This is a genomic window from Natronorubrum halalkaliphilum, assembly GCF_009834785.1.
Taxonomy (GTDB): domain Archaea; phylum Halobacteriota; class Halobacteria; order Halobacteriales; family Natrialbaceae; genus Natronorubrum; species Natronorubrum halalkaliphilum.
In genome coordinates this window covers 56,245-113,915 of sequence record NZ_WUYX01000033.1, presented here as the reverse complement: position 1 = coordinate 113,915, position 57,671 = coordinate 56,245, and the positions used below count along the sequence as shown (strand labels likewise).

Here is a 57,671-nt window from a genome sequence, read left to right as displayed (position 1 = left end):
GCTGTCGGAGACGCGTTCCTTGTCGACGATGACGCCTTCGACGAGCTCGGAGTTCTCGATCGAGCCGCCGACGACCTTCTCGACTTTGATGTTGTCCGTGTCGACACCGTCGTCGTCGGCGACCGACTGAACGGCGTCGACGACGAGTCCGGAGAGCAGGTCGCGGGCGCTTTCTGCGCCCTTCCCGGTCATCGCCGTGGCGGCGATCTGTTGGAGGACCTCGTCGTCGTCCTCGTCGACCTCGATGGCGATCTCCTCGAGCGCGTCGATGGCCTCTTCGGCGGCCTGGCGGTACCCCTGGGCGAGGGTGGTGGCGTGGATGTCCTGGTCGAGGAGTTCCTCGGCCTGACTGAGGAGTTCGCCGGAGATGACGACGGCGCTGGTGGTCCCGTCACCGACTTCGTCTTCCTGGGTTTCGGCGACTTCGACGATCATGTCGGCTGCCGGGTGGTCGATCTCCATCTCCGAGAGCAGGGTGACACCGTCGTTCGTGACGATGACGTTACCCGTCGAGTCGACGAGCATCTTATCCATTCCCTTCGGACCGAGCGTGGTCCGTACGGATTCGGCGACGGCCTTCCCGGCTTGGATGTTCATCGACTGCGCGTCTTTGCCGGATGTCCGCTGGCTGTCCTCCGAGAGAACGATAAGGGGCTGATTGCCCATCTGCTGTTGTGCCATAGTCAAGCGAAGGATTGATTGTGATTCTACATAAGTCTTTCGAGAGACGTCGAGCTAAACCTCCTTACGAGGGCGTCGCACGGCGGTTCCCTGTCGAACGCGCTCCCATTATTTATATACTCTCTGCCGTGACAGGCGCTGAGAACCGACAGCGAGTGCGCTGATCGTAGGCACTCGGCCCGGTTCGTCTCGAGGGAATAGGGTGCTACGCCGAGGAAATCGAGGGAAAAGTGCAGTCAGGACTGACCGCCGGGGAACCGGTGGTACTGCATCCCCTGATGTTTCATCTCGTTGTGTTTCTCCTCGAGGAACGAGTAGACGGCTCCGTGTGGCGCGCCGTCGAGGAGCATTTCGGCGGCGCTGCGGACGGCATCGACCTGCTGTGGTGCGCCGATGATCCCGAGCGTCGAGCCGTAGATGACGACGTCGGCACCCGTCAACTCCTCCATGAGTTCGCGGGTTCGGCCGCCTTCGCCGATGAGGCGTCCCTTCTTGCGTTTCATATCGTTCTTGTTGCGTGCGGCGGCGTCGATATCGACGACGTCGAACAACATCATCTCGTCCTCGAGCAGTCTGAGCGCGGCCTCGGGTGCGAAGCCGCGGCCGATCGCACGGACGATATCGGGCGCTTTGAGCCCGAGAACGGGGTCGCCGACGGTCTCGACGGCCACGGAGCCGTTCTCCGAATCGATGTCGAGTCGCACCTCGGCTTCCGCCTCGATTTCGCGCATCGTCTCACCGCCTTCGCCGATGAGAACGCCGATGCGGTCCTGCGGAATCTTCACGTGTTGCATACAAGACCGTACTGGCTGGGTGAGGTTAAGAGCTTGGTCCGCACGGTACGGGTGTGATTGACGGGCGTTCGCGTCGGCCTCTCACTCCGCTACCGACCGGAACCGTACCGTTTCCGAGAGGGTATCCACGATCGCGACCGTCCGATCTTTCTCGGACTTCGCTAGTACGTGCGCGCCGGGGTTGCACACCGTCGTTCGGCCCTCGTTCGATAGCTCGCGCTCGTGGTGGTGACCGTAGCAGACGAAGTCGTACGTCTCGCCGGCCGCGATGGCCTCGACCTCCTCGAGGCTCTCGCCGTGGAGAACGGCGAAGGAGAGGCCGTCGAACTCGAGGCTCGCGAAGCGGCCGTGGAGCTCGCTCTCGCCGCCCAGCGCGTCGAATTGCGATTGAAGGCTCGCGACGTCACCGTCGTTGTTCCCGAGGACACCGTGGAGTTCGAACTCGCCGAAGTAGCCGATCATCAGCGGGGCGACGAAGTCGCCGCAGTGGATCACGACCTCGACGCCCTCCTCCTCGAAAATCTCGGTCGCGCGCTCGATCGCCTCGACGTTGTCGTGGGTGTCCGAAATGATCCCGATGTTCATACGCTATGACGCGACTGCGAGACTCAAATGCGTTCGGGGGTTCGACTCGACTCGGCCTACGATTCGAGTCCCGACGGCACGCCGGCTCGTTCGAGCGCTCGTCGTCGCTCCTGCTCAGTTAGTCGGTAGGGTTCGAGGGCCTCCTCGAGCGAGCCGAGTTTCGAACGTCGCTGCTGGTGGGCCGTCAGAAACCCCGTGATTCGGTCGATCGCGATCTCCTTCAATTCGCCGCTCAGCAGGTCGCCCGATCGGTAGTCGGCTGCGATTCGCTCGAGTCGTTCGTCGTCGTTCTCGAAGAAGAATCGCAGGTACTGGAAGGGAACGTCGACGGCCGGATCGCCGCCGTGCTCGCGGTGTTCCTCGAGCGTCGCTCGCCCGCCAGTGTAGGCGTGGGTTCGGATCGTTTCCGCGACAGTCTCGGGGTCCGCCGTGAGCTCGATCGACGGCGCATCGCCGGAGCTACTCATCTTCCCCGGGCCGTCGAGACTGGGAAGGAATCGTCCGAGTAGGGCGCCCGGTTTTTCGACGGGAAGGGCGTCCTTTGCGGCCACGTCGCGACAGACGCGAACGTGGGGGTCCTGATCGACGGCGACGGGGACGAGCGTCGGCTGGCGGCCCGCGACGAGTTGCGGGAGCAGAAGGTGGGTCGCTTGCACGGCGGGGTAGAATTGCAGTCCGACGGTATCCTGTTGGCCGTAGACGGCGTCGACCGTCGCGGGCGTGAGGTGCTTCGCGAGTCGAACGGCGATCGGATAGATCACATCCGAATCGGCCGTATCGACGACGATTCGCGTCCGTTCGGGATCGAAGCCGACGGCCAGGATGTCCCGCAGGTTTTCGCGCGTGTACGCCCCGATCGACTCGAATGACTGCTCTTTCGCGAGGAACTTCTCGTCGTCCGAGAGCGGCACGTAGACGGTCGCACCCGTCGCCTGCTGGAATCGTTTCGCGAGGTAGAGTGGGAGAACGTGGCCGAGGTGCATCGGTCCCGAGGGACCTCTGCCGGTGACGATCGCGTGCGGCTCGTCCGACTCGACGGCCTCGAGATAACGATCGGCGTCCCGGCCGGCGTAGAACGTTCGACGGCGGAGCATCGGCTGATCGGGGAAGCGATCGATCTGGTCGTCGGTCAGCGGGTCGGCTCCGAACCGCTCGAGCAGTTTCGCGTAGTCGACCGTCCCGTCGACGGCGTAGGGGGTGACGGTGAACTCGTCGTCGGCAGGGTTCGATTCGCTCGATCGGGCTGTGCTGGTGTTGTCGGTGCTGTTTGAGGTTCCGTTTGGTTCTGTCATTCGTCTCGAACCGTAGACTGCGGCGGCTGGAAGTCGATACGAACGAAAACAAGCGAAGGGAGCGTCCGCCGCGACAGCCGACGGGTTAAGCCGCGTCGCCGGCCGCGAAGGAACTGTCCGCTCTCGAGGGGATCTGCCAGCGCCACTGCCACTCGAGAGCGGCCGTCATGACTCCGTTATTTTTGCGAGACGGTAATGAAGATTTCGTCGAGATCCGTACGTCACTCACTCAGTCCCGAGACGGATCCGGCTCCGGACTCGTCACGAACTCGAGCAACTCCTCCTCGCTCGTCTCCAGCCCCTGTCGCGAGAAGAAACTCGCGACGTTTCGGCAGTCGCGCTCGAGGAACGTCCGGCTGTTCGGGTGGTGGACGGTCACGGCCTGCCCGACGTCGATGATCACGAGTTGGCCCTCGTCGAAGACGACGTTGTACTCGCTCAGGTCGCCGTGGATGATGCCCGCGGAGTAGAGTCGGCGCATGTACTCACGCATGACCTCGTAGGCGGTCTGGGGGTTCTCGATGTGGACCTCGCCGAGCCGTTTCGCGCGACCCTCGTCGTCGCCGATGTACTCCATGACCAAGACGTTGCGCTCGGTGGCGATCGGCTCCGGTACGCGAACGCCGGCCGCTCTGGCCCGCTCGAGGTTCGCGAGTTCCTTCTTCGTCCAGGCGAGGACGACATCTTTCTTCTTGCCGCCGAGACCTTCGAATCGGGGGTCGCCCTCGAGGTAGTCGCGCATCTGCCGGAAGTTCGAGGCGTTGATCCGGTAGATCTTGACCGCGACGTCGCGGTCGTCGCCCAGCGCGTGGTAGACATTGGCCTCCTTGCCCGTCGAGAGCGGCCCGCCGAAGGCTTCGACGTAGCCGTCCTGGACGAGTTTGTAGAGCGCCGCCAGCGTCGCGTCGTCGAACACCGACTGCTCGACTTTGAACTGGTCGGCGTCTTTGATCCGCTCTTCGAACTGCTCGAACTCGCGGTCGCGTTTGCGAGCGATCCGGTCGGCCTCGGTCTCCGAGACGTCGATCTCCTCCCACTCGTCGCCCGGCGTTTCCACTTCCTCGAGGTCGACCAGCCCGAATTCCGTTCCCTGTCCCATCTACTCGGTCTACGGATCGGATGCGGGTAAAGACTGGGTATTGTGCGACCGTGAGGTGGGGAGTCTGCGGTCCGGCTCTACCCTTTTTTGCCCTGCCCGTCGTCGTTCCGACTGTAATGGAATCGGTCGAACGACGGTCGACGGCGAGGACCGAGCGATGACCCGCTACGAGGTGACACTCGAGTGGACGAACGGCGGCACCGACACCGTCGCGGTCGATCCGAAAGAGTCGGTGCTCGAGGCGGCCCAGCGAGAGCGGATCCGGCTCCCGGCGGACTGTCGAAAGGGGACCTGTATCACCTGCGTCGGTCGGGTGCTCGCCGTCGACGGGGATGGCACTGACGGCGGACTCGAGAGCCCGGGGTCTGCCGGCGATGATGAGGGCCCGGTCGACGCCGCGAACGCGTTCGACTACCGACGCCAGCCCGCGGCGCTCACGAAGTCGGAGCGAGCGGACGGCTACGTCTTGCTGTGTATCGCCGTTCCTCGAGCGGACTGTCGCGTCGCGGTCGGACCGATGATTCGCGCTGAGGTCGGCGACAGCCCGTGGGGATAAGGGCGATTGCATAGCCGCGAGGTTTTTGCGCTCGATCACCAGGTCTCCGCGGGCGGAGCCGTGGGGTTTTTCTCCGTTATTTCTGTACTCTCGAGCAAGAGCGATGTCCCTCACCGATGAGAACGCGGACGAAGACAACCCCTATCTCCGAGCGCCGCCGACCGACTTCGATCCGGTCGACGAACTCTCAGAATCGGCGGCCGAACGGCAGGCCGAGCAGTTGCGCGAGGCCATCCGCGACCACGACCGACGATACTACGTCGAGAACGATCCGATCATCGCCGATCGAACCTACGACGCACTCTTCGCACGGCTGCGCGACCTCGAGGAAGCCTTCGATCTCTCACACCCCGACAGCCCAACCCGAAGCGTCGGCGGCGAACCGCTCGAGGCCTTCGAAACGGTCGAACACGTCGCGCCGATGCTCTCGATCGATCAGAGCGGCGAGGCCGACGACGTTCGCGAGTTCGCCGATCGCGTGCGCAGGGAGGTCGGGGACGTCGACTACGTCTGCGAACCCAAGTTCGACGGCGTTTCGATGGAGTTCGTCTACGAGGACGGGAGCTTGACGCGCGCGGTCACCCGCGGCGACGGCCGCGAGGGCGACGACGTCACCCGAAACGCGCGGACGATCGGCTCCGTTCCCCAGCGACTCCACGGCGACTATCCCGACTTCCTCGCGGTGCGCGGCGAGGTCTACATGCCCAAAGACGCCTTTCAGACGCACAACCGCGAGCGCATCGAGCGCGGCGAGGAACCCTTTGCGAACCCGCGAAACGCTACCGCCGGAACGATTCGCCAGCTTGACTCTTCCGTCGTCGCCGACCGCCCGCTCGAGGTCTTCTACTTCGATGTGCTCGAGGCCAGCGACCTCGAAAACAGTCACCGCGACGAACTCGAACGCTTCCCCGAGTGGGGGCTGCGCGTCAACGACCGGGTCGAAGTCGTCGACGACATCGAGGATGCAATCGAGTACCGCGACCGTCTGGTCGAGATCCGCGACGACCTGAACTACGAGATCGACGGTACCGTTATCAAGGTTGACGACCGCGAGGCCCGCGAAGAGCTGGGTCGCACGGCGCGCCACGACCGCTACGCGTTCGCCTACAAGTTCCCTGCGCGGGCAGAGATAACGCCGATCGTCGACGTGGCCGTTCAGGTCGGTCGAACCGGTCGGCTCACGCCGGTCGCGCTGCTCGAGCCGGTCGACGTCGGCGGCGTCACCGTCTCGCGAGCGAGTCTGCACAATCCGGAGGAGATCGCCGAGAAGAACGTCAACGTCGGCGACACCGTCCGCGTCCAGCGCGCGGGCGACGTGATCCCCTACGTCGAAGAGGTCGTCGAGAAGGACAGCGAGGGCCACTACGAATTACCCGACACTTGCCCCGTCTGTGGCAGTCCCGTCGAGCGCGACGGGCCGATGGCGTTCTGTACCGGCGGGGTAGCGTGTGACGCCCAGCTTCGGCGATTGATCGAGTACTACGCCGGCGACGACGGGCTGGATCTCGAGGGACTGGGCGAGAAGAGCGTCCGACAGCTCGTCGACGCCGAGTTGTTGGAATCCGTTGCCGACCTCTACGACCTCGAGCGCGAGGAGTTGACGTCGCTCGAGGGCTGGGGCGAGACCAGCGCCGAGAACCTGCTCTCCGAGATCGACTCGAGCCGCGAGCCGCCGCTCGCGGCGTTCCTGTCGGCGCTCGGCATCCCTCACGTCGGCCCGACGACGGCCCGGGAACTCGCCCGCGAGTTCGCCACGTTCGAGGCGTTCCGCGAGGCCGCGAAGAACGAACCGGAGCGACTCGAGGGCGTCGACGATGTCGGCGAGGCGGTCGCTCAACAGCTCCAGGACTTCTTTACCAGCGAGGCCAACGCCGACGCCGTGGACGAGTTGCTCGAGCACGTTTCGCCGCAGGAAGCCGAGTTCGAATCCAGCGGCGACGCACTCGAGGGGCTGACCTTCGTCTTTACTGGGTCGCTCGAAGGGGTGACCAGAAGCGAGGCTCAAGCGACCGTCGAGGCCCACGGGGCCAACGCGACGGGTAGCGTTTCCGGGAACACGGACTACCTCGTCGTCGGCGAGAATCCTGGACAGTCAAAACGTGACGACGCCGCGGCCAACGACGTGCCGATCGTCGGCGAAGCCGAATTTCGGGACCTGTTGAACGAACGCGGGATCGAACTCGACTGACGGCGCGCCGCCGGGGCGTTCGTGGCGATCCGGAGAATCGAACTCGAGCGGGCGGTCTCCGGCGAGTACAAGCCGAAATAGCTATCAGTCCACTGAGATCGCCGGCTCACTCCGTTGTCGGACCTTCTGTCGCGTCTTCGGCCTCCTCGAGCCACGCCGGCACCTCGAGATCGGGATCGTCGAGTGCTTCGAACCCTCCCCTGTAGACGACGGCCGTTCGCTCGCCGTTCCGTTCCTGGATCCCTTCGATGTGGTACTGATCGACGTACCCGGATTCAGCGAGGACGAGTTCGTACGACGCGTTTTCGACGGGCGCAAAGTCGCCGGCTCCCGCGAGACGGTAGCGTTCCGTGTCGTTCGCCCGGTCGACGGTGACCGTTTCGATGTCCCCGTAGAGTTCGAGCAGCGAAACCGGGAGGCTCGGCTCCGTCGAATGGAGCGGTGCGTCCGGATAATAGGTGACGGCTCCCGACGCGTTCACCTGCCTGGTGAACTGCACGTCGCTGTCGGCCCACGTGTGTCGTTCGATGATCGTCTCCGAATCGCCGCCGACGTGTGCCGGATCGTACTCGGTTTCGGTCTCCCTGACATCCGCCGTGATCGTCCGGGTTCCCTCCTCGACAGTTTCGTTCGATTCGCTCTCGCCGACGCTGACCCGGTACTCGCCGTGGAAGCTTCCCTCGAGTGTACGGTAGTGTTCGTTCGCGAGGGCGGCTCCGTCGGAGACGCCGTCTTCCGTTAAGCCCGGTACCAGTCTCGGTTCGAACTCGTCGTCGACCTCGTAGGGCTCGCGGTCCGGGTCCGGATCCGGTTCCGGCGACGAATCGAACGTTCCACACCCCGCGGTGACGACGACCAGCGCGACGAGTACGACGACTGCTGTCCGCCGCATCCGATCACCACCCGTTCACAGCCGGCTTTCGATCGTTCGTCGTTCTCATACGGTGTACTCTCCACGCGAACCGGTAAGTAGTCTTTCACGTTCGCCGGCTACGACGCGCCGGTTCACCCTCCGCGGGAAGCCGCTCCGCGATCGAGGCGACCGCTTCGAGCCCCTGGACTTCGCCCTCCCGCTCGGGTAGCGTAACGACCTCGAGGCCCGAAAACATCTCCCGAACCTCCGAAATCCGCTTTTCGTGACGATCGCGCCGCGAGCGACAGCGCGAACAGTCCTCGTCGGGGTCCGCGAGCACCTGATTCACGACGATCCGATCGACTCGGACGCCGGCTTCCCGGAGCGTCTCGACCAACCGTTCGGATTCGGCGATGGCCATCCCTTCGGGGAGCAAGACGACGCGAAACTCCGTCCGTTCGGGATCGGTGAGCAAGTCGCGGGCGCGCTCGAGGCGAGCCTGAAACGCCTCGAGGCTCTCTTCTTCATCGTCGGCGCTGTCGCTCAGCATCGACATGGGCCCGAGCACCGCAGTTCGGGCCGCGTTCCCGATCCGTTTGGCCTGCCCGCGGAGCGAGCGAGCGGTCTCGAGGGCCAACCCCATCACTTCGGGCATGTCGAACAGCCGGAGGGTGTGACCCGTCGGTGCGGTGTCGAAGACGACGACGTCCCACTCGCCCGAGTCGACGTACTCGACGAGTAAATCGAGCGCCGCGATCTCGTCGCTGCCGGCCGGTGCCCCCGAGGCGAAGATGCGCTCGACTTCCTCGTCGGAGAGTCGGATGCCGGCGCTTCGGAGGTCTTTCGCGAGTGCTCGCGCCAGCTTCTCGTAGCGTGCTTTCTGCGTCTCAGGGTCGATTTCGACGGCCCAGAGGCTGCCTCCGTCGTCGGTCTGCTCATCGCCGCCGACGGGTCTGCGCTCGAGTCGCTGCGGTTCGGGCCCGAGATCGGTCTCGAGCGAGTCGGACAGCGAGTGGGCCGGATCGGTCGAGACGACCAGCGTCTCTCGACCGGCGTCGGCGAGTCGAAGCCCGGTCGCCGCCGCACAGGTCGTCTTACCGACGCCGCCTTTGCCGCCGTAGAAGATGCAGTCGGTCACGACTGCGGGTACGTTCGCTGCACACCTTAATAGATTGCCAGGAACTGCTGAGTGTCTTCATCGCGGACTGGAGCGAAGTCGCGACTCGCGGGTCGAGCGAAGGCACGAAAACCGAGCGCGGCGAGTTACGGAGAAGCAAGGAGAAAGCCCCGTCGTTCACGGCGGGGATGAATCCGACAACTATAAAACAATTCACATTCGATAGCAAGGCCGAGTCTCCCACGCTAATCCATACCTATACAAATAAATATTTCGTAGGCTGGAGTGATGAAGCGAGCCAACCAGTTCGACGTTCGCCCGCGCTCTGAGAAAGAGCGTGAGGTGTTCGTCCACTGGTTGGACGCTTCTGCGAGTCTCTGGAACGAGACGAACTACGCTCGCCGCCAAGCCTTCTTCTCAGACGAGGATGAAAGCGTCTGGGCCGCCGACACGGAGTCTCGAAGGCAAATACAAAGGCGTCCTCAGCAGTAGTGTCGCCCAGCAAATCATCCGCAAGAACTCCGAAGCGTGGCGGTCGTTCTTCTCCAGCAACGAGAAGTACCACGCCGGGGAACTCGATGAGAAACCGTCTCCACCGGGGTACTGGGGAAATGAGGAGGACGGGCGAGCCCTCCGAACCTACGTCCGCAACGATCAATACACCATCGAGTTCGGGGAGCGTTCCCGACTCGAAGTCCCGATTGGTTCTGAACTCAAAGAGGAGCTTGGGTTGAATCGGAACCAACGCTTTCGCGTTGAAGTCGCGGGCGACCCGAAGTGGAGCGGCGAGCAGGGCCGACTCGAACTCGTGTACGACGAACTCGCAGACACGTTCAGGGCTTTCCAACCAGTCACCATCGACGATTCTCGACTGGACTCACCACTGGCTTCCCACGAAGCCGCTCTGGACGTTGGCGCGAACAACCTCGTCGCCTGCACGACGACAACCGGCTCACAACTCCTGTACGATGGACACGAATTGTTCGAGCGGTTCCGCGAAACCACCGAGCAAATCGCGTACTATCAGTCGCTCCTCGAAGACCAGCACAAATCCAGTAAGCGAATCGACCGCTTGTACCGAAAACGCACGAATCGCCGCAACCACGCCCAAGACGCACTCGTCCGCGACCTCGTGGAACGGCTATACGACGAGGGTGTCTCCACGCTGTACGTGGGCGATATCAGGGGCGTGTTATCGACGCACTGGTCGGCGTGTGTGAACGAGAAGACGCACAACTTCTGGGCGTATCGGAGGTTCATCACCCGCCTCGAAAGCGTCTGCGAAGAGCACGGCATCGCGGTCGAGGAGGAGTCCGAAGCGTGGACGAGTCAGGAGTGCCCGGAATGCGGCGAGCGCGAAGAGACGATTCGCTATGAGGATTCGCTGGCGTGCCCGTGCGGGTTCAAAGGACACGCCGACCTCGTCGCGTCGGAATCGTTCCTGAGACGGCAGACAGAAGTCGGGCCGATGGCACGGCCCGTGTACCTCAAGTGGAACAATCATGACTGGCGGGAACACCACAACCCGCCCTCCATCACGGAGACAACGGCCAACGAGGCGTACACAAACCGGAGTACCACGTCGAGTGGGAATATCGCTCTCGGGGACTCAGACGACTGAGACCCCCACGAGAGGAATCCTCGCGCTTCAGCGCGGGGAGGATGTCAAAGGTCGACGCGATCGAACCGGTAGAGCGCGACGGCGATCGGGGCGACGATCCAGAACAGCAGGATGAGAAACGAAAACCAGTCCTGGAGGAAAAACGGCAGTTCCCCGCCGAACATCTGCTCGTTGAGTTCGACCTGCAATTCGATTGCGTCGACGTCGGTAACCAGCGTCAGGACGCTTCCGTAGGCTTCGCCGGGATCTATGTTCAGGATGAAGTAGACCCAGTCTTGCAGACGTTCGCCCTGGAACTCCTGTCCGTCGAACTCGCCTGTATAAGTAACGGTATCGAAGAAGAGTATCTCTCGCTCGGCCAGCAGGCCAAACATGGTCGACAGCGTGTTCCAGACGCCGTAGAACACGAGGAAGACGCCGGCCATCGCGGCACCGGCGATCGTCGTCGACTTGGTTAGCGACGAAAGCGAGACGGCGATACTCGTGTAGGCGACGCCGTAGATGATCGACATCCCGAGGAGACCGATGTAATCGACGATATCGAAGGCGCCGAGTAGCGCGGCAACGACCACTGCGGCAAGCCCGAAGCCGACGATCAGCGAGACCGAGAGAACCGCCGACCGGCCGATGAGTTTCCCGAGCAGGACGTCCTTTCGGGAGTGGGGCAAGGAGAGCAGAATCTTGATGCTCCCGGTTTCACGCTCGCCGGCGATGGCTTTCCAGCCGAGGATTAGCGCGATCAGCGGAATCACGACTCGCGTTATTTCGCTGGTAAAGAAGACGAGCATATCCGTCGTCGCCCCCTCCGCGGCGATATCTTCCCCGAAGTACGCGAGCGTTCCGGTGACCCCGACCAACAGCAGGAAGAAGAAGAAACTCAGTCCCCAGAACAGCCACGAGCGGATCGCGTCCTGAAAGTCTTTTTTCGCGATCGCACGCACGCTTTCGAGATTGACGGAGCTCGAGGGCGAGGGCGATGCCGAGTCCGATTCTGCGTCCCTCTCGAATCCGGTTTCGGAACTCATTGTGCTTCCACCTCCGAGCCGGTAGTGTACGACTGGAAGACGTCCTCGAGCGAGGCCTCACGCGTGGTGAAGTCCCGGACCTCGATTCCGCGGTCCTCGAGTTCGCTCAGTACGGCGGTCTTGGAGCCGTCGACCTGCACGACCAGCGTGGTTTCGTCTTCCGTGGTCGCGTCGGAGACGTCGGGCAACGAACGGACCGCCTGCAGCGTCTCGTCGTCTACGCGGTCGACGGTGACCCGAAGACTCGTTCCGCCGCTAACGGAGTCACGAAGCCCCTCGACGGTGTCGACCGCGACCATCTCGCCGTCCCGGAGGATACCGACGCGGTCACAGACCGCTTCGACCTGTTCCATGATGTGACTCGAGAAGAAGACAGTCGCGCCGCGAGCGTTCTCCTCGCGGACGATTTCGCGCATCTCGCGGGCCCCGTTCGGGTCGAGTCCCGTCGAGGGTTCATCCAGGATGAGGAGATCCGGCTCTCCTACGAGCGCCATCGCGAGCATGAGCCGCTGGGACATCCCTTTCGAGTAGCCGCCGGCTTTCTTGTCGATGGCGTCGACCAGGCCGACCCGCTCGAGCAGGGCTTCGGGCTCGTCGTCGGCGTCTTTCGAGTCGATAGCGAACTCGAGGTGTTGCCGGGCGGTGAGGCGGTCGTAGGTTTCGACGCCTTCGGGGAGGACGCCCGTTCGCGAGCGGATCTCGCGGCTGTGGGCCTGCGCGTCGAGGCCCAGGACGGTAACCTCGCCGGCCGTCGGCCGGATAAAGTCGAGAACGACGTTGATCGTCGTCGACTTGCCGGCCCCGTTGGGTCCGAGAAAGCCGAACACCTCGCCCTCTTCGACCCGAAACGAGAGGTCCTCGAGCGCGAGGGTCTGACCGTAGGACTTGGTCAGGTTGTCGACCGTGATAGCTGGCATAGCTGTGTGGTCACGACGTTCGCCGATAAGAGTTGTTACTTCGACGCAATAATCTTCCGTCTAAACACGAGGAACAAATACGCCGTCAGATTCGCTCGTCCGGGTTGTACTGTTCGGCGGTCCGCTCGACCTCGGTTGCGTAGCGATCTCTGGTGGCCTCGTCGGAGACTGGCTCGAGTTCGTCCTCGGGAACGTCCACGGCGGCGGTGACCGGCGACCCGGTCTGTAGTGACGTCGACGATCGCTCTCGCTGTTGGTATCGCGAGCCGTCGGGCGTCGCGTAGACGATTGTCACGAGGTTGCGGTCGTCGAACGTTCGTTCGACCAGCCAGCACCGGACCGTCGAGTCACTCATACTCCGTTTTTGCGGATCGACGACCGAGAATGTACCGTCTCTCGTTTCCCGTCTCTCACCTCTCGTCTCTCATCTTCCGTCTCCACCCTCCAGCCCCGGTTTCGCAGCCAACGGAACGCGCCGCGAGCTATTTCCCCCTCGACGGCGGACAGGGGAGTACGAACACCGATGCTCGGATCCTGGAGCGAGCACCTCGAGGAGTTGCTGTACGAAGGCGAACGCGAGCGACGACGCGTCGACCTCGACGCCGCGACGGTCGTCGTCACGAATCAGCGGGTGATCGTCTTCAGTACCGACGGCGACGCGGCGGACTATCGTCACGTCGACCGACCGAACGTCACGCGCGTCTCCGTCGAAACCGAGAGCGCGCCGCGACACCTGGTCTGGATGACGGTCCTGCTGTTCCTCGGACTCGGCCTTCTGTTGCTCGGCTCCGCGATTGATCTGGCCGACCGCGTCACCGGCGCCGGTCCGGAGGGCGGCGATCCCACGGGCGTCGTCGACGGGCTTTTCGAGACCATCCAGACGATTCTCATCGCGTTCGAACTCTCCATTTTCGCGGCCGGATTGCTCGTGTTAGCCGCTGCTGCGGTGATCTTCGGACGCTACATCGGGTCGCGTTCGCGACGCCTCGTCCTCCGTGTGAGCGGGGCCGATGACATCTCGGTGCCGGTCAGTGACGCCGACCTCGAGGCCGATCGGCCGATCGATCTCGTGGAAGCGATCGGGCCGACACCGCCGTCCGAGGCTGACGGCGTGACCCTCGCCGGTGACGCGCTGACCGAGTCCAAGGAGTCAGGCTGAAAGCCACTGACCTCCTAGGCCCGCCGATGAACGCCGACGGGGTTCGCGAGCGAGCGGGATCGTTACCGCGTGAGCCCGGCGTCTACCAGTTCCGGGCCGAAGGAACCACGCTCTACGTCGGGAAAGCCGTCGACCTCCGGAGTCGGGTCCGGTCGTACGCCGACCCGCGAAGCGCGCGAATTCGCCGGATGGTCGACCGCGCCGACGAAATCGAGATCGCCGTCACCGACACCGAGACGCAGGCGCTGTTGCTCGAGGCGAACCTGATCAAGCGCCACCAGCCGCGGTACAACGTCCGGCTCAAAGACGACAAGTCGTACCCGATGGTTCAGGTGACGAACCACGAGGCTCCGCGGATCGAAGTGACGCGCGATCCCGACAGCGAGGCGGGAAACGCCTCGAATACGGGCGGTGAAACCGCGAGTGGGGCCGCGACCGTCTTCGGTCCCTATACCAGCAAACGGCAGGTCGAGACCGTCGTGAAAGCACTGCGAGAGACTTACGGCGTCCGGGGCTGTTCGGACCACAAGTACGCGGGCCGAGACCGGCCGTGTCTGGACTACGAGATGGCCCTCTGTACGGCACCCTGTACCCGCGAGATCGACCTCGAGAGCTACGCGGAGGACGTGACGGCAGTCGAACGCTTCCTCGAGGGCGAGACCGGTATTCTCGCGGATCCGCTGCGCCGAGAGATGGAGGCCGCAGCGCAGGACCAGAACTTCGAGCGCGCGGCGAACCTCCGTGACCGCCTCGAGACCGTCGAGGCGTTCCACGGCGAGGGCGGCGAGGCGGTCCAGTCGGTCGGCGACGAACGGGCCGTCGACGTCCTCGGCGTCGCCATCGAGGGCGAAGACGCGACGGTCGCTCGCCTGCGAGCCGAACACGGCAAGCTGGTCGACCGGGATCGGCACACGCTCGAGGCGCCCGGGGCGGACGCGGTCGAGGCGACTCGATCCGGCGACGAGACGGGGGGCGGGCGGGGGACGGGATCCGGGACGGAAACAGGGACAGAGACAGGGACGGGGGGCATTCCCGCCGTTCTCGCGGCCTTCCTCGTCCAGTACTACGCCGAGCGCGATCTGCCCGACGCCCTGCTCCTGCCCGAACGCCACGGCGACGACGAGGTCGCGGCCTGGCTCGAGGCCGAGGGCGTCTCGGTCCGCGTGCCGGGTGCCGGCCGCGAGGCCAAACTGGTCGAACTCGCGCTGAAGAACGCCCGCCGGAACGTCGGCGGTCGCGACGAGTGCGGCATGCTCGCCGACGCCCTCGAGATCGCGTCGGCCCGCCGGATCGAGGGCTTTGACGTGAGCCACGCACAGGGGACGGCGGCGGTCGGGAGCAACGTGACCTTCGTCGACGGCAACGCCGAGAAAGCGGACTACCGCCGGAAGAAACTCACCGATCAGAACGACGACTACGACAACATGCGGGCGTTGCTCGAGTGGCGTGCCAGCCGCGCCGTCGAGGGTCGCGACGACCGCCCCGATCCCGATCTGCTGGTGATCGACGGCGGCGAGGGACAACTCGAGGCGGCCCGCGATGTGATCGCAGCGGTCGGCTGGGACGTGCCGGCGATCGCGCTGGCGAAGGCCGAAGAGCAGGTGATAACGCCGGATCGGCAATTCTCGTGGCCCAGCGACGCACCCCACCTCCATCTGGTCCAGCGGGTCCGCGACGAGTCCCACCGTTTTGCGGTGCAGTACCACCAGACGATCCGTGACGAGGTAAAGACGGTGCTCGACGACGTCCCCGGCGTCGGCCCCGAAACCAGAAAGCGGCTGCTCGGGCGCTTCGGGAGCGTCGAAAACGTTCGGGAAGCGAGCCTCGAGGACCTCGAGTCGATCTCGGGCGTCGGCGAGAAGACGGCGGAGACGATTAAATCCCGGCTCTAGGTCCCGTCGGTAGTGGACCACTTTCTGCCCGCGAAGCCGTTGCGAAGACAGGGATAGGTCTATCCTCGTCGATACCGTATGGTATCTGATGGCAAACGACGACGAACTCGACGACCTGCTCGACGAACTCGACAGTCAGGGGGACCTCGAGACGTCCCAGCAACTCCTGTCGATCCGGATGGAAAGCCGACGGTACGACAAGCCCGTAACGATCGTCGAGGGGTTCGACCTCGAGCAGTCCGAGGTCAAATCGATCGCCTCGGAGCTGAAGAGTTCGCTGGGGACGGGTGGAACGGTCGACGAGGGACGGGTCGAACTCCAGGGCGACCACCGTGACCGCGTTCCGGAGTTACTTCGCGACCGCGGATTCGACGTTCAGGAGTGACGTACCCCACAGCGAGCGATGTTGGGAACCGGTGTCAGGGTCGAAGTCACTTTATGCTACCCGTCGCAACTACGCGTATGAAGATTCGTCCGGCGGAGCCAGACGACTTTCCGGCGATCAAGGCCGTTGCCCGCCAGACCTGGCACGACACCTACGACGAACTCGAGGACGACCTGATCGACCGGACGGTCGACAACTGGTACACCGACGACTCGATGCCGCTTCGGGCACCCGGTACGGTCGTCCTCGTCGTCGAGGCGGACCCGCGCGCCGCGGACGAGAGTGGGATGAGGGACGGTGAGGACAGCGAAGACGGCGAGAACGGCGAAATCGTCGGTTTCACCCACGCGGTCGCCCAGGGAGAAACGGCCGATATTCTCCGGATGTACGTCAAACCAGACGCGCAAGGCGACGGGGTCGGAACCGACCTGCACGAGCGTCTAGTCGAGCAACTCGAGGTCTACGACGTCGACCGAATTCGCTCAATTGACTTTGCGTTCAACGACACCAGTCGCCGATTCTACGAGGGGCTGGGGTTCGAACAGACCAATACGGGCGAGGTCGAAATCGACGGCAACTACTACGACGAGGCGGTCTACACGCTCGAGTTGTAGCCTCTCAGAACTCCTCGGACGGGGGCGCAATTCCCTCGTCGCCGCCCTCGAGTTCGAACTCCTCGCGGACCTCCCGAATTCGATCCCGGATATCCGCAGCCAGTTCGAACTCGAGGTTCCCCGCCGCTTCTTCCATCCGGCTTTCGAGTTCCTCGATGTAGCGGGCGGCCTCGTCGTCGTCGGCGAGTTCCTTCCCGGAGACGCTCGAGGTGTCGGTCTTCGAGCCGGGCAGGTTCGTCTCGCTGACCTCCTTCTCGATCGTGGTCGGCTCGAGGTCGTGTTCCTCGTTGTACTCCTGTTGGATCTCGCGGCGGCGTTGGGTCTCGTCGATCGCGGACTCCATCGCGTTCGAGGGGTCGTCGGCGTAGAGGACGACCTCGCCGTTGACGTTTCGGGCGGCCCGTCCCATCGTCTGGACGAGCGTCGTCTCCGAGCGCAGGAACCCCTCCTGATCGGCGTCGAGAATCGCCACCAGGGAGACTTCGGGGATGTCCAGCCCTTCCCGCAGGAGGTTGATCCCGACGAGCACGTCGATCTCGCCTAATCGCAGCGAACGGATGATCTCGTGGCGCTCCAGGGTGTCCGTCTCGTCGTGCATGTAGGCGACGTCGACGCCGGACTCCTCGAGATATTCGGTCAGATCTTCGGCCATCCGCTTCGTGAGCGTCGTCACGAGGGTTCGTTCGTCGCGCTCGATCCGGTCGTCGATTCGGTTTATCAGGTCGTCGACCTGCCCGCTGGCGTCCGAGACCTCGATCTGCGGGTCCACGAGGTGGGTCGGTCGAACGATCTGTTCGACGATCTGGTCGCTCTCCTCGCGCTCGTAGTCGCTCGGCGTCGCGCTGACGTACAGCGTCTGGTCGGTCTTTTCCTCGAACTCCTCGAACGTGAGCGGCCGGTTGTCGTAGGCGGTTGGGAGTCGGAACCCGTTGTCGACCAGCGAGTCCTTTCGGGACTTGTCGCCGGCATACTGGCCCCGAATCTGGGGCAGCGTCACGTGGGATTCGTCGACCACGGTCAGGAAGTCGTCGGGGAAGTAGTCGAGCAAGGTGTACGGTGCTTCGCCGGATTCGCGATCGGAGAGATACAGCGAGTAGTTCTCGATCCCCGAACAGTAGCCCGTCTCCTGCATCATCTCGAGGTCGAACGTGGTCCGTTCGTCGATTCGCTGGGCGGCGATCATGTCGCCCTTGCGCTCGAAGTACGAGATCCGGGAGTCCAGATCGTCGCGGATCTCGTCCATCGCGTTCTCGAGTTTCGTCTCGGGAATCGAGTAGTGCTCCGCCGGGTGGATCAATACGGCCTGCTGGTCGCCCTGGGTCGTGCCCTCGAGCGGATCGACCTTGACCATACGGTCGATCTCGTCGCCCCAGAGCTCGACGCGCACCGCGTAGCGGCCGTACATCGGATAAATCTCGACGGTATCGCCGCGGACGCGGAAGGTCCCCTGCGTGAAGTCGACGTCGTTGCGCTCGTAGTTCAGGTCGACGAGCTGTTTTAACAACTCGTCGCGGCCGACCTCCTCGCCGACCTCGAGTCGGAGCGACATGTCGATGTAGTTGCGCGGATCACCGAGGCCGTAGATCGCGGAGACCGAGGCGACGACGATGACGTCCTCGCGGGTGAGCAGCGAGCGGGTCGCGGAGTGGCGCAGTCGGTCGATCTCGTCGTTGATCGAGGCGTCCTTGTCGATGTAGGTGTCGCTCTGTTCGACGTAGGCTTCGGGCTGATAGTAGTCGTAGTAGGAGACGAAGTACTCGACGGCGTTTTCGGGGAAGAGGTTCCGAAACTCCTCGTACAACTGGGCCGCCAGCGTCTTGTTGTGGGCGATGACCAGCGTCGGTTTCTGCACCTCCTCGATCGTCCACGAGACGGTGTTGGTCTTCCCCGACCCGGTGACGCCGAGCAGCGTCTGTTTGTCCATTCCCGACTGATAGCCCTCGGCTAACTGTTCGATCGCCTCGGGTTGGTCACCCGCGGGTTCGAACGGGGCGTCGACCGTAAACGGTCGATCGACGTCGGGACGATCCGGCTGGAGGGGACCTTTCGTGTCGTTCACGGTTAGCCGCTATAGGAATTGCACGTACTTCACCCGCACGCTTCGCGAACGCTCGAGCGGGCTGGCTCGAGGGTTATCCTCGAACGCCGTCGGTTCGTGACTCCCTCGAGCGAGGTGCTATCAGACGGTGTCCACGATATCTCAGCAACTGACCCAAAATGCCAGATAGAAAATGGTATACAAGAACTACCAAAATTCCATTATAAGTTTGTCGTGGTGCTGGAACGATCGAAGTAGCCAGATAGAGACGTATTTCGGGGTTATAGATATCTTCACCCACTGATTCCGAATTTGTTCTTTGCGACGATTGATCCCGGAGCTATTTAGTAGCCTGTCTATTTATACGGTTCATAAATGGATATGTAGTGTATAGTATTGAGCTATATACAAACACCAACCGCCCGTTCGAGAAATTCGAAGAACATATGGGATCGAGATATAGTAACTGGATGTATAGAAAACATCGGTTATATTACTATAATGTCTATTAGATATATTGTGGTTAGCCTCCGCTCGAGATTCCCTTTCAGCACGTTCTCCGCCCGGAGAAGCACAGTTGAAAACTCGAACAGGAACGGCTGACATAATTACATAAGTACCTTTGTAAACACCGAGCAATGAACTGTAGTCCGCGTCCCTCGAGTATACACTGAACCGATTGGCACGCTGCTCACGGCGGCATGCCGCCGTTCGCACGGTTCGCGGGACCGGTGATCCCGCGCTATTCGCGTTCCGCGGTTCTCACTCACTCCGTTCGTTCCGAACCGCGCTCCCGTCTTGCGATCTGACGTACAATGATGTCGGCTAGTGACTATTATTGACCAATAGCCGATCGAGAACAGCTGTTCAGTATCGCCGAACGTCTATGTGTGCTGGATGTTGAGTTCGATAACGTTCGCGACGCCGAGGACAGTTTCCGGGAGTTCCGTATTGAATCGCTCCCCTTGCATTCTATGCGTCGGGCCGGCGACACTAATTGAGCCGATTACCGAATCCGTTCCGTCGAGGATCGGCGCTGCAACGCTTCGAAGCCCGTTTAGGCGCTCTTCGTCGTCGTATGCGATCTGCTCTTCTCGGATCGTCTCGAGTTCTTCGGCGAGCACTTCTCGATCCGAAATCGTGTTTCGGGTGACTTCCGGCAAGCCGTGCCGATCGATGATCTCGTTGCGGCGCTCCTCGGGGAGAAACGCCAGGATCGCCTTTCCGAGCGCCGTACAGTGGATCGGAACTCGATCGCCGATACACGTATCGATACGAGCAGCCTCCGGTCCGCGACTCCGGTAAATGAAGACGCTGCGGCCGTGCTCTTCGGTCATCAGCGCCGAGATTTCGCCGGTCTTCTCGACGAGTTGGTCGACCTCGGAGCGTGCGACCTGATACAGTTCGTGCTGGTTGCGGGCGGTTTCGCTGATCTGGAGAAACTTCAGGCTGGTCCGATAGCTGCCGTTTTCGCGAACGACGTACTCGGCGCGCTCTAACGTGCTCAGGTGGTTGTGGACGGTGCTCTTGGGCAGTCCGACGTAGTTCGCGAGCTCGGAGACGCCCGCGCCGTCGAGTTCGTTCAGCGCTTCGACGATGTCGAACGCGCGATCGACCGCCTGTATTCCCCCCGACTCGGGTGCTGTCATACCATACCAATGGACATCGCCCCACATAAGTGTTCAGTATGGTGGAACGCCTTGTGAAACATTACCACACAATGAACGTGGGAATAATTCCGATTATGGACGAAATACGAAAGTAATCGTCCGATGCGATTGCTATTGGCAGAGATTGCTGAAATATAGGGGACGAATGGACGAACGACGGATAGGCGACGACCGGCTATATCCCATATCGTGGAACGGAAAGTGGGGACAACGAATATACCGCTCGCAGCCGACTAGTCTCGTATGACCGATACCGAGCCCGCCGACCCGTGGGGGATAACCACCCTCGAGATCTTCGAACGACTCGACCGGACGCTCGAGGGTACGGCTGATCGAGCGGTCGCCACCGTCGTCGGCGTCGACGGCTCCGCGTACCGACGACCGGGTGCAAAGATGCTGCTGGGAGACGACGGATCGACCTACGGCGGAATCACGGCCGGCTGTCTCGAAGGCCCGCTCCAGAACGTCGGGCGCGACGTCATCGCGGACGGCTCGCCGACCGTCGTCACGTTCGATCTCACGGCCGACGACGACGGCTGGGGACTCGGCCTCGGCTGCGAGGGAATCGTCGACGTCCTCGTCGAACCCGCGGACGGATCGTGGCGCGACCCCGTCGACGCGTTCACGACCGGCGAAGCGCGGTCGCTCGTCACCGTGATCGACGGCTCCGACTCGATCCCCGTCGGTGCGCGCGCGATAGTGCCTCGAGCGGGAGCGGCGATCGATCCCGACGACAGACCGTCCGTTCCGCCGGCCGTTCTCGAGTCGGTGCTGGACGACGCGCGGGACCTGGCTGGCGACGGCCGCTGGGAGCGCCGAACGGTCGATACCGAGGACGGCTCGGTCGAACTCTTTATCGACGGCATCGAACCGGCGACGAAACTGCTCGTTTTCGGCGGCCAACCCGACGTTCGGCCGGTGACGCGCCTGGCTCGAGAGGTCGGTTTCGAGGTGACGGTCGCGACCGCTCGGGGCGGACAGGCGGACGAATCGTCGTTCCCGCGGGCCGATCGCGTCCTCGCCACGCACCCGAGCGAGATCGACGAACTGGTCGACGATCGCACGTCCGTCGTCATCATGTCACATAACTTCCTCGACGACCGACTGGCACTCGAGTCGTTGCTGGAGACGTCGGCGCCGTTTATCGGACTCATGGGGCCGCGCGAACGGTTCCAGCGATTGCGGGGAGAACTCGAAGAGGACGGGGTAACGCTGTTTGAGGCTGACCGCGAGCGGATCGCCTCGCCGGTCGGTCTCGACCTCGGCGGCGGCGAGCCGATCGAGATCGCGATGAGTGTCGTTTCGGAAGTGCTCGCGGTGAGTAACGGCCGAGGCGGGGGCCGATTACGCGACCGCGAGGGCCGGATTCACGATCGATCGCCGTCGGAGTCGGAGTCCGAGCCGGAATCCGAAGCGAAATCTGAATCGGAACCCGAGTCCGGGGCACGGTCCGACTGACCGCGCCGGAGTCGGTCCCGGTCCGCCACCGTGTCGACGTCGATGTGAATCCCGCCATCCCGTACGGCGACGCGACGAACGTCGGCCGTATCGAACAGCGCTCGGCCGCCGGTATCGCCCGAGACGTCCAGCAGGTCGTCGAACAGAGCGGCATCGAACAGGACCGGATTTCCGCGTCGCCCGTCTCGAGTCGGCACGATGACGTCGCCGCCGCCGTCCCGATACGTTGCGACGATTTTCTCTACGGTCGTCGGATCGACGCAGGGCATATCGCCCGGCAAAAAGAGCGCGGCGTCGGCACCGCGGTCGCGGGCGGCACGAGCACCCGCTCGGACGGACGTGCTCTGGCCGCGATCGTACGACGGATTGCGTCTCGTCTCGTCGACGTGAGCCGCGACGGCCTCGCGGACGGCGTCGGCCTCGTGACCGAGGATCGCGATCGTGTGATCGACGGCGTCGACGGCGAACGTGCGAGCGGCGCGGCGGACGATCGGGTCGTCGCTCCGCCGAAGGGGGTCGCGTTCGTCGGTCTCGCTGCTCGCAGCGTCCGCGGCGTCTGCGTCACCGCCGATCGTCGCGAGCAGTTTGTTCCCGTCCTCGAACCGGGTCCCGAGACCCGCCGCGAGCACGATGCCGACGAGTTCGCCCATCGTTACTCGAGTGCGACGCCTTCGGGTCCGCGGGGCAGGTAGTCCTGTCCGCCCGGTTCGGCGAGCAGTTCGCCGTCCTCGACGGCGACCTCGCCGCCGACGATGGTGTGGGTCGGCAGGCCGGTCAGTTCCTCGCCGTGGAACGTCGAGTAGCGCGGTTCCATCGTGTGATAGAAGTCGTCGTCGACGACCGCACTCTTCTCGAGGTCGACGATGACCATGTCGGCGTCGGAGCCCTCGGCGATCGCCCCTTTACGCGGGTACAGACCCCAGCGCTTGGCGTTGTTGGTCGAACAGACCTCGACGAGTCGCTCCATGCTGATCCGGTTCTTGTTGACGCCCTCGCTCATCATGACGGGCAGGAAGTACTCGATACCGTTGTTGTCCCCGGGGATGGCGTCCCAGATGTCGCCGTGTTTGCCGGTGTCCTTCTCCTTGAACTCGAGTTTGTGCGGGCAGTGGTCGGTGCCGACGTAGTCGACGACGCCGTTGCGAAGCCCCTCCCAGAGGCGCGTTTTGCTGTCTTCGCCACGGAGCGGCGGGGAGATCTTGCCCCAGACGCCGAGATCGTCCTGCTCGTAGGTGTGGGAGAGAAACGCCGGCAGGGTCTCCGCGTGGAGGTTAACGCCCTGCTCCTGGAAGCGCTTGCAGATGTCGACGCCTTCGCCCGTGCTCATGTGGACGATGTACGCTCGGGAGTCGGTGTACTCCGTGAGGCGGCCGATCTGTTCGATCTGCATCGCCTCGCAGATGTTCGGTGCCGACTCGCTCCAGGCTTCCAGGTCGTTGCGGCCCTCCTCCTGGAGTTCCTTCCGGCGCTCGATCGCGAGGTCCTCGTTTTCGGCGTGGAACATCACGACGCCGTTGGGGATGTCGGATACTTTGTCGAGGACCTTGTAGACGCCGCCCGCGTCGGAGTGATCGATCCCGAGTTCGGGCGAGGCGTTCTTGTACCAGTTGAAGAAGACCTTGTACGAGCGGATTCCCGCCTCGGCGAGGTCCTCGATTTCCGCGACGTGGTGGTCCTGATGGACGATCGCGTGGTAGGCGAAGTCGATGTAGGAGTTCTCTTCGCCGGCGCGCTTGAAGAAGTCCATATCCGGCACGTAGGGCTCCTTCTGGAGGAGGAAGTTGACGACCGACGTCACGCCGCCGTGGATGGCACCGCGCGTTTCGGTCTCGAAGTCGTGCTCGAGTCCTTCGTGGTAGTCGAACTCGTACCGGGAGAGACCCCAGTGAACGTGGGGATCGATGAACCCGGGGATCAGGTAGTTGCCCTCGGCGTCGATTTCACGGTCCGCTTCGGGGAGATTTGACTCGGTTCCGACGCCGACGATAATGCCGTCGTTCGCTGCTACACCGCCGCTGATAGTACCGTTCGGCGTGACGACTCGCGCATTGGTCACTCGAAGGTCTGCGGTCGATTCGACCATACGTATGCTCTCTCACCCGACCTACTTGAGTGTAACCCGTTTGTGGTGCGATATCACCGGTCACAGCGCAACGTTTATGTTTCGGTCAGGATACGTACGATGTATCCATGAGTACAGATAGCACAGGCGAGTACGACGGTCCCGTCACCGAAGAAATCACCGTGACCGTCAACGGCGAACCTATCACCGCAGAGGTCGAACCGCGGCTCAAACTCTCTGACTTCCTTCGCAACGAGTGCGGTCTCCGCGGGGTTCGAGTCGGCTGCGAGCACGGTGTTTGCGGGGCCTGTACCGTCCAGCAGGAGGGACGAACGGTAAAGAGCTGTCTCTCGTATGCGGTCCAGGCGGACGGCAAGGAAATCTCGACCGTCGAAGGGCTGGCCGAAGACGGGTCCCTCCACCCGATTCAGGAAGCGTTCCACGAGACCCACGCGCTCCAGTGTGGGTTCTGTACGAGCGGGTTCGTCATGGCCGCCAAGGAACTGATCGAGGAGAATCCCGACCCCTCTCGAGAAGAGATCGAAGAGGGGCTGGCGGATAACATCTGTCGGTGTACCGGCTACCAGAACATCTACGAGGCCGTCGAACGCGCCGCAGACGAGATGGACGCGACAGCGGAAACGGAAACGGGAACGGGAACGGAGGAGTAACCATGTCCAAGTCACAGCCAGGCGAGACGGAGACCGAAACGGAGCGAGAATCGTCGTCCCAGTCGTTCACGGGAACGGGTCTCCCCCGAGTTGAGGATCACCGGATTCTGACCGGTAAGGCCGAGTACATCCACGACATCACGCCGGAGAACTGCCTCCATATGACGCTCGTGCGCAGCATGCACGCCCACGCCGATATCGCCTCCATCGACGCGAGCGAAGCGGAGGCTCACCCCGAGTGCGAACTCGTCCTCACCGCCGAGGACCTCAAAGAATCGTATCATCCGATGCCGACAGGCGTCGGTCGGGTCAAAATCGGCGCCACCGGCGAGGCCGTCGAACTCCCCGAGTGGGCGCTGGCCGACCAGACGGCTCGGTTCGTCGGCGAACCGGTCGCGCTGGTCGTCGCCTCCAACCGCTACGCGGCCGAGGACGTCGCCGACCTCGTCGAGGTCGAGTACGACACGCTCGAGGCCGTCGCCGACGGGATGGACGCTCGCGAAGACGAGGTCGTCCTCCACGAGTCGATCGGCACGAACGTCGTCGACAACGAACACATCGAGTTCGGCGATCCCGACGCGGCCTTCGAGGAAGCCGACCACGTCGTCGAGGGCGAGTACTCCTGGGGCCGCATCTCCGGCGTTCCGCTCGAGACCGCAGGCGTCGTTGCCCAGTACGACGAGGAAAGCGACTCCTTCGACATCGACTGTAACATCCAGTTGCACACGCTCGTCGACGACATGATCCACGAACCGCTCGGCTACGACGCCGACGATGTGCGAATCAGCGTTCCCCCGGACGTCGGCGGCAGCTACGGGACGAAGATCGGGATCCACCGCTACTGCTGTCTGGCTGCGATGGCGAGCAAGGAACTCGAGCGTCCGGTGAAATACGAAGAGGATCGAATCGAGAACCTTCAGGGCGGCGACATGCACTCCTCCGACCGCGAGTACGAGGTTCGAATGGCCGTCGACGACGACGGCACGATGCGCGGGCTCGACGTCTGGTTCGTCGACGACTTCGGCGCGTTCCCCCGGTATCCGATCAATCAGGTGCTGAAGCCGCTGTCGGTGGTAACCAACTCCTACGAGATCGATGACGTCAGCTACGAGTACGATCTCGTGTTGACGAACAAAACCTCGCAAACCGCCTACCGCGGATTCGGCGTCGATCCGCACATCTACGCCCTCGAGATGCTCGTCGATCAAGCGGCCCGCGAGATCGGAATGGATCCGACGGAGTTCCGCCGACGGAACCTGATCACGCCCGATCAGATGCCGTACACGCTGCCCTCGAAGAACATCTACGACTCGGGGGACTACCCCGCGACGCTCGACCGCATCGAAGAGATCATCGAGGACGAACGGGACGGCGGCCTCCTCGACCCTGAGGTCGTCGAATCGAAACGCGAGGAGGGGAAGTACCGCGGTGTCCAGCCGAGCGTCATCATCGAACCCGGCGTCAGCGGCTCCGACTGGACGGACCGACAGCGCTCCAACCGGGAGGCGCTCGACGAACGGTCCCGGGACGAGGTCGAGGAACTGCCCGAACACCTCCGCGCCGAACTCCGGGAGGACGGAACCGTCCACGCGTTCCTCGCGACCGACTCGTCGGGACAGGGCCACCAGACGCTGGTCTCGCAGTTGCTCGCCGACGAACTCGAGATTCTTCCCAGCGACATCGAGGTCGGCTACCTCGACAGCGTCGACGCGCCGACCGAGTACGGGAGTGCGGCCTCGCGGATGGCCGTCATGCTTTCGGGAGCGACCGTCGGCGTCGCGGAACGACTCGTGGAAAGCGCGGTGGAACTCGCGGCCGACCACTGGGGCGTCTCGACGGATGACGTTACCTACCAGGACGGGACCGTCGAACGGCTCGACGCCGACGGCTCGTTCTCGCTCGCGGACCTCGCCGAACTCGACGCCGAGCGCGACGAGCGACTCACCAGCGTCAGCTACAACTACGATCACCCGGCGACCGAGTACGAGGAGTTCGACGAGGCGCTCGCACAGAAGTTCCCGGTCTATCCGACCGCCGCCTTCGGCGCGAACGCGCCCATCGTCGAGGTCGACGTCGAAACCGGCGAGGTCGATATCCTCAAGTTCTACACCGTCCGCGACTGCGGCACCATGCTCAACCCGATGATCGTCGAGGGACAGGCCCACGGCGGCATCGCTCAGGGCGTCGGCGCGGCGCTGCTCGAGGAGTTCGGCTACGAGGACGACGGCCAGCCCCAGGCGATTACGCTGTTCGACTACCTGCTGCCCTCTATCGAGACCGTCCCCGAGATCGAGATGGAGCACACGGAGACGCCGTCGCCGTTCACCGAAACCGGCGCGAAAGGCGTCGGCGAGGGCGGGATGATCGACGCGCCCGCGAGCATCGCGACGTCGATCAACGCGGCGCTCGATCCCCTCGAGATCGACGAACCCGCGAATCGGATCCCCGTCTCACCGGATCACCTCCGGACGAAGCTCCGAGACGACGAATAACCGACGTCCTCTCTTCTGACGGTTTCGCGGCGTTCGACGTTCGAAACGTAGCTCCCTCTATCAGATCGTCGCGATCAATCGGCCACGCCGAACGGGAACGGGAACGGATCCGCAAAAAGAGGGTCGTCCGCTTACGCTGCTTCTTCTTCCAGATCGATATCGAAGTCCTCGAGCGCTTCGGGCGGTGCGGCCTCGAGTTTCGATTCTGCTCCTTCGCCCGCTTCGACGGCGGCTTGCATGTCGGCGAAGTACTTCTTGACCAGGCGGTTCGTGACGCTCTTTAACGCTCGGCCGCCGAGGCTGACGATCGTTCCGGACACGTCGGCTTTCGCCTCCCAGGCGACGGTCGTCCCGCCGTCTTCCTGCTCGATCATCTCCATCGTCGCAGTCATCTCGAACTCGTTTCGTGGTGCGTTTCCTTCGGCTTTGAGCACCAGTTTCTCGGGGTATTCGAGCTCCGTGACGATGGCGTCGACGTTGAACTCCGGCTTGACGCTGCCGACGCCGACTGCTAACACGGCCGTGATCTCGTGGGGTGATTCGAGGACCATCTCCTTGCAACCCGGCGCACACTCCGCGAGCACGTCGGGGTCGGTGAAGTACGGCCAGAGTTCTTCTCTCGACTGTTCCATCTCGTTTTCGCCGCTAAATTCTAACATAGTGATTTAGGCTCCGTTCGCTTGTTCTGCTGTTACTGCGCGTTCGTACGACGTTTCGAGCGAGCGTTTCGCGTACTCGCCGGCCACTTCCTCCTTGTACTCTCGGTCGGCGTGCATCTCTCCTTCAGGCGTGACCGCCGCCGTCACGAGCTCGCTCGCCTCCGCGAGCGCCTCCTCGGAGAGCGGCTCCCCTTCGAGGACGGCCTCCGCGTCTTCGACGCGAAGCGGAATGTCGGCGGCGTTAGCCAGCGCAATGCGTGCGTCTTCGACGACTGGGTCGTCCGCGTTCGGATCGTCGACCCGGATCGCAGTCGCGGCGCTGACGGTCGGCCAGGTCTGGGCGGCTCGCTTGAGTTCCAGAAACGCCATTCCCGTTCGGTCGGTCGGGAACGGCTCGGTCGGGATCGAGACGGACTCGATGATCTCTTCCTCGCGTAGATCCGTGAACATGTAGGCGATGAAGTACTCGTCGGCGGGAACCTCGCGCGTTCCGTCGGCCGAACGCAGGTGAAGCACGCCCTCGAGCGCGACCAGCGCCGCGGGGTAGTTCCCGGCGGGATCGGCCTCGCCGATACTGCCGCCGATCGTCCCCTGGTTTCGAACCGACGGACCGGCGATCTGTTCTGCGGCCTCGGGAAGCATCGGCACGGCCTCCTCGAGGCGGTCCGACCGCTCGATCGTCCGGTGTCGGGTCATCGCCCCGACCCGGACTGCGTCGTCGTCTTCGTCGATAAACGCGAGTTCGTCGACGCCGTTGAGATCGATGAGGTGCTCGGGCGTTGCGAGTCGGTTCGCCATCACGATGCCCAGCGACTGGTTCCCCGCGAGGAGTTCGGCCTCCTCGAGGTCGTCGAGCAGGGTAAGGACCTCCTCGACTGAATCCGGCCGGTGGTGCGTGAACGGTGCCGGCTTCATGGCCACTCGGCGCGGTGTGACCTGAAGGTACTCGTCGCCAGCCGATGGCCGAACCGAGTTCGGTGCTGGGGGGTGTTACAGATAATCATGTGTCGTTCACACAGACATCGTATCCTTTACTCAACAGTACTAATAAGTGTTGTTCCGTGTTCCCACGGTGAACGATCGCTGGAGTAACCATTGGTGGTGACTGCATACCTGATCGCGCGGTTGGAGTGTGGTGGCGCCTCGTCTTTTCGGCGCCGACTTATCCCACCGATGACACTGATCGCTCCCGTGACGTCCTGGATTTCGGGGTTTCGCCCGTTCACGTAGGTTTAAGTGACGAGACGGTAATGACGTAGGTATGCTCGATGGCTACGAGATGCACGACCTGACACAGCCGTGGTCACAGGATACGCCGGCATGGCCGACGTACGACAACCCCAAGGTATGGTACGAAAAGAGCCTGGATACCGAGAAGGTAAACGGGCAGAAGATCGAATTTATGAACCACACCGGGACCCACCTCGACGGCGAGAAACACTTCGTCGCACACGGGCGAGACATCGAACAGGTGGGACTCGACGAACTCGTCGGCGACGCGGTCGTCGCGGACATCTCCGACAAGGTCGGGGACTACGACGTCTACACGAGCGAGATGATCGAGGACGTCTGTGACGTTCGCGAGGGCGACATTCTGTTCATCCACACGGGCTATCAGGAGTACGCCTGGCACAAGGAGAACGCGGACCCGCACCGCTTCTTCTGTAAACACCCCGGTCCGAACGCGGAGTTCGCCGAATGGTGTAAGGAGATGGACATCAACTACCTGATCCTCGACTGTGGGAGCGCGGACCACCCGATGAACACGGTCGTCCGCGACATTCGACCGGAACTCGCCAAGGAAGCCGCAGACCACCTCGGCGTCGACGATCTCGACGAGATCTTCCCGCCGGAAGGCTACCAGCTGATGCACACCGAACTGTTCCCGGAGGGCATCATCCACGTCGAGAACGCACAGGTACCCGAAGAACTGCTCAACGAGCGCGTCCAGATCGGGACCTTCCCGTGGCGGTTCCGCGGCGGCGAATCCAGCGTCTGCCGCTGCGTCGCGTTCGAATAACGACCCCCCACGCTTTTCGTTTCGACCGCTGAATACGAGTCATGAGCTACTGCCTCCTCGTTCAGAACGCGTCGGTACCGGACCAGCAGGGGCTGGCTACCATCGCCGTCTCGGACGGACGGATCGATTCGATCGCCCTCGATTCGGATCCGGTTCCCGAACTCGATCCCAATTCGATGTCGTCCGACGCTGACGAGTCAACAGCTACGGCCACGGTGATCGACGCCGACGGCGGCCTCGTCGCCGCCGGCTTCATCGATCCGCACGTCCACCTCGACAAAGCCTACATCGCGCCGGATCTCCCGCCGAACGAATCCGGCACGCTCGCCGAGGCGATCTCGAGCATCCATAACCGCAAGGCCGACTACACCCTCGAGGACGTCCGCGACCGTGCGATCCGTGGGATCGAGGCCCACGTCAGGAACGGCTGTACGCGCATCCGAACTCACGTCGACGTGGACACGATCGGCGGCCTGACGCCGCTCGAGGGCGTGTTGGCCGCCCGGGAGGCCTGTTCCGGGATTGCCGACGTCGAAATCGTCGCGTTCCCCCAGGAGGGGATCCTGCAGGACGACGGCACCGCAGACCTGCTCGAGCGTGCCCTCGAGTCGGGCGCCGACCTCGTCGGCGGAATGCCGGACAACGAGCGGACGGACGCCGACCGGCGCGAACACGTCGATATCTGTCTCGATCTGGCCGACCGCTACGGCGTCGGCGTCGACATGCACGTCGACGAGACCGACGATCCCGCGGCGCGGTCGCTCGAGTATCTCGCCGCCGAGGTTATCGATCGCGGATTCGACCGCCCGGTGACGGCGGGCCACACCTGTGCACTGGCGGCGTACGACGATCCGCACGCGGCGCGGGTGATCGATCTCGTCGCCGAGGCGGGCCTGACGGTGATCACCAACCCGCCGACGAACCTCCTGTTACAGGGACGTCACGACGGCCATCCGAAGCGCCGCGGGATCACCCGAGTCGACGAACTAGTCGACTCGGGAGTCACCGTGGCGGCCGGTCAGGACTGCCTTCTCGACGGGTTCTACCCGTACGGACGGGCCAGCATGCTCGAGACGGCGCTGCTCACTGCACACGCGGCCCAGCTTACCACACCCGCGGAGCGACGGCTCGCGTGGAACTTTGTCACCGCAAACGCAGCGACCGTTCTCGGGTGCGATCACGGGCTCGAGCCCGGGGCTCCGGCTACGTTCAACGTCTTCCCGAGCGAGGTCGAGAGCCGCCACGAGGCGATTCGCCGCGGTCGATCGCCTCGCTGGGTGGTTCACGAGGGGAGCGTCGTGGCCGAAACCGAACTGGAGTCGACCGTTCACCGGTAACAGAGCGGGGTACCTGCCGTGGGTGGCGGTGAGAGCTGGCGGCGATCGTTGTCGGTTGAGGTCCGACCCGTCCTTACCGGTGGAAGTCGACCGACCGATCGGATTCTTCGTCGCCGTTTTCGCGGATGACGCGCGTGCTCGCGGGTTCCGTTCGGGCGATTTCGCGACCGTCCTTGAGCACCAGCGTTCGCGGCGCTTGCGTTCGAAGCGCGTTAAACGGATCGGGGGCGTCGTAGACGACGAGCGACCCTTCGGCGCCCGCCGCGAGGCCGTAGTCGTCGACGCCGAAGACCTCCGCGTTCGCTTCGGTGAGCATCTCCCAGATCGGTTCGACGTCGCCGCGGCCGCTCATGTGGGCGTAGTGGAGTAGGACGAACGCGGCGTCGAGCGGATCGCCCCGTCCGTAGTGGTACCACGGATCCATCACGGAGTCGTGCCCGAGTCCGACGGTGACGCCGGCGTCTCGAAGTTCGTCGATCCGGGTGTGACCGCGTCGCCGCGGATAGTCGTCGTAGCGACCCTGCAACACCGCGTTGTCCGGCGGGTTGGTAACCACGTCGACATCGCTCTCGGCGAGCAGGGAGATCACCTTCGCCGCGTAGCTGTTCGGATACGAGTGCATCGCCGTCGTGTGACTTGCCGTCACGCGGTCGCCGATCCCGCGTTTGATCGACTCGCTGGCGAGCACTTCCGTAAAGCGAGAGCCGGGATCGTCCGTCTCGTCGATGTGGGCGTCGACCGGCCGGTCGTACCGCTCCGCGAGGTCCATCGCGAGTTCGACCGAGGCGACGCCGTCCTCGCGGGTGTGTTCGTTGTGCGGAATCGCACCGACGACGTCCGCGCCCATCTCGAGTGCCTCCCGAAGCAAATCCTCGTGTGACTCGTCCGTAAAGACGCCGTCCTGGGGAAACGCGACGACCTGGAGATCGACCAGATCGGCGACGTCCTCGCGAAGTTCGATCAGCGCCCGGACGCCGGTCAGTGACGTTTCGGTCGTGTCGGCGTGCGTTCGAACGCGGGTCACGCCGTTGGCCGCGAGCCACTCGATCGCCTGCTCGGCTCGGGCTTTGACGTCGTCGGCCTCGAGTGACCGCTTTCGCTCGCCCCAGATACCGATCCCCTCCGCGAGGGTCCCCGACTCGTTCCAGCGGGGCTCGCCCGCGGTCAGGGTCGCGTCGAGGTGAAGGTGTGGTTCGGTCAGCGTCGGCGTTACGAGCCGGCCGTCCGCGTCGTACCGCCGGTCGTCCGGGACGGTCGAGGGATCGATCGAGCCGGCGTCCTCGAGCCGGCTGATCGCGCCGTCTTCGATCGCGATGTCGACCGACGATCCGTCGCGTGTCGTTGCATCGGTGACGAGCCACGTGGTCATACGGATCCCATTCGCGCCAGTAGCCTAATAGACCTACTGCTCGTCGTTCGACCATGACCGGGCCAGAATGCCGATGTTGGCCGTTCTCCGAGAGCTATTGGTCAGTTGTCGAAAAATTTCATTATAGGTGAGTTATATACCGTGTGTAATGGCAGCACGTGACGATGGATTCGACTGGCGACGTATCGTATTCGGCCACGAGGATCTTCCCGATCCTGACTACCCCCTAGATCACGTCCCGAAGGACGAACGGAAAGGACTGATTAGCCTCTCGGCAGTGCTGCTCGGGCTCGTCTTCTTTGCGGGGACGATGTGGGCGGGTGCGGAGGTCAGTGCGGCGATGGGCTTTCAGGAGATGTTGAGCGCGATGGTCGTCGGGCACATCATCCTCGGCGGCTACGTCGCGCTCCTCTGTGCGATCTCCGCGAAGGCGGGGCTTACGACCGTCCTGTTGGCCCGGTACTCGTTCGGTCGGGTCGGTGCGAAATGGGCGGATCTGCTGCTGGGCGGGACGCAAGTCGGCTGGTTCGGCGTCACCATTCCGATGGTGGCGATCCCGACGGCGACGTACTTCGGCCTCGAGAGTGCGGCGATGGTCAGTGCACTGATCCTCATCTGGGGACTGTTGCACATGATGACGGCGTACTTCGGCTACGAGGGGATGGAGAAGCTCTCGTACGTCGCCGTTCCGTTTCTCGTCCTCGTCGGCGTTCTCTCGATCTACCTCGCGATCGGTGATGCCGGCGGCATCGACGGTCTGTTGGCCCAGACCGGCGGCGGCGAGATGACGTTCGGTCTGGCGGTGACGATCGTCGTCGGGACGTTCATCAGCGCCGGAACGCAGGCGCCCAACTGGGCACGGTTCGCCATCAACTCTCGAATTGCGTTCTGGGCGGGACTGATCGCCTTCCTCGTCGGCAACAGTTTCCTCTTTCTCAGCGGTGCGGTCGGCGGCGCCGTCTACGAGGTGACGCCGCAGGGAGACCTCTACGAAGTGCTGGTCGCACAGGGACTCGCGACCGTCGGCCTGATCGCACTCATCCTGAACATCTGGACGACGAACGACAACGCGGCGTACGCGTTCAGCGTGGCCGGTGCGGAGGCCTTCGAGTTCGATCGCAAGCGCCCGTTCGTCATCGCGGGCTGTCTGATCGGGATCGCGCTCGCACTGGCCGGCGCTGACGCCCTCTTGCTCCCGTGGCTCGAGTTGCTGGGACAGTACATCCCGCCGCTCGGCGCGATCATTATCGCCGACTTCCTGCTGTGTTGGCGCGATGGTATTCCCCGGATGGACGACATTCAGTTCACGAGCGTCCGCTGGACCGGCGTGATTGCGTACGTGGTCGGCTGTCTCGTCGCCGTCCTGACCGCCGGCTCGATCGTTCCGGGCGTCACGGTGTCGGCACCGATTCCGGGGATGGCGGCGCTCAACGGCATGCTCGCGGCAACGGCTGCCCACATCGTCGGCTACTACGCCCTCGAGAAAACCGGTATTCTGTCGGCACACCGGATTCCCGAGGACGCGGATCGAGTCGATAGCACCCGCTGATCGGAACTCCAACTGAACGCGACAAAAGATGTCGATGGCGTTCGGCAGGATCGTTACCGGACGACGAGCACGGGAATCGACGACCGACGCGTGACCTTTTCCGCGACGCTTCCCAGAAGGACTCTGGCGACGCCGTCCCGGCCGTGGCTACCGATGACGATCATATCGTACTCTCCGTCCTCGGCGCGTTTGACGATCAGTCGGTCCGGTCGGCCTCGGCCGCGTTCGGTCTCGATTTCGACGCCGTGCTCGGCGGCCAGCGTTCGAGCCCCCTCCAGATACTCCTTGGACTGCTTTTGCTCCGGCTCGTCGTCCGGGATATCGCCTGTCATTCCGGACAACGTCCCCAGATCACCCTGCCCCGTTTCCATGGCGTGTAACACCGTAATCGAGGCCTCGGGGAACGTTTCGACCGCGTACTCGAGTGCCGCTTCTGCTTGCTTCGATCCGTCGACTGGTACCAGGATGCGTTCCGGCATACATGTCGTATAGTTACGGAGAAACATATACCTCCCCCAACATCTAAGAAATTGGGAACACCGGGCCGCGAGCGGGGGAGAGAAGCCGTGAAATCACCGACCACCCGATCGGCGACTCGTCTGGCGATTGGGAGAAACCGTTTCATACGGTCCGTCGTTCCTGCGTTCCGGAGCGACCGCAGTGCTCGCGATCGCTCCGGCACCGACGTACACCTGTCCGCATCAGTTATGCCGATAGTCGCGGAACACGGCGTCTGTCCGACAGTATCTTGGTACTTCCCTGTGACTGTATCCGTATGGACGCCTGTGTTCTCGAGGAGTGGGGCGGATCGCTCTCGGTCGAATCGGTGCCGGACCCCGAGCCGGGTCCGAACGAAGTTCGCGTCGACGTTCGTGCGTGTGGCGTGACGCGGACGATCGAAAACGCGATTCAAGGAGGCCTCGACGACGACCCGTCACTGACGCCGCGGATTCCGGGCCACGAGTTCGCCGGGATCGTCGACGCCGTCGGCGAGGCGGTCGAGGGAGTCACGCCCGGCGACCGCGTGCTCTCGTACTTCTATCTCACCTGCGGCGACTGCGATCGCTGCCGCCGGGGCGAGACGAATCAGTGTACGAACGTCGGCGGCTGGTACGGCGTCAACTGGGACGGCGCGTACGCCGAGCAGACCGTGCTTCCGGCCTCGAACGTCCTTCCGCTCCCCGAGGGCGCGACGTTCGCCGAGGGCGCGATCGCCACCGACGGACTCGCGACGCCGTTGCACGTCTGCCGACGAACGGACGTCACCGACCGCGACACCGTTCTGGTCATCGGCGCGGCCGGACGGATCGGGATCCACCTCTCGCAACTGGCCGCGCTCAGAGGGGCTCGAGTGTTGGCCGCGGAGATCACGGACGAGCGCCTCGAGTACGTCGATTCCGTCACCGGCCCGGCGGTTCAGCCGATCGATGCACGGGGCACCGACTTCGCGAAGCGACTCGAGACGGCGACACCGAACGGCGACGGGCCGACCGTCGTGGTCGACACGGTCGGCGATACGGACACGCTCTCCGACGCCTGGGAGGCGCTTTCGATGGGCGGCCAGATCGTTTCGCTGACCACGCACCACGATCGGTCGTTTGCGCCGCCGCTGAAGGAGTTCGTCGCGTCGGAGGCGTCGATTCTGGGCTCTCGGTACGCCACGAAAGACGAGGTCGTCCGAGCCGCACGGTTGCTCGCCGACGGCCGCATCGACCCCGTCGTTACCGAGCGCGTCGGCCTCGAGGAGGTGCCGGACGTCCACGAGCGCATTCGGTCCGGCCAGAGCCACGGGATGGTCGTTCTCGAGCCGTAAATAGCGGTTCGAGCGACAGTAGCGTCTCAGCGCGCAGGTAGCGGTGGCGGTTTGCGGTAATCAATTGTAACCGACCGCCCGAAACAGGACCGCTTTCATACTGTTGGACAGAACGACGTGAATCCAATCGTTTTGCCGGGGTCGTCACCGTGGGCGAGGACCTCGAATTCACGATCGGCTTCGTATTGACTGCTGTCCGACAGTATCAGTCCGCCCGTTCCGTCTCCTCGACCTGCGTCGGCCCCTGTCTCGTGTCGCCGTCGGCGGGCAGGATCGCGTTCAACACGAGGGCGGTGACGCCGCCGACCAGCAGGCCGGAGCCGACCAGCACCTGCACATCATCGGGGAGCTGTCCGATCGCGTCGGGTCTGACCTCGACGCCGACGCCGAGGACGATCGAGACGGCGATGATCGTCAGGTTCCGACGGGTCAGGTCGACCCGGTTCGCGACGATTCGCATCCCGATCGAGAAGATCATCCCGAACAGCACGATCGCGGCCCCGCCGAGTACCGGATTGGGCATCGCCGCGACGACCGCCGCGACTTTCGGGATCAGCCCGAGGATGACGAGAAAGACGCCACAGATGCCCACGACGAACTTGCTCGCGACGCCGGTGAAGCCGATGAGGCCGACGTTCTGGGAGAAGGACGTGTTCGGAAAGGCGTTGAACAGGCCGGCGAACATGCTCATGAATCCGTCCGCGAACAGTCCGCCGCGCATCTCCCGCGAGGTCGCCGTCCGTCCGACCGTCCCCGTCGTCCCTTCGATGTCCCCGATCGTCTCGATCGAGGTGACGACGTAGGCAAACGCCGCGATCAGGATCGCGCTCGGGTGGAACGCGACGCCGAACTCGAGGGGCATCGGAACCGCCACCCAGCTGGACTCGCCGACTCCAGAGAGGTCGAGGAGTCCGAGCGGGATCGCCGCGAGGTAGCCGAGGACGACCGCGATCAGCACGCTCGAGATCGAGAGCAGGCCGTCGAAGAACTGATTGAAACCGATCGCGGCGGCGAAGACGAGCCCCGCGAGCGCCAGGTTCTCGAGGTTGCCGTAGGTTTCGGCACCCGGACCGCCGGCGGAGTAGTCGATCGCGGTCGGGATCAGGGTCAGTCCGACGAGCATGACGACGGTGCCCGTCACCAGCGGCGGGAAGAACCGCCGGAGATCGTCGTAGAAGTAGCCGATGACGATTTCGACCGGGGCGGCGACGATCACCGCGCCGAAGATCGCGGCCAGCCCGAACGCGTTCCCGATGTCGATCAGCGGCGCGACGAAGATCGCGCTCGTCCCCATCACGATCGGGAGGCGTGCGCCGACCGGCCCGACGGAGTACACCTGGACGATCGTCGAAATTCCCGCGACGAGCAGCGCCATCTGGACAATGAACGTCGTCTCGGCCGGCTCGAGACCGATCGCTCCCGCGATGACGAGCGGCAGTGCGACCGTCGAGAGGAACATCGCCAGCAGGTGCTGGATGCCGAGCGGAATCGCTTCGGACAGCGGTGGTTCGTCGTCGATATCGTACTCGATCAGATCAGCTCCCGAGCCAGTATCGTGCGAATGGCTGTCACTTCCCATGATATGTCTACCAATTAAAATGGGAGTTGATATGTGTTACGGTCAGGTCAGCGATTACCGTACGGAACCGCGAGATTGTACGGATTCGCAATTCATATACCCGTCTAGTTGGACGTTCGTTCCAATGACGGTCCGTGCAGCCGATCCGAGCGAAGCGCGATCGATCCCCTGGGGCCCCATCGGTGCGATCGGAACGGGACTGTTCGGGCTCGGACTCGCCGTCGGCGGCTACGGGGCCTACGTCTCCCTGCTCATCGAGCGCGGGGTCGCGCCGGACGCCGCGGGGTTCGGAATGTCGCTGTTCCTGCTCGGCCAGCTCGTCGCCGTCGTCCCGGCGGATCGACTGACCCGGACGAAACCCGTCGAGTGGGTCGCTGCGAGCGGGCTCGCACTCGCCGGCGTCGGCATCGCGCTCGGCGGCGTCCTCGCGCTCGAAGTCACGTACCTCTCGCGGCTGCTGTTGGGACTCGGGCAGGGGACGGCGTTCGTCGCCGGGATGAAGTACGTCGGATTGCGGACCAGCGGCGCTGACACCGCCACCGCACAGGGGCTGCTCGGCGCGCTGTTCACGCTCGGACTGGCCGTCGGACTGGCGGCCGGTCCCGTCGCGGTTCCCGCGTTCGGTCCAGTCGGTCCGGCCACGGCCGCCGCGGGCGTCGCGCTCGTCGGGGGCGCGGTAACGAGCGGACTGCCCCCCGTCGGCGCGACCGCGCGAACGACGCTCCGATCGTACCTCGAACCGTTCGCATCGGCCGGCGGCCTCGCCCTCGGCCTCGGTAACATGGCGACGTTCGGATTTCTGATCGTCGCGTCGACCTGGTACGCAGAGGTGCTCGCCGGATCCCCGCTTCCGGGGACCGCAGTCCTCGTCGGGTTCGCCCTGGCGACGGTTCTGGGGCGAGGGATCGGCGGCTGGCTGTCCCGGGAGTACGGCGAGCGAGCCACCGTTGCGGGGACGCTGTTCGGTCTCGCCGTCGTGCTCGGCGGGCTGGCGGCGGCGATCGCGGCCGAGTCCGAACCGGGGATCGCCGTCGGACTCGTCCTGACCGGCTTCGGGTTCGGTATCCCCTTCGGACCGCTGTTCAGTCTCGCGTTCTCCGAACTCGCGGACGATCCGGGCGTGACGCTGTCCGGGATGTTGCTCGTCGGCAACGGCGGCGCGTTGGCGTACCCGTGGCTGGTCGGATTGCTGTTGGCGGCCACGGAGAGCTACGCCGCCGGCTTCGCGGCGATGGGGCTGACCGTCGGGATCATCTGGCTGTGCTGGATGCGCTCGATCGGCCGCTGAACTCGCCGGCACGCACACTGCTCGGCTGCCGGCGGCGCTTCCCGTCGTGATCGCTCGTCAGGATAATCAACCATGTGCCCCGGAGAGATCTATAGGTCTGACCGGGACGGTTCAGCATCTTCAGCACACTCGAAACTTTCAGCTCCTTCGAAACCTTCAGCCGCCGGTGATCGGCGGCGTGAGACTCAACTCGTCCCCCGCCTCGAGCGGAACCGTCTCCGGCGCGTCGCGGTCGACGAGGCGGCCGTTTCGAAGGACGGTAACCGTCGTGACGATCCGTCCGTCCTCGAGGAGTTCGCCCGCCAGTTCGGGGTGTTCGCGCTCGAGGCGGGCGAGCGCGTCGGCAACGGTCGGGTCCGAGTCGGCGAGTGTTAACTGGATCGATCGCCGTTCGACCCGGGAGCGAAGCATTCCGAACAGCTTCACTCGGAGCTCCACGGTCGTCACCCCGCGCGCTCGTCGAGACCGAGGGACTCGAGCGTCTCCGGCGTCGGTTTCCCGTCTTCGTCCCAGCCTCTGTAGGCGTAGTACTCGGCGAGCATCGCCGCCAGTTCGTCGGGCGGACAGTGCATGCCGGCGGCAGGCCCGTCCGGAATGGGTTCGTGCAGTACGCGATGAGGAAGCGTGTCCGACTCGCGGTCGGCGACGCCTCGCTCGACGTTGATCAGCCGCTCGAGGTTGTAGATCCGCTCGCCGATGGTTTCGACGTCTTCCGTGGTCAACTCCCAGCCGGTGGCGGCCTGCAGGGCGTCCCGATACCGGTCCCCGATTCGCTTGCCCCAGCCGCCTTCGCTGACGAACCGACACTGGGTGAGCGAGTCGCCGAGCGCGGTGAAGTGCTGGGATCTGGCGGCGAACTCGGCCGTTCCGTCCGTCGTCTCGGCGTGCTCGCCGCCGTACTGGAGCGTCGGACGGGTGTCGTGGTGGGAGCCGCCGCGAGTCGACGTGGCGTAGCCGATGCTCATCCCCTTGAGCCCGCGCGGGGAGTGGGCGGCGAACTCGAGGCCCTTCGCGCCGTGAAGGTAGCGTTCGGCCTTCTCTGGGAGCGACGCTGCGAGCCTGAACGACCCCGCGGCGAGTTCGTCGCCGATCCCCTCTCGAGCGGCGGTCTGACGCGCGAGTTCGACCAGTCCGTCGGCGTCGCCGAACTCGAGATGGGCCGAGTCATCGGCGTCTATGAGCCCGTTCTCGGCGCACTCGCGGGCGAACGCGACGGTGACGCCCCAGCTGATCGTGTCCATGCCGAGTCGGTCGCAGAGATCGTTCGCCTTCATGACTCGCTTGATGTCGTCGACCGCCTGCATCGTAGCGGTGCCAAAGAGGCTCTCGAACTCGGGGATCTTCGCCTGGGTCATTCCTTCGGACTGGACGCTGACGTGTTTCCCACAGCGGACCGCACAGTTGGCACACGTCGTATCCTCGGTGACGTACTCCTCTTTCAACGTCTCGCCGCTGATCGCTTCCGCGAACTCGGGATCGGCCTGCTCGGACTGGTTGTTTCTGACCCCGAGTTTCCCCATCTCGTTGACGGGATTGACGAGGCCGCTGGTGCCGTACTCCTGGAGCATCTCGGTTTCCTCCATCAACGGCTGCATTCGGCTCATCGTCAGTTCGCGGAAGGTCTCTTCCTCGGCGACCTCGGGCTCGAACGATCCCTCTCGGACCGCGACGGCCTTGACGTTCTTCGCGCCGAGGACGGCACCGCTGCCGCCGCGGCCCGCGACGCCCTCCCGGTCGCGGCCGCGGTGGACCAGACACGCGTACCGAACCCGATTCTCGCCGGCGGGGCCGGCCGCGACGACGTGGACGTCGCTCTCGTCCTCGCTTTCTTCGCGCTCGCGGACCGCCTCGCAGGTCTCGTAGGTATCCAGTCCTGCCAACTCCTCGGCCTCCGAGACCGTCGCCCCCTCCTCGTCGACGCAGACGGTGGAGAGTTCCGGGGCCTCCCCGTGGAGGACGATGGCTTCGAACCCCGTCGTCTTCTGGGCGCGGGGGAACGTCCCGCCGAACGTGCTGTCGAAGAAGCCGTTCGTCATCGGGCTGACGAAGCCGACGACGCCGCGACTCGTGCTCTGAAACGGCGTCGCGTTCATCGGTCCGACCGCGAAGACGACCACGTTCGCCGGATCGAAGGGGTCCGCATCGGGCGGGACGTGTTCGTGGACCTGCGCCGCCGCGAACCCGTTGCCGCCGAGCAGCGCTCTCGCGTCTTCGGGCTCGATCCGCTCGCGGTCCGTCTCCCCGGACTCGAGGTCCACGTGGAGAATCTCACCTCCGTAAACGGACGGCAACTCGCTCACGGGGTCCCCTCCATCGATTCGTCGGCGTGGTCGAGCGCGTGGTCGAGCGCGTCGACCGCTTCGTCGATTTCCTCGCGAGTGATCGACAGCGGCGGCGCGATGATCAGCGTGTTGATCATGTTCGCGACGTAGACGCCGCGGTCGCCCGCGCGGGCGGCGACCTCGTCGACGACCGTCGTCCCGGTCGAGATCTTGTCTTTCCGTTCGCCGAACGGGACGCGTTCGTCCGCCCGTTTCGTCAGTTCGATGCCGCGGAACAGCCCGACGCCGCGGGTCTCGCCCACGCTCGGATGGGTCTCCTGTAGCTCCTCGAGGCGGTCTCCGAGGTAGCGGCCGACCTCGTCGGCGCGGTCGATCAGCCCTTCCGATTCGTAGGTCTCGATCGCCGCCAGCCCGGCCGCACACGCGACCGGGTGTCCCGCGTAGGTGTGGCCGTGACAGAACATCTCGTCCTCGAAGTGGGCGGCGACTTCGTCGGTGACGATCGTCCCGCCGAGGGGCGCGTACGCACCCGAGAGCCCCTTGGCCATCGTCATGATATCGGGGGTCACGTCGAACAGATCGGACGCGAACCACTCGCCGGTCCGGCCGAAGCCGCTCATCACCTCGTCACAGATGAGCAACGCGCCGTGATCGTGGGCGATCTCTTTGAGCCGCGGGAGATACTCCGGCGGGGGCACGAGGATCCCGTTCGAGCCGACGACCGGTTCGACGAGCACGGCGGCGACGGTGTCGCCCTCGAGCATGAGCATCTCGTCGATGTACTCGAGGCTCTCCATCGGGTCCATCGTCGAGCCGTAGGCGTACGGATCCGGGGCCTTGATCGCGCCCGGAATACCGGGTTCGGCCATGAGCCGCCGCGGATCGCCGGTGACGCTGATCGAACCGTAGGTCGCGCCGTGGTAGGACCGATAGCGGGAGACGATCTTGTGGTTGCCCGTGTACATTCGGGCGATCTTGATCGCGGCCTCGACGGCCTCGGTGCCGCTGGTCGAGAAGAAGGTCTTGGAGAGCGATCCGGGCGTCACCTCGGCGAGTTTCTCCCCCAGGCGGGCACGATTCTCCGTCGTGTACCCCGGCGCGAAGTACGCCCCTTCGCGGGCCTGTTCCGCCATCGCGTCGGCGACCCGATCCGCGGAGTGGCCCAGGTTCGAACACATCAACTGGCCCGAAAAGTCGAGGTACTCCTCCCCGTCCGCCGTCTCGAACCGGTTTCCCTCGGCACCGACGACCTGCCGCGGCCGAACCTCGTTCTGAAAGGACCACGTCCCGAACACGTGCGCTTTGTCCAACCGTTCGATCTCGTTCAGATCCGTCTCCGATTCGGTGTCGTCTCCCATTGTCGTCTCACAGTAGGCGCTCGAGCTAATCAAAGTTTGGTACGGTGTGACGAGGGGATGCTGTACACACCCCTTACTCCGCCCGGAGACGGTCCGTGGCGGAGTCTGCGTCGGGACCAACATTTATCGGGTCCTACTCCGTTGACTGACTATGGTTGACACTATCATACGTGGTGGAACGGTAGTCACGCCAACTGACACGTTCGATGCGGATGTCGCGATCGACGGCGAACGAATCGCCGCCGTCGGCGATGGAGAATCGATGCCCGAGGCGGATCACACGATCGACGCGACGGGATCGATGGTGATGCCGGGCGTCATCGACCCCCACGTTCACATCGATGATATGTTCTCGTTCGATACGTACGAAACGGCCACGAAAGCGGCCGCGCTCGGCGGCACGACGACGTACATCGACTTCGCCTGGCAGGCCTGGGTCGGCGAGATGAGCCCCTGGGACGAACCCGGAACGCTCCGCGAGGGGATCGAGCGAAAGCGGGCGAAGGCCGAGGAGGCCGTCGTCGATTACGGCCTCCACGGCGCGATCACCCGCGAGGACCGGGCCGTCCTCGAGGAACTCGAGGCCGTCGTCGACGCCGGGGTGCCGTCGATCAAACTGTTCACCGCCTACGAGTTCGGGCTCGAGAACGGGTTCATGAACCGCGTGTTCGAGGCGCTCGCGGATCTGGACGCGTTCGCCGTGTTGCACTCCGAAGACGCCACCATCTGTGACGATCGCACGGCGCAGTTCCAGCGGGAAGGGAAGGGGGATCCGGAGTGGTATCCGCGCTCGCGACCCGACTACGCCGAGGCGATCGCGGCCGACGCCGCCGCGCGGATGGCGATGGAAGCCGGCTGTCGGTACTACGGCATTCACACGTCCTGTCGGAAGTCCGCGGACGTACTGGCCCGCTACCGCGAGCGCTACGGCGAGGAGATGCTGCGCGCCGAAACCTGTACCCACTACACGACGCTCGACGACTCGATCTTCGAGGAACTCGGCAACCTACCGATGATCGCGCCGCCGATCCGGAAACCCGACGACATCGAGGCGATGTTCGAACACCTCGAGGCCGGAACCCTGGACGTGGTTTCGACGGACCACTGCGGGTACACGAAAGAGAGCAAGCAGGTGGACGACTGGTGGGACAGCAAGTTCGGCGCGAACGCGCTCCAGACGAACCTACCGGTGTTTCACGACGAGGCGGTTATCGAACGCGGATTCTCGTACCCGTTCCTGGTCCGGGTCCTCTCGCGTAATCCCGCGCGGATCTTCGGCCTGCCGGGGAAGGGAACCCTCGACCCGGGAACGGACGCGGATATCGTGGTCTTCGATCCGAACGAGACGTACGCGATCACCGCCGAGGAGAACGCCTCGGTCGCGGACTTCTCGATCTACGAGGGCCGCGAGGTAACCGGCCGCGTCAAACAAACCTTCGTTCGCGGCGAACTCGTCGCCGACGACGGCAAGATCGTCGCGGAGAACGGGCACGGACGGTTCGTCGAGCGCGAGTCCACCGATTGGGCGTTCTGAACGGCCGGTTTCCCAGCTTCCCGGTTTCCCAACTTCCCAGTTTCCCGGTCTCCCGGTCTTCCTCACTCCTCGAGGCCCGCGACCCGAACTACCGCGTTCGCGAGCGTATTCGCCGCCGCGTAACAGTCGTCCCAGCTGGTGAACTCCTCCTCGGAGTGGCTCTTGCCGTTCTCGCTGACAGCGAACACCATGCTCGTATCCGTAACCTTGCTCAGGTGGGCGGCGTCGTGGCCCGCGCCGCTGTAGAGTTGCATGCTGTCGTAGCCGAGGTCGTCCGCGCTCGTCTGGACCGCGTCGATACACCGATCGGCGAAATCGACGCTCGCCGATCGCATTCGCTTTTCTACCTCCCACTCGACGCCCTCCCGTTCGGCGGCGGCCTCGATCTCGGCCAGCGCCCGCGCTTTCGCCTCGTCGACGATCTCGTCGGACGGATCTCTGAATCCCCAGGTGAAGGTTACCTCGCCGGGAATGATGTTGATCGAGTTCGGGTCGACGTCGAGATAGCCGACCGTCCCGACGGTTCGATCACCGAGCGAGCCCGGAATCCGGCGGATGCCGGTGATCACGTCGGCCGCCGCGACCAGCGCGTCCGACCGGTCGTGCATCGGCGTCGGCCCGGAGTGGTCCGCTTCGCCGGTAAACGTCGTCGCCCCCCAGTAGAAGCCGACGACGCCGGTCACGACGCCGACGTCCACGCCCTCGAGTTCGAGGTACGGCCCCTGCTCGATGTGGAGTTCGAAGTAGGCCTCGTAGTCGCGGGGTTCCGCCGGGACATCGCCCAGGTACCCGATCCGTTCGAGTTCCTCGCGGACGCTGTTCCCGTCCTCGTCGGTCCGCTCGTACTGTGTCTCGAGGTCCAGTTCGTTCGTCCAGACGCCGCTGCCCTGCATCGCCGGCTGGAACCGGGATCCCTCCTCGTTCGTCCAGTTGACGATCTCGATCGGACGTCGCGTCTCGATCCCCTCATCCTCGAGCGTTCGGAGCAACTCGAGCGGGGCGACGACGCCGAGCGCCCCGTCGTAGATCCCGCCGTACGGCTGGGAGTCGAGGTGGGAGCCGACGAGCACCGGATCGGCGTCCGGATCGGTCCCGTCGCGGCGTCCGAACATGTTCCCGAACTCGTCGATCCGGATCGAGAGGTCCAGAGCCGCTAACTGCTCCGCGAACCAGTCGCGGATCGCCTTGTCCTCGTCCGAGAGCGCGAGTCGGTGGAGCCCGCCGCCTTCGGTCGCACCGATTTCGGCCTGTTCGCGCATCGTCTCGACGAATCGTTCGCGTTCGATAGAAATTGCCATGCACTATTATCAGACAGACTCTCCTTAAGTGTTATCTCGCCGCGGCTCTTCCCGGTTGTCGGCGTAATTGGTGGCCGGACGAAACTATTTGCCCTTTCGGGAGAGTGTAGTCCTATGAACGTCATACACACCGCACTGTGGGTGTCCGATCTCGAGCAAACGACCGAGTTCTACGAGGGCGTGCTGGGACTCGAGTACCAGTCTCAGTTCACCGGCGACGACGGCGTCGTCAACTACTACGTCGGGACGGAGGACGGCGCCGAACTACAGTTCAAACACGACCCGGACGACGACGGCGCCGTCTCGCCGGAGGGAATCGACCACGTTGCCTTTTCGGTCGACGATACCGACGCCGAGTTCGAACGCATCGTCGACGCCGCCGATCCGGCCATCGTCGCCGAACCGATGACGGTCGAGGCGGCCGACGCCCGCGTGGCGTTTCTCGAGGATCCGGACGGCTACGTCGTCGAACTCGTGCAGTCGATCTGAGTTTCCACCGATGCAAATCGCGGCCGGTGGGAGTCCGTGTACATCGCTTAGCGGATACTATACTTTGCTGGCTGATAGCTGTAATATGGGTGATGTTACCACGAACCTCGGCGAGTAGATTTAAGTGGTCAAACTTCGCTGAGGTACGTATGACTAACTCCTTGATATCTCTGCTCGGAAGTACGAGTTCGACGGAAACGAGCGAGTCCGAGACGGACGAGAACCAGGAGCCGACCGGGGCCGGGTCCGCGGGGCTCGATACGACTGATTGGCAGGACGAGGGGGACGGGTTGCTCGGTCCCAACGGTGACGTCGAACGTGTAAACGGCGACAGTCCGTTCGGTGGTGCGACGGCCGAATCGATCATCATTAGCTTCCTGCAAGGGTCCAACGACCCGATATTCGTCGTCGACGCGGAGGGAACCTTTACGCACTCGAACAAGGAGTGCCGGGAACTGTTCGGTCGCGTTCCCGGCGAACTTCCCGGCGATAACCTGTTCGACTACGACGAGGCCGACAACAGCGTCATGCGGGAGGTCCTCGACACCGGCGAGGCCATCCAGAACCTCGAGGGCGTCGTCGAGGCCGACGGCGAAACGATTCACGTCAGCCGGACGTTCTTCCCGCTGTTCGACGCGACGGGCGAACTCGCGGGGGCGATCGAGATCAATCGCGACGTCTCCGAACGGGTCAACGCCGTCAACCGCCAGGAGACCTTAGAGCAGTATCAGACCTACCAGAACGAGGTCGTCGACGCCTTCCAGGACTGGACGAACCGTCTCAGTCAGGGCGACTTCACAGTCGAGCCGGCGGTTCCCGAACCGGAGGCCGACTTCGAGGAGGTTCGGGACGCTCACGAACGCTTTTCGACGATGGCTGCGGACCTGGGGACAGCCATCGAGAACATCCACGACGCGCTGGTCGACGCCCGACACACCGCCGAAGAGCTGGCCGATATCAGCGACGATCTGATCGCTGCGGGCGAAGAGACCACGTCCGCGACCGACGAGATCGACGAGGCCAGCGACGCTGTCGACGAGATGGCGGTCGAGCAGGCCGAGCAGGCGACGATCGCCGAGGAGAACGTCACGAACCTCTCGTCCGCGGTCGACCGCATCTCGGAGAACGCCGAGGCGATCGAGCGGCGCGCCGCGACGGCCAGCGACCGAACCGAAGAAGGCGTCGAAGACGCCGAGACCGCCCTCGAGAAGATTCACGAGGCGATGGAGGCGTCCGAGACGAACGTCGAACACGTCCGGTCCTTACAGGGGCGAATGCAGACCATCAGCGAGATGGCCGAACTGATCGCGGATATCGCCGATCAGACCAACCTGCTCGCGTTGAACGCCAACATTCAGGCGGCCCACTCCGACGACTCCGGCAACGGGTTCGCCGTCGTCGCGAACGAGATCAAGGGGCTGGCGGACGAGTCCAAGGAGACCGTCGCCGAGATCGCCGACGACATCGAGAACCTCCAGTCGGGCGTCGAAGAGACGATGAACGCGATCGAGCGAAGCAACCGGACGGTACAGACGGGTGCCGAGGCCGTCGAGGGAGTGGTCGACCACATCGAGGATATCGAGGTCGCCGTTCGGGAAACCGACCGCGAAATTCAGGCGATCGCCCGCACCGCGGAAGAACAGGCGGCGAACACCGAAACCGTCGAGGATATCGTTCGAGACCTCTCCGAACGGAGCGACGAGATCGAAGCGCGGATGGCTGCGGTCTCCGCGAGCATCGAACAACAGACCGCCACCGTCGGGCAGGTGGTCGACATCTCGGAGGCGATCGACGACATGGCGGCCGAGATGGAGGGGAGCCTGGCCGGTTTCGAACTCGAGACCGACGGGACTGCAGCCGGTTCCGGTGCCGGATCTGGGGCCGGGACTGGCGTTTCGGCCGTTCGCTGATACGGTCTGCTGTACCGATGTCTCGTTCCAACCACGGCGGCTGTAGGCGGGCCGGTACCGACGTACAGTCGCCGTCTGAGAAGCGGCGTCTACGGGGCGTTGGCGGTTCGAATCCGAATATGAAGCCGATCCGACCTAATCCGACCTCGAATCCGCATCCGAATCCGAACCCGAATCTGAATCAGAACCAGTACGTGCAAAACAAAACGTCGACGCCAGTCCGAAACCGCGCCCACTCGAGCGTTCAGCGCGACTGAATCGGCAGTTCGATCTGCGTCGCGTACTCCGCGTTATGGTGGACGGTGTTCGTCGCGGTCCGGTACTCGCGGTCACCGTAGAGCGGTCCGCCGGTGTTGTTGTTCACGTCGTAGCGCGGGTAGTTCGACGAGGAGATATCCAGCCGGATGCGGTGGCCCTCCTTGAACACGTTCGCCGTCGGGTACGGCTCCATCTCGAACTCGTAGACCTCGCCGTCCTCGAGCAGGTCCGGCTCGTCGCGGTAGCCGCGGTAGCGGCCGCGACAGATGGAGTCACAGAGGTTGATCGCGGCCCCGTTCGGGAACTCCTCGCTCGGCGGGTGCTCGTCGATCAGCTTCGCCGTGAAGTCGGTGTCGGGGGCGTCGGTCGAGCCGTAGACGCGGACCCGGATCGGTCCGGCGATTTCGACATCCTCCTCGAGCGGCGGCGTCCGGTAGACGAGCACGTCGTTTCGCTCCTCGAGCGGGCCGTACGGCGGTTCGGCCCCGAATGTGTCCTCCCGGGTTCGCTGGTCGAAGCCGCCGCGGCCGGTGAGGTCCTGCAGTTTGCGCTCGCTCAGCGGATACTCTAGGATGTTCTCCTCCCGAGGCTCGTAGGTGATGTACGACGAGCAGTTGCCGCCGATGGTCGGGACGGGGTCGCGGGGGTCGAACTCGTAGCTCGTCGCGGCGTCCTCGGCGGTCGGCTCGTCGGTCGTGAGTCGGCCGTCCTCGTGGATGTAGTAGGTCGTGAACTCGGTGTCCGGCAGGGGCCACTCCTCGCCCGAGCGCCACTCGCCGCCGTGGAAGAGCCGCCCCTCGCGCGTCTGTTCGCCGTCGCCGGTCCCCATCTGGAAGTACTGGACCGTCGGCTGGTCGTCCCAGGTGTCTTTCCCCTTGAGGTAGTGATCGAAAAAGCGCAGTCGGGTCTCCTGATAGTCGCGCAGGGCCTGCTCGCCGAACTCGAGTTCCCCGGAGTAGGACTTGTTCCAGGAGGGCAGCGGGTAGCTGTTCCAGCCGTGGGTCCACGGCCCCATCAACAGAAAGTGGTCGCTGTCTTTGCGCTCGGCCAGCGCCTCAAAGTTGTCGCAGGTCGCCTTCGTGTAGGAGTCGTACCAGGCGCCCGAGTACACCGTCGGGACGTCGGCGGACTCGTCGTAGTAGGCCTCGAAGTTCATGCCGGGCTCCTGCCAGAGCTCGTCGCTCGCGGCTCCCTGAGTCATGATGTCGAACGCCCACTCCTCGTAGTCTGGAATGTGTCGAAGCGGGGATTGGCCCGGCTGTGCGGGGCCGTTTGCAAGCACGTCCCGAACGTCGACGTTTGCCAGTCGCTGCTGAATGTCCGAGTCCTCGAGGGCCCGCTGTGCGAAGCCGCCGCCGAGCGTGAACGCCCAGCAGAGCCAGCGCAGTTCGAAGGTGCCGTTGTGTCGGAACGTCGCCTTTCGACCGTTCGCCGCGCCCTGGTTGACGAACATGGCCTCGAGGTGGGGTGGATCCTGCGTCGCGAGCGCGTTCTGGACCCAGGCGCCGTAGGAGGTGCCGAAGGTGCCGACCTGTCCGTCGCAGTAGGGTTGGTCGGCGAGCCACTCGACCGTGTCGTAGCCGTCTTCGGGCTCGTTGATGAAGATGTAGTAGTCGCCGCCGCTGTTGAATCGCCCCCGACAGTCCTGGATGGCGACGACGTAGCCGCGCTTTGCGTACCATTCCCCGTGTCGTTCCATCCGGCCGCGCTTGCCGTAGGGCGTCCGATCGAGCAACACAGGTTTGGGTTCGTCGATCGGCTCGCCGGTGTCCGGATCGGCCGGCCGATAAATATCGGTTGCTAGCTCGACGCCATCACGGGTTTCAACCATTACGTCTAACTCAGCAGTAACTGCGTACTCCGGGTGAGATACCATCGAATCTACAGATGGAGGCGAACTGTAATAGTTCATTCCCCGCCGTCGGATTTCACCGGTCGCAAAACGAGTACCGGATCACGTACCGGTAGTACCGAAATCGTTCAACGGTGAACCGACACCGGCTGATCGCCCGCCTACGGCGGTACCTTTATATGTGTTCGCTTTGGTTTTGTTCCTATACCTGTACGGGTGTGGACACTCGACACGGTAGACAATCATCAACAGGAGATGGACATATGACTGATCACAACGAACGTACGGACGAAATCAGAACGGACGGCGGGGACATCTCCCGCGAGGAGGCGTCGTTCGTCGAGTACGGGATCGATGATAAACCACCGCTGGGCGAATCGATCCTGCTGGGGGTACAGCACTATCTGACAATGATCGGCGCGACCGTCGCGATCCCGCTGATCCTTGCGGGGGCGATGGAGATGCCCGCAGCGGAAACGGCGCGGCTCGTGGGGACGTTCTTCGTCGTTTCGGGTATCGCGACGCTGTTACAGACGACGTTCGGGAATCGGTATCCGATCGTTCAGGGAGGTACCTTCGCGCTACTCGCGCCGGCGCTGGCGATCATCGCCGCGATGGGTACCGGCTGGGAGGCGACGATAGTCGAGCTACAGGGCGCGATCATCGTCGCTGCGTTAGTCCAGGTCTTGCTGGGTTACATCGGCGCGCTGGGGAAGCTGAAGTACTACCTTTCGCCGGTCGTTATCGCCCCGGTGATCGTTCTGATCGGTCTCTCGCTCGTCGGCGTCCAAGACGTGACGACGCCCGACCAGAACTGGTGGCTGCTGGGACTGACGCTGTTCCTGATCGTCCTGTTCTCCCAGTACCTCGATCAGTACAGCCGGTACGCGAAACTGTTCCCGGTCCTGCTGGGAATCGTCGTCGCGTGGGTCCTCGCCGCGGTATTGTCCGCGACCGGCGTATACGGACCTGAAACGGTCGGCTACGTCGACAGCGCAGCCGTCGCCGAGGCGTCTGCGATCCAGGTAATCACGCCGCTGCAGTGGGGGATGCCACAGGTTACCCTCGCGTTCACGGTCGGGATCTTCGCCGGTATTCTCGCCTCGATGGTCGAGAGTCTCGGCGACTACTACGCCGTCGCCCGCATCGCCGGCGTCGGTGCGCCGAGCGAGAAACGGATCAACCACGGGATCGGAATGGAAGGAGTCGGCAACGTGATCGCCGGTATCATGGGGACGGGCAACGGCTCGACCTCCTACGGTGAGAACATCGGTGCGATCGGTATCACCGGCGTCGCATCGCGCTACGTCGTCCAGATCGGTGCGATCGTGATGTTACTCGTCGGATTCGTCGGCTACTTCGGCGCGTTGATCACGACGATTCCGACGCCGATCGTCGGCGCACTGTACATCGCGATGTTCGGACAGATCGCCGCCGTTGGTCTGTCGAACCTCAAGTACGTCGACCTCGACGCCTCGCGTAACGTCTTCATCATCGGTATCGCGCTCTTCCTCGGCCTCGCGATTCCGGAGTACATGGCGAACGTCGGCGGCGCCGCCGAGTTCCAGGAGATCGCCTCCGGCGCGACGGTGATCGGACCGATCCTCGGCGAACAGATCGTCTCCGATACGATCTTCGTGATCGGCTCGACGACGATGGCGGTCGGTGGGATCGTCGCCTTCGTGCTCGACAACACGATTCGCGGAACGAAAGAGGAACGCGGACTCTCGCAGTGGGAACAACTCGCCGAAGACGACGAGGAGTTCGTTACCATGTTCGAGAAGATGCGCTCGTCTGACGATCCGAAACCGGTCGACAGAGCCGACTAACCGCGACGAACCGACGGCCAACCGGCCGATTCGACGCGTATTTTTGCCGAATCGGGGAAAGTTTGATTACGAACGCTCGTCGAGAGACGGTAATGCCGAGTCGAAACGGTCTCGACCTCGATACCGGCGAACGGCTCCACTATCGAGGCGACCTTCGTTCGGGCGAGGAGATCGCGGTGACCGACAGCCGTCTCCTCGTGCGAAAGCGCGACGAGACCACGAGCGTTCCGTACACGAACGTCAGCGAGGTCAGCAACGAATCGTTCAACTGGTTTCTCGCGATACTGAGCCTGTCCCTCGTCGCGTTCGGCGTCTACTCGATTCCGGAAAACGCCTTCGCCGGCGTCGGACTGGCCGCGTTCGGTTGCTGGAGCATCTATCGCACCTATCGCCATCGCGACCGAGTCCGGATCCACACCCACAGTCAGCCGAAACCCGTCGAGGTCTTTCCGGCGGACGCCGAGGCGCTCTACGACGAACTCGAGCCGGCGATCGAGACGGTGAGAGCGGAGCAAGAGGCAAAACGTGAGCGAGAACTGAAAGGGGGAGAAGAAGGAGTAGCTGAAGGCGAACGAGAACCACAATAGGGGAACAGCGCTCACGAGACGAGCAGAACGCATCTACGGACCCCGTCTCCTTCGCGCTCGAGACCACGGGACGACGTCACAAACGCTTTTTCGGTTGCGCCGAATGCCACCACCATGTCCGATCACGACGACCTGCTCTGGCTCGAAGACGCGATCGATCACGCACTCGCCTGTCGGGACTCCTTTCTCGAGGACAGGGCGCAGACGCAGACGGAAACGGTAGCCGTCGATCGAGTAGCCGGTCGGGTGATCGCCGAGGACGTAGTCGCCGAGGCCGATCAGCCGGCGGCCGACCACGCCACGATGGACGGCTACGCGTTCGCCGCCGAGGATGAGGGGCCGCTCGAGGTCGTCGACGCGGATATCTACCCGGAGACGGAGCCGCCGACGCTCGAGGCCGGACGGGCGATCGAGATCGCGACGGGTGCGCCGCTGCCGAAACGAGCCGACACGGTCGTCAAGCGCGAGGACACGTCCGTCGTCGACGACCGACTCGAGAAACCCGATCTCGACGCGGGAACCTACGTCTACGAGCGTGGCTCGAACGTCGCCGCCGGCGACCGACTCTACGCGGCCGGCGATCGGCTCTCGGCGCTCGATGCGATCTTGCTTCGGGACGTCGGCCGGGAGGAAGTCGCCGTCGCGGAGCCGTTCTCCGTCGCGGTGCTCGCGACCGGCACCGAAATCCACGAGGGGCGACACACGGATCTCGACTCGCCGATGCTCTGTAACCTGGTTCGAGGCTGGGGCCACGAACCGACCTACGAAGGATCGGTTCCCGACGAGGACGACCGGGTCGAGGACCGGATCGCCGACCTCGCGGAAGCGAACGACGTCGTCGTGACGACCGGGGGCACCAGCGTCGGAAAGAAAGACTACGTCCTCGACGCGCTCGCGTCGCTCGGCGAGGTCACGTTCCACCGGGTCCGGATTCGGCCCGGGAAGCCGATCGCGATCGCCCGGCTTCCGGCGTACGACGCGCTCGCCGTCGCCGTTCCGGGCAAACCCATCGGCGCCTACGTGAGTACGACCCTCGTCGCCCGGCCGCTCTTTACCGGGGAGGCGAGTCCGCCGTCGCTCGAGCGAACGTTCACCCAGGACGTCGGCCTCGGTCCGTCGGGGTTCACCTACGCGATTCCGGTGACCCTCGACGGCGACGACGCGACGCCGCTCGGCCACGCGTCCTCGCCGCTGTCGGTCTACGAGGAGACGTTCGACCCGAGCGTCCTCTCCTCGAGTACGCGGGCGGCCGCCGCGGACGGGTTCGTCCTCACGACGGAGGGGCTCGCCGCCGGCGAGCGGGTCGACGTCGTACCGACGACGGCGCTCGAGTGACCGTCACCGTCGCGGCTGTGGGATAGGAAGGTTTTTGCCCCGGCGAACGGATTACCATGGTATTACATGACGACTGACGATCGCATTCTCGAGGGCGTGAGAGTCATCGATCTGACGACGTTCGTCACTGGCGGCTTCTGTTCGCTGATGCTCGCGAATCAGGGAGCAGAGGTCATCAAGGTCGAACGACCCGGCGCGGGTGACGATAACCGACACTCCGGGCCGCCGTTTATCGACGGCGAGTCGCCGTACTTCTGGACGGTCAATTACGGCAAGAAGAGCGTCGAACTCGATCTGAAGAGCGAGGCCGGCCGCGAGGCGCTGTACGACCTCGCGAGCGAAGCCGACGTCTTCCTCCAGAACTATCGGCCCGGAACCGCGGACCGCCTCGACGTCGACGAGGAGACGATCCGCTCGCACAACGACGACATCATCTACTGCGCCATTTCGGCGTTCGGACAGACCGGGCCGTGGCGACAGCGACCGGGATACGACCTGATGATTCAGGGAATGAGCGGCATCATGAGCGTCACGGGCGAGGACGGCGGTCGGCCCGTAAAAGTGGGCCTCCCGATGACCGACCTCATCACGGCGATGTGGGCGTCGTTCGGGATCTCGAATGCCCTCTATCGCCGCGAGCAGACAGGTGAGGGGGAGTACATCGATCTTGGGATGCTCGACGCCGCGCTCCCGTGGCTGACCAAACAGGCCGGCAAGGTGTTCGCCGACGAATCACCCTCTCGGATGGGGACGAAAGACCCCGTTCTCGCACCCTACCAGACCTTCGAAACCGCCGACGGCTACATCAACGTCGCCTGTCTCAACCAGAAGCTCTGGCGAGGGCTCTGCGAGGCGATCGATCGTCCCGAACTGGCCGAGGACGACCGCTTCGAAACCAACGGCGATCGCGTCGAACACATGGACGAACTCGAGGCGGAACTCGAGAAAACGCTGTCGGAACTGACGACCGAGGAGTGGATGACGCTGCTCGTCGAGGAGGCCGGCATCCCGGCCGGCCCCGTCTACGAGGTCGAGGACGCGCTGTACAACGAACAGACAGAGGCCCGCGATGCCGTAACGACGATCGAGGACCCCGAGCGAGGCGAAATTCCCGTCATCGAACACCCACTCAATTACGGTCACGCGGACAGCGGCTTCGAGTCGCCGCCGCCGCGGCTGGGCGAGCACAACCGGAGCGTCTTCGAAGAACTGGGGTACGACGAGGCGACGCTTGACGACCTCGAGGAGCGCGGTGCGTTCGGCGACGACTCCTGATACGGATTGCTGTAACTATGTACGCCGATAGCCAGAACGGGGTCGGCGATCGGCGGTCATTGACTACAGTAACCCGTATGAGGGCCTAAGAGGGGCTATCGCCCGTCGGAACCGAATCAGCGGGACGAGGAGTTCGGCTCGATCGGTTTGTTCAGTGACAGTGGTTTCGAGGAGCGGTGCGCTCGAGGGCGCTCGACCTCAACCGCAGTCCGTCTCGAATCGCACCGAACTATCGGAATGATTAGTTACTATACTATCGGATAGATAGAGCGAGCACGAAGGGATCGTAATTTCGGACAGAGAGTACACGTTCACGGGTATCCCTTCTATCCTGCATTGATAGCCGCTCTCCCTGCCAATATCCGCGCCGTTGTGGTAGTCTGCTCTACTGTCCTGTTGTGGTATTTGTCGAGCAAAATTGAGAGAAATCGAGAGTGAGAACCTCTAAACGGCATATGAACTGTTGTAGCGGATCAAGCGCGTCGGTAACCTCCATTTGAAACAATAACTAGGGATACATGATGGAATAGATATGACAAGCGTTAGATGACACAAAGTAACTATATACTGGGCGCACCCGGATCCCGGAGAAGAGTCGGCACGAGCTAGCGGGAAACGCCCCGATCACGTACTATCCCAGCCGCCGCTTCGATGATTCCTCGACGAGTTGAGCCGACGACGGGTCCGACCGACGGACCTCCCTTCGCTCGAGGCGGCGACTGATCCGACTCGAGACCCACTGCTGCCCACCGGAGCGGGACGGGGTTCAGTTTCGTTCTCGTCGCGACACGTTCGAAAAGACCACAAAGCATATTCCCCAGAACTCCAATCGACTTGGTAGGACGGTGGACAGCGGGTAGGGGTACTCGCAAATTCTGTCCACCGATTTATTGGATCGATAGCGACATCCCTCGGCGCCATCCGACGGATGCCCGGAGTCGAACGCCTCGAAACCCCTTCCGCCAACTGCCGTCGGTACGGTTCGACTCTCGACGCGTCGATCCGCGACCGTTCCTTCTCAGCGGTTGTCTCTGATACTGCCGGACAGAACGATTCGAAGATCGGTCGCGCTACTGCGGCCGTCATCCCCGAGAACGGCCGCGAATTCGCGACCGACTTCTCGTTGACTTCTGTCCGACAGTATGCCCCGATCGAACGAGTCTCACACTCGAACGACGCCGGTTTCGGAGTCGTGTGTGAGCAGTCCCCGATCGGGAGATGGCGTCGGGACGTGGCTAATGTCCGGCCAATCGTTATCAGTGCGGTCGTGGTGGTTTCGGTATGGTCCAGGAACTGAAAGACGCGCGCGACGACCTCGAACAAGCGACGAAGACGGCCGAAGACGACGTTCGAGAGGACATTCGCGAGACTGCCGACTCGTTCCGCGACTATACGGTCGGCGATCACGAACCCGACCACGCGATTCTCGACCAACACCTCAACACGCTCCGGCAGGTCCGCGAGCGGGCCAGCGGCGATACGAAAGACAAAGTCGAGAGCGCGCTCGAGACGACCGAGTCGTATCGCGAAGAAGTCGATCAGGCCTGACCTGCCGTTGCGCCCTGCCCTGTTCCGCAGACGGCTACCTGCCGGCTACCGCCTACCGCTCGCGCGGCGACCGTTCACTCACGTCGATATCGACGTTCGTCTCCCCGAGCAGGGTTTCGAACCCGTACTGTTCGAACTGGTCGACGACCGCCGCCCGCTCGTCTTCGCCGAGGCCCTCGAGGATCGTCGCCAGCACGGCAGTCGCCGCGCGTTCGCCGGTAACGTCGAACGTGTCCAGACGCTGGTCGACTCGTGAGATGTACTCCTCCTCGGAGAACTGTTCACCGGATTCGCCCGCCGTGAGCCGATCGCTCAGCTCCTCGGGGAGTTCGGACGCCAGATCTTCGGCCCGATCGGCGCTCAGCCGTTCACCGAGCGTCGTCAGGACGGCTTGCGTCGCGTCGGTCGCGCCCTCCTCGTCGGCTTCGGTTCGGTCGCGTACCGTTTCAGTGATCGCAGCCCGTTCCATAGTGATCCAACAGCCACGCGTCGCCTCACGCTTCGGGCGGCAACTGCTGGGTGGTCGGCTGCTTGCCGGGTGAACCGTTTTGAGCGGCTCCGTGATAGGCCCCAGTATGAGTCAGTCTGGTCACCCTTCCTGGCAGTACACCGTTATCGAACCACCGCGCGGGCCGACGATGGAGGAAGCGACCGATCCGTCGGCCACCCTGAACGAACTCGGCGCCGAGGGCTGGGAACTCGTGACGACTATCGAGTACGACGGTGGCGGCACGAAGTATCTCGTCTTCAAGCGACCGGCGAGCGCTACCGATGAGTGACGAGGTAAGCACCCAGGACACCATGCGCGAGCGGGCCGACGAGAGCCGGCTCAAGCTCTGGTTGCTTCTCGGTGCGAATCGCACGTTCGTTACTGTCGTCCTCTCGGTCGCGTTCTTCGCGCTCTTCGTCGGCGTCGGCTCACAACTCGAGCCGCCGCTGTCGGAGCTGCTCGAGGAGCGCGGCGTCATCGAGACGCTGTTCTCGGCCATGATCGGTGCGCTCATCACCGGTGTCACGCTGGTCGTCACGATCAGCCAGCTCATAATCTCCGAAGAAAACGGCCCGCTCGGCGAACAACACCGTCGGATGAGCGAGATGATGGATTTCCGGGATCACGTCACGGATCTCGTCGGCAAACCGTCGCCGGCGGATCCCTCGGCCCTGTTGCGAAGTCTCATCGACGCGACCGACTCGCGAGCGGAGGGGTTCCAGGAATCGACCGACAGTGCCGACGATGGGGAACTCGCAGCCGAAGTCGACGAGTACGTCGAGAGTCTGACCGGCAACGCCGACACCGTCCGCGAGCAACTCGACGGGGCGCAGTTCGGCACCT

49 protein-coding genes and 1 pseudogene (2 of these 50 only partly in view) are annotated in these 57,671 nt (G+C 63.8%); 25 read left to right on the top strand and 25 right to left on the bottom strand.

Annotated features, from left to right (window positions below):
• The 5 genes from thsA to rio1 form a co-directional block, all read right to left on the bottom strand.
• Window positions 1-666, bottom strand: partial view of a thermosome subunit alpha gene (thsA, locus tag GS429_RS11365; protein WP_160065511.1) — the 5' end (the start) only. Its footprint begins 996 nt before the window's first position; only the first 666 of its 1,662 coding nucleotides appear in the window; its start codon is at window positions 664-666; its stop codon lies off the left edge, out of view.
• 251 nt (window positions 667-917) lie between these two features.
• Window positions 918-1,475 (bottom strand): KH domain-containing protein, encoded by a 558-nt coding sequence (locus GS429_RS11360; RefSeq protein WP_160065474.1) that lies wholly within the window; start codon window positions 1,473-1,475, stop codon window positions 918-920.
• An 81-nt stretch (window positions 1,476-1,556) separates the two neighbouring features.
• Window positions 1,557-2,060 (bottom strand): metallophosphoesterase, encoded by a 504-nt coding sequence (locus GS429_RS11355; protein ID WP_160065473.1) that lies wholly within the window; start codon window positions 2,058-2,060, stop codon window positions 1,557-1,559.
• Between the two features lie 56 nt (window positions 2,061-2,116).
• Window positions 2,117-3,352, bottom strand: coding sequence for a tryptophan--tRNA ligase (locus GS429_RS11350; RefSeq protein WP_160065472.1), 1,236 nt, complete (start codon window positions 3,350-3,352; stop codon window positions 2,117-2,119).
• 229 nt (window positions 3,353-3,581) lie between these two features.
• On the bottom strand, window positions 3,582-4,451 hold the full coding sequence (gene rio1, locus GS429_RS11345; RefSeq protein WP_160065471.1) for a serine/threonine-protein kinase Rio1: 870 nt from the start codon (window positions 4,449-4,451) through the stop codon (window positions 3,582-3,584).
• 157 nt (window positions 4,452-4,608) lie between these two features.
• On the opposite strand from rio1, the gene GS429_RS11340 reads away from it, so the two are divergent.
• Window positions 4,609-5,007, top strand: a complete 399-nt coding sequence (locus GS429_RS11340) for a 2Fe-2S iron-sulfur cluster-binding protein (protein WP_160065470.1) — start codon at window positions 4,609-4,611, stop codon at window positions 5,005-5,007.
• 103 nt (window positions 5,008-5,110) lie between these two features.
• Window positions 5,111-7,195, top strand: a complete 2,085-nt coding sequence (gene ligA, locus GS429_RS11335) for an NAD-dependent DNA ligase LigA (protein WP_160065469.1) — start codon at window positions 5,111-5,113, stop codon at window positions 7,193-7,195.
• 106 nt (window positions 7,196-7,301) lie between these two features.
• On the opposite strand, the gene GS429_RS11330 is transcribed toward ligA, so the two are convergent.
• On the bottom strand, window positions 7,302-8,087 hold the full coding sequence (locus GS429_RS11330) for a hypothetical protein (protein ID WP_160065468.1): 786 nt from the start codon (window positions 8,085-8,087) through the stop codon (window positions 7,302-7,304).
• An 85-nt stretch (window positions 8,088-8,172) separates the two neighbouring features.
• Window positions 8,173-9,186, bottom strand: coding sequence for an ArsA family ATPase (locus tag GS429_RS11325; protein ID WP_328821358.1), 1,014 nt, complete (start codon window positions 9,184-9,186; stop codon window positions 8,173-8,175).
• Between the two features lie 267 nt (window positions 9,187-9,453).
• On the opposite strand from GS429_RS11325, the pseudogene GS429_RS11320 reads away from it, so the two are divergent.
• A pseudogene (locus GS429_RS11320) lies at window positions 9,454-10,786 on the top strand (RNA-guided endonuclease InsQ/TnpB family protein).
• 44 nt (window positions 10,787-10,830) lie between these two features.
• On the opposite strand, the gene GS429_RS11315 reads toward GS429_RS11320, so the two are convergent.
• The 3 genes from GS429_RS11315 to GS429_RS11305 all read right to left on the bottom strand — a co-directional run bounded on the left by GS429_RS11315 (window position 10,831) and on the right by GS429_RS11305 (window position 13,083).
• Window positions 10,831-11,811 (bottom strand): ABC transporter permease, encoded by a 981-nt coding sequence (locus GS429_RS11315; RefSeq protein ID WP_160065467.1) that lies wholly within the window; start codon window positions 11,809-11,811, stop codon window positions 10,831-10,833.
• Window positions 11,808-12,728 carry an ABC transporter ATP-binding protein gene (locus GS429_RS11310; RefSeq protein WP_160065466.1) on the bottom strand — a complete coding sequence of 307 codons (921 nt, stop codon included), beginning with the start codon at window positions 12,726-12,728 and terminating at the stop codon, window positions 11,808-11,810. The genes GS429_RS11315 and GS429_RS11310 overlap by 4 nt, the downstream gene beginning before the upstream one ends.
• Window positions 12,729-12,813: 85 nt before the next feature.
• Window positions 12,814-13,083: a DUF7967 family protein gene (locus GS429_RS11305; RefSeq protein ID WP_160065465.1), complete on the bottom strand. Its 270-nt coding sequence runs from the start codon at window positions 13,081-13,083 to the stop codon at window positions 12,814-12,816.
• Window positions 13,084-13,251: 168 nt separating this feature from the next.
• On the opposite strand from GS429_RS11305, the gene GS429_RS11300 reads away from it, so the two are divergent.
• The 4 genes from GS429_RS11300 (at window position 13,252) to GS429_RS11285 (ending at window position 16,778) form a co-directional block, all read left to right on the top strand.
• Window positions 13,252-13,887: a hypothetical protein gene (locus tag GS429_RS11300; RefSeq protein ID WP_160065464.1), complete on the top strand. Its 636-nt coding sequence runs from the start codon at window positions 13,252-13,254 to the stop codon at window positions 13,885-13,887.
• Window positions 13,888-13,913: 26 nt separating this feature from the next.
• A complete protein-coding gene (locus tag GS429_RS11295) occupies window positions 13,914-15,779 on the top strand; it encodes an excinuclease ABC subunit C (RefSeq protein WP_160065463.1) in 1,866 nt (621 codons plus the stop codon).
• A gap of 88 nt (window positions 15,780-15,867) precedes the next feature.
• The gene (locus GS429_RS11290; RefSeq protein WP_160065462.1) at window positions 15,868-16,164 is read left to right on the top strand and encodes an SUI1 family translation initiation factor; all 297 of its coding nucleotides are present in this window, start codon (window positions 15,868-15,870) and stop codon (window positions 16,162-16,164) included.
• 77 nt (window positions 16,165-16,241) lie between these two features.
• A complete protein-coding gene (locus GS429_RS11285) occupies window positions 16,242-16,778 on the top strand; it encodes a GNAT family N-acetyltransferase (protein ID WP_160065461.1) in 537 nt (178 codons plus the stop codon).
• Between the two features lie 4 nt (window positions 16,779-16,782).
• Here GS429_RS11285 and uvrB read toward each other — a convergent pair whose 3' ends face one another.
• Window positions 16,783-18,837, bottom strand: a complete 2,055-nt coding sequence (gene uvrB / locus GS429_RS11280; RefSeq protein WP_328821357.1) for an excinuclease ABC subunit UvrB — start codon at window positions 18,835-18,837, stop codon at window positions 16,783-16,785.
• Window positions 18,838-19,700: 863 nt separating this feature from the next.
• The gene (locus GS429_RS11275) at window positions 19,701-20,465 is read right to left on the bottom strand and encodes an IclR family transcriptional regulator (protein WP_160065460.1); all 765 of its coding nucleotides are present in this window, start codon (window positions 20,463-20,465) and stop codon (window positions 19,701-19,703) included.
• Window positions 20,466-20,729: 264 nt separating this feature from the next.
• On the opposite strand from GS429_RS11275, the gene GS429_RS11270 reads away from it, so the two are divergent.
• Window positions 20,730-21,944: an XdhC family protein gene (locus tag GS429_RS11270; RefSeq protein WP_160065459.1), complete on the top strand. Its 1,215-nt coding sequence runs from the start codon at window positions 20,730-20,732 to the stop codon at window positions 21,942-21,944.
• Here the strand turns inward: GS429_RS11270 and GS429_RS11265 are convergent.
• Together GS429_RS11265 and GS429_RS11260 are read right to left on the bottom strand one after the other, a co-directional pair.
• Window positions 21,854-22,594: a nucleotidyltransferase family protein gene (locus GS429_RS11265; RefSeq protein WP_160065458.1), complete on the bottom strand. Its 741-nt coding sequence runs from the start codon at window positions 22,592-22,594 to the stop codon at window positions 21,854-21,856. The genes GS429_RS11270 and GS429_RS11265 overlap by 91 nt on opposite strands.
• A 2-nt stretch (window positions 22,595-22,596) precedes the next feature.
• Entirely contained in the window at window positions 22,597-24,027 is a 1,431-nt protein-coding gene (locus GS429_RS11260; protein ID WP_160065457.1) for a dihydroorotase, read from the bottom strand.
• Between the two features lie 107 nt (window positions 24,028-24,134).
• Here GS429_RS11260 and GS429_RS11255 point away from each other — a divergent pair, with 107 nt between their 5' ends.
• Together GS429_RS11255 and GS429_RS11250 are read left to right on the top strand one after the other, a co-directional pair.
• The gene (locus GS429_RS11255) at window positions 24,135-24,677 is read left to right on the top strand and encodes a (2Fe-2S)-binding protein (protein ID WP_160065456.1); all 543 of its coding nucleotides are present in this window, start codon (window positions 24,135-24,137) and stop codon (window positions 24,675-24,677) included.
• A 2-nt stretch (window positions 24,678-24,679) separates the two neighbouring features.
• Window positions 24,680-27,169, top strand: coding sequence for a xanthine dehydrogenase family protein molybdopterin-binding subunit (locus tag GS429_RS11250; RefSeq protein ID WP_160065455.1), 2,490 nt, complete (start codon window positions 24,680-24,682; stop codon window positions 27,167-27,169).
• A 131-nt stretch (window positions 27,170-27,300) separates the two neighbouring features.
• Here GS429_RS11250 and GS429_RS11245 read toward each other — a convergent pair whose 3' ends face one another.
• Together GS429_RS11245 and GS429_RS11240 are read right to left on the bottom strand one after the other, a co-directional pair.
• A complete protein-coding gene (locus GS429_RS11245) occupies window positions 27,301-27,801 on the bottom strand; it encodes an SRPBCC family protein (protein ID WP_160065454.1) in 501 nt (166 codons plus the stop codon).
• Between the two features lie 33 nt (window positions 27,802-27,834).
• Entirely contained in the window at window positions 27,835-28,743 is a 909-nt protein-coding gene (locus tag GS429_RS11240; protein WP_160065453.1) for an FAD binding domain-containing protein, read from the bottom strand.
• Window positions 28,744-29,089: 346 nt separating this feature from the next.
• Between GS429_RS11240 and GS429_RS11235 the strand changes: the two genes are divergently transcribed.
• On the top strand, window positions 29,090-29,848 hold the full coding sequence (locus GS429_RS11235) for a cyclase family protein (RefSeq protein WP_160065452.1): 759 nt from the start codon (window positions 29,090-29,092) through the stop codon (window positions 29,846-29,848).
• A 41-nt stretch (window positions 29,849-29,889) separates the two neighbouring features.
• Window positions 29,890-31,185: an amidohydrolase family protein gene (locus GS429_RS11230; RefSeq protein WP_160065451.1), complete on the top strand. Its 1,296-nt coding sequence runs from the start codon at window positions 29,890-29,892 to the stop codon at window positions 31,183-31,185.
• Between the two features lie 73 nt (window positions 31,186-31,258).
• On the opposite strand, the gene GS429_RS11225 is transcribed toward GS429_RS11230, so the two are convergent.
• On the bottom strand, window positions 31,259-32,554 hold the full coding sequence (locus GS429_RS11225; protein WP_160065450.1) for a cytosine deaminase: 1,296 nt from the start codon (window positions 32,552-32,554) through the stop codon (window positions 31,259-31,261).
• Window positions 32,555-32,702: 148 nt separating this feature from the next.
• Between GS429_RS11225 and codB the strand changes: the two genes are divergently transcribed.
• Window positions 32,703-34,103: a cytosine permease gene (gene codB, locus GS429_RS11220; protein ID WP_160065449.1), complete on the top strand. Its 1,401-nt coding sequence runs from the start codon at window positions 32,703-32,705 to the stop codon at window positions 34,101-34,103.
• Between the two features lie 53 nt (window positions 34,104-34,156).
• Here codB and GS429_RS11215 read toward each other — a convergent pair whose 3' ends face one another.
• Window positions 34,157-34,582, bottom strand: coding sequence for a universal stress protein (locus GS429_RS11215; RefSeq protein ID WP_160065448.1), 426 nt, complete (start codon window positions 34,580-34,582; stop codon window positions 34,157-34,159).
• Between the two features lie 296 nt (window positions 34,583-34,878).
• Between GS429_RS11215 and GS429_RS11210 the strand changes: the two genes are divergently transcribed.
• Window positions 34,879-35,916 carry an alcohol dehydrogenase catalytic domain-containing protein gene (locus tag GS429_RS11210; protein ID WP_160065447.1) on the top strand — a complete coding sequence of 346 codons (1,038 nt, stop codon included), beginning with the start codon at window positions 34,879-34,881 and terminating at the stop codon, window positions 35,914-35,916.
• Window positions 35,917-36,121: 205 nt separating this feature from the next.
• On the opposite strand, the gene GS429_RS11205 is transcribed toward GS429_RS11210, so the two are convergent.
• Window positions 36,122-37,495 carry a uracil-xanthine permease family protein gene (locus GS429_RS11205; RefSeq protein WP_160065446.1) on the bottom strand — a complete coding sequence of 458 codons (1,374 nt, stop codon included), beginning with the start codon at window positions 37,493-37,495 and terminating at the stop codon, window positions 36,122-36,124.
• 124 nt (window positions 37,496-37,619) lie between these two features.
• On the opposite strand from GS429_RS11205, the gene GS429_RS11200 reads away from it, so the two are divergent.
• Window positions 37,620-38,783 (top strand): MFS transporter, encoded by a 1,164-nt coding sequence (locus GS429_RS11200; RefSeq protein WP_160065445.1) that lies wholly within the window; start codon window positions 37,620-37,622, stop codon window positions 38,781-38,783.
• A gap of 156 nt (window positions 38,784-38,939) precedes the next feature.
• Here the strand turns inward: GS429_RS11200 and GS429_RS11195 are convergent, their stop codons facing one another.
• From GS429_RS11195 to GS429_RS11185, 3 genes are read right to left on the bottom strand one after another with little or no spacing between them, the layout of a single operon-like run.
• Window positions 38,940-39,221: a ubiquitin-like small modifier protein 1 gene (locus tag GS429_RS11195; protein WP_201294003.1), complete on the bottom strand. Its 282-nt coding sequence runs from the start codon at window positions 39,219-39,221 to the stop codon at window positions 38,940-38,942.
• A 5-nt stretch (window positions 39,222-39,226) separates the two neighbouring features.
• Entirely contained in the window at window positions 39,227-41,083 is a 1,857-nt protein-coding gene (locus GS429_RS11190) for an aldehyde ferredoxin oxidoreductase family protein (protein WP_160065444.1), read from the bottom strand.
• Window positions 41,080-42,423, bottom strand: coding sequence for an aminotransferase family protein (locus GS429_RS11185; RefSeq protein WP_160065443.1), 1,344 nt, complete (start codon window positions 42,421-42,423; stop codon window positions 41,080-41,082). Before GS429_RS11185 ends, GS429_RS11190 begins: the two co-directional genes overlap by 4 nt.
• 151 nt (window positions 42,424-42,574) lie before the next feature.
• Between GS429_RS11185 and GS429_RS11180 the strand changes: the two genes are divergently transcribed.
• On the top strand, window positions 42,575-43,957 hold the full coding sequence (locus GS429_RS11180; RefSeq protein ID WP_160065442.1) for a dihydroorotase: 1,383 nt from the start codon (window positions 42,575-42,577) through the stop codon (window positions 43,955-43,957).
• Window positions 43,958-44,019: 62 nt separating this feature from the next.
• Here the strand turns inward: GS429_RS11180 and GS429_RS11175 are convergent, their stop codons facing one another.
• Window positions 44,020-45,255, bottom strand: a complete 1,236-nt coding sequence (locus GS429_RS11175) for a Zn-dependent hydrolase (RefSeq protein ID WP_160065441.1) — start codon at window positions 45,253-45,255, stop codon at window positions 44,020-44,022.
• A gap of 114 nt (window positions 45,256-45,369) precedes the next feature.
• Here GS429_RS11175 and GS429_RS11170 point away from each other — a divergent pair, with 114 nt between their 5' ends.
• On the top strand, window positions 45,370-45,744 hold the full coding sequence (locus tag GS429_RS11170) for a VOC family protein (RefSeq protein WP_160065440.1): 375 nt from the start codon (window positions 45,370-45,372) through the stop codon (window positions 45,742-45,744).
• 149 nt (window positions 45,745-45,893) lie between these two features.
• Window positions 45,894-47,654 (top strand): methyl-accepting chemotaxis protein, encoded by a 1,761-nt coding sequence (locus tag GS429_RS11165; protein WP_160065439.1) that lies wholly within the window; start codon window positions 45,894-45,896, stop codon window positions 47,652-47,654.
• Between the two features lie 244 nt (window positions 47,655-47,898).
• On the opposite strand, the gene GS429_RS11160 is transcribed toward GS429_RS11165, so the two are convergent.
• Entirely contained in the window at window positions 47,899-49,788 is a 1,890-nt protein-coding gene (locus tag GS429_RS11160) for a CocE/NonD family hydrolase (RefSeq protein WP_160065438.1), read from the bottom strand.
• 239 nt (window positions 49,789-50,027) lie between these two features.
• Between GS429_RS11160 and GS429_RS11155 the strand changes: the two genes are divergently transcribed.
• The 5 genes from GS429_RS11155 (at window position 50,028) to GS429_RS11135 (ending at window position 56,338) form a co-directional block, all read left to right on the top strand.
• Complete coding sequence (locus GS429_RS11155) at window positions 50,028-51,593, top strand: uracil-xanthine permease family protein (RefSeq protein WP_160065437.1); 1,566 nt, start codon at window positions 50,028-50,030, stop codon at window positions 51,591-51,593.
• A gap of 92 nt (window positions 51,594-51,685) precedes the next feature.
• Window positions 51,686-52,180, top strand: a complete 495-nt coding sequence (locus GS429_RS11150) for a hypothetical protein (RefSeq protein ID WP_201294002.1) — start codon at window positions 51,686-51,688, stop codon at window positions 52,178-52,180.
• Window positions 52,181-52,294: 114 nt separating this feature from the next.
• Entirely contained in the window at window positions 52,295-53,515 is a 1,221-nt protein-coding gene (locus GS429_RS11145; protein WP_160065436.1) for a molybdopterin molybdotransferase MoeA, read from the top strand.
• Between the two features lie 66 nt (window positions 53,516-53,581).
• A complete protein-coding gene (locus GS429_RS11140) occupies window positions 53,582-54,790 on the top strand; it encodes a CaiB/BaiF CoA transferase family protein (RefSeq protein ID WP_160065435.1) in 1,209 nt (402 codons plus the stop codon).
• Between the two features lie 1,281 nt (window positions 54,791-56,071).
• The gene (locus tag GS429_RS11135; RefSeq protein ID WP_160065434.1) at window positions 56,072-56,338 is read left to right on the top strand and encodes a DUF7553 family protein; all 267 of its coding nucleotides are present in this window, start codon (window positions 56,072-56,074) and stop codon (window positions 56,336-56,338) included.
• A 52-nt stretch (window positions 56,339-56,390) separates the two neighbouring features.
• Here GS429_RS11135 and GS429_RS11130 read toward each other — a convergent pair whose 3' ends face one another.
• Window positions 56,391-56,807, bottom strand: coding sequence for a DUF2267 domain-containing protein (locus GS429_RS11130; RefSeq protein WP_160065433.1), 417 nt, complete (start codon window positions 56,805-56,807; stop codon window positions 56,391-56,393).
• 106 nt (window positions 56,808-56,913) lie between these two features.
• Here GS429_RS11130 and sp36 point away from each other — a divergent pair, with 106 nt between their 5' ends.
• On the top strand, window positions 56,914-57,117 hold the full coding sequence (gene sp36 / locus GS429_RS11125) for a Sp36 family protein (protein WP_160065432.1): 204 nt from the start codon (window positions 56,914-56,916) through the stop codon (window positions 57,115-57,117).
• On the top strand, window positions 57,110-57,671 hold the 5' portion of the coding sequence (locus GS429_RS11120; RefSeq protein WP_160065431.1) for a DUF7972 family membrane protein. It continues 449 nt past the right edge of the window; the window shows 562 of its 1,011 coding nt (coding positions 1-562); it begins with the start codon at window positions 57,110-57,112; the stop codon falls past the right edge of the window. Before sp36 ends, GS429_RS11120 begins: the two co-directional genes overlap by 8 nt.

Bases quoted from the DNA above. Each gene is read 5' to 3' on its own strand.
- GS429_RS11130 (WP_160065433.1), bottom strand. From the start codon at position 56,807: ATGGAACGGGCTGCGATCACTGAAACGGTACGCGACCGAACCGAAGCC.
- GS429_RS11200 (WP_160065445.1), top strand. From the start codon at position 37,620: ATGACGGTCCGTGCAGCCGATCCGAGCGAAGCGCGATCGATCCCCTGG.
- GS429_RS11165 (WP_160065439.1), top strand. From the start codon at position 45,894: ATGACTAACTCCTTGATATCTCTGCTCGGAAGTACGAGTTCGACGGAA.
- GS429_RS11340 (WP_160065470.1), top strand. From the start codon at position 4,609: ATGACCCGCTACGAGGTGACACTCGAGTGGACGAACGGCGGCACCGAC.
- GS429_RS11140 (WP_160065435.1), top strand. From the start codon at position 53,582: ATGACGACTGACGATCGCATTCTCGAGGGCGTGAGAGTCATCGATCTG.
- GS429_RS11255 (WP_160065456.1), top strand. From the start codon at position 24,135: ATGAGTACAGATAGCACAGGCGAGTACGACGGTCCCGTCACCGAAGAA.
- GS429_RS11160 (WP_160065438.1), bottom strand. From the start codon at position 49,788: ATGGTATCTCACCCGGAGTACGCAGTTACTGCTGAGTTAGACGTAATG.
- GS429_RS11265 (WP_160065458.1), bottom strand. From the start codon at position 22,594: ATGGGCGAACTCGTCGGCATCGTGCTCGCGGCGGGTCTCGGGACCCGG.
- GS429_RS11300 (WP_160065464.1), top strand. From the start codon at position 13,252: ATGCTCGGATCCTGGAGCGAGCACCTCGAGGAGTTGCTGTACGAAGGC.
- GS429_RS11135 (WP_160065434.1), top strand. From the start codon at position 56,072: ATGGTCCAGGAACTGAAAGACGCGCGCGACGACCTCGAACAAGCGACG.
- GS429_RS11250 (WP_160065455.1), top strand. From the start codon at position 24,680: ATGTCCAAGTCACAGCCAGGCGAGACGGAGACCGAAACGGAGCGAGAA.
- GS429_RS11355 (WP_160065473.1), bottom strand. From the start codon at position 2,060: ATGAACATCGGGATCATTTCGGACACCCACGACAACGTCGAGGCGATC.
- GS429_RS11350 (WP_160065472.1), bottom strand. From the start codon at position 3,352: ATGACAGAACCAAACGGAACCTCAAACAGCACCGACAACACCAGCACA.
- ligA (WP_160065469.1), top strand. From the start codon at position 5,111: ATGTCCCTCACCGATGAGAACGCGGACGAAGACAACCCCTATCTCCGA.
- GS429_RS11310 (WP_160065466.1), bottom strand. From the start codon at position 12,728: ATGCCAGCTATCACGGTCGACAACCTGACCAAGTCCTACGGTCAGACC.
- GS429_RS11235 (WP_160065452.1), top strand. From the start codon at position 29,090: ATGCTCGATGGCTACGAGATGCACGACCTGACACAGCCGTGGTCACAG.
- GS429_RS11270 (WP_160065459.1), top strand. From the start codon at position 20,730: ATGACCGATACCGAGCCCGCCGACCCGTGGGGGATAACCACCCTCGAG.
- GS429_RS11260 (WP_160065457.1), bottom strand. From the start codon at position 24,027: ATGGTCGAATCGACCGCAGACCTTCGAGTGACCAATGCGCGAGTCGTC.
- GS429_RS11295 (WP_160065463.1), top strand. From the start codon at position 13,914: ATGAACGCCGACGGGGTTCGCGAGCGAGCGGGATCGTTACCGCGTGAG.
- GS429_RS11210 (WP_160065447.1), top strand. From the start codon at position 34,879: ATGGACGCCTGTGTTCTCGAGGAGTGGGGCGGATCGCTCTCGGTCGAA.
- GS429_RS11230 (WP_160065451.1), top strand. From the start codon at position 29,890: ATGAGCTACTGCCTCCTCGTTCAGAACGCGTCGGTACCGGACCAGCAG.
- GS429_RS11285 (WP_160065461.1), top strand. From the start codon at position 16,242: ATGAAGATTCGTCCGGCGGAGCCAGACGACTTTCCGGCGATCAAGGCC.
- GS429_RS11360 (WP_160065474.1), bottom strand. From the start codon at position 1,475: ATGCAACACGTGAAGATTCCGCAGGACCGCATCGGCGTTCTCATCGGC.
- GS429_RS11175 (WP_160065441.1), bottom strand. From the start codon at position 45,255: ATGGCAATTTCTATCGAACGCGAACGATTCGTCGAGACGATGCGCGAA.
- GS429_RS11185 (WP_160065443.1), bottom strand. From the start codon at position 42,423: ATGGGAGACGACACCGAATCGGAGACGGATCTGAACGAGATCGAACGG.
- GS429_RS11155 (WP_160065437.1), top strand. From the start codon at position 50,028: ATGACTGATCACAACGAACGTACGGACGAAATCAGAACGGACGGCGGG.
- GS429_RS11180 (WP_160065442.1), top strand. From the start codon at position 42,575: ATGGTTGACACTATCATACGTGGTGGAACGGTAGTCACGCCAACTGAC.
- GS429_RS11150 (WP_201294002.1), top strand. From the start codon at position 51,686: ATGCCGAGTCGAAACGGTCTCGACCTCGATACCGGCGAACGGCTCCAC.
- GS429_RS11275 (WP_160065460.1), bottom strand. From the start codon at position 20,465: ATGACAGCACCCGAGTCGGGGGGAATACAGGCGGTCGATCGCGCGTTC.
- GS429_RS11215 (WP_160065448.1), bottom strand. From the start codon at position 34,582: ATGCCGGAACGCATCCTGGTACCAGTCGACGGATCGAAGCAAGCAGAA.
- sp36 (WP_160065432.1), top strand. From the start codon at position 56,914: ATGAGTCAGTCTGGTCACCCTTCCTGGCAGTACACCGTTATCGAACCA.
- GS429_RS11315 (WP_160065467.1), bottom strand. From the start codon at position 11,811: ATGAGTTCCGAAACCGGATTCGAGAGGGACGCAGAATCGGACTCGGCA.
- GS429_RS11170 (WP_160065440.1), top strand. From the start codon at position 45,370: ATGAACGTCATACACACCGCACTGTGGGTGTCCGATCTCGAGCAAACG.
- GS429_RS11290 (WP_160065462.1), top strand. From the start codon at position 15,868: ATGGCAAACGACGACGAACTCGACGACCTGCTCGACGAACTCGACAGT.
- GS429_RS11240 (WP_160065453.1), bottom strand. From the start codon at position 28,743: ATGAAGCCGGCACCGTTCACGCACCACCGGCCGGATTCAGTCGAGGAG.
- rio1 (WP_160065471.1), bottom strand. From the start codon at position 4,451: ATGGGACAGGGAACGGAATTCGGGCTGGTCGACCTCGAGGAAGTGGAA.
- GS429_RS11305 (WP_160065465.1), bottom strand. From the start codon at position 13,083: ATGAGTGACTCGACGGTCCGGTGCTGGCTGGTCGAACGAACGTTCGAC.
- GS429_RS11225 (WP_160065450.1), bottom strand. From the start codon at position 32,554: ATGACCACGTGGCTCGTCACCGATGCAACGACACGCGACGGATCGTCG.
- GS429_RS11145 (WP_160065436.1), top strand. From the start codon at position 52,295: ATGTCCGATCACGACGACCTGCTCTGGCTCGAAGACGCGATCGATCAC.
- GS429_RS11205 (WP_160065446.1), bottom strand. From the start codon at position 37,495: ATGGGAAGTGACAGCCATTCGCACGATACTGGCTCGGGAGCTGATCTG.
- GS429_RS11330 (WP_160065468.1), bottom strand. From the start codon at position 8,087: ATGCGGCGGACAGCAGTCGTCGTACTCGTCGCGCTGGTCGTCGTCACC.
- codB (WP_160065449.1), top strand. From the start codon at position 32,703: ATGGCAGCACGTGACGATGGATTCGACTGGCGACGTATCGTATTCGGC.
- GS429_RS11245 (WP_160065454.1), bottom strand. From the start codon at position 27,801: ATGGAACAGTCGAGAGAAGAACTCTGGCCGTACTTCACCGACCCCGAC.